The organism is Pedobacter ginsengiterrae, assembly GCF_039537385.1.
Classification (GTDB): Bacteria; Bacteroidota; Bacteroidia; order Sphingobacteriales; family Sphingobacteriaceae; genus Pedobacter; species Pedobacter ginsengiterrae.
Genome location: NZ_BAABAK010000005.1, coordinates 1 through 57,671 on the forward strand (window position 1 = coordinate 1; position 57,671 = coordinate 57,671).

Here is a 57,671-nt window from a genome sequence, read left to right on the forward strand (position 1 = left end):
AGCAGAAATTATTAACTTCTACTCCTTTTTTCTAACCCAATCTTAAAGGGACTTTTTCAGTGCCCTCAAATTATTGGCGGCTATTTTTAGTTATAAATATTTTAGTTTATTAATAATTAAGAACCAATTAATGTCAACAAAAAAAGCAGCCAAGTTTATTGGCTGCTTTCTTAATTACAAATTATAATTTCTTTTGGATTTACATCTGCTAATTATTTGCGCAGTGCAAACCATACAATTAAACCAATTATTATTGCAATTGGTAAAATCCATCTCAATACAGAACCTGCACCGTTTTCGTCTCTTTCAGTAACTGCTGGTTTCCCTGGCCCTGGATCTGCTTTATGACTTTCGTAATCTTTTTCAATCGGTTTTGGGGCTTCCCCACTTTCCGCATGTTTTGGATCTATGTTTTCCATTAGTGAATGTTTTAGTAGTTATTTGAGCCAATGGTTGTTAGAAAATCAATTTGGCTCATATTTAGTTTTCAAAATAACAACAAGTGATTAGTTAAAAGGTTTTAATTCTAAGCGCTATCTTTGCAACAAGATGTACAACAATTCTGCAAAATATAGCAAGCTAATTAAAGATGAGGCCATACGCCTTGGCTTTTTAGATTGTGGCATTTCAAAAGCAGAATTTTTAGAAGAAGAAGCGCCGCGATTAGAAAAATGGTTAAACAATAACCATCATGGCGAAATGAAGTATATGGAAAATTACTTCGATAAAAGGCTCGACCCTCGCCTGCTCGTAGATGGTGCGAAATCGGTAATTTCTCTTTCGCTGAATTATTATACTGAAGATAAACAGGTAGATCCAAATGCGCCAAAAATATCTAAATATGCTTACGGCCAGGATTATCACACTGTGATTAAGGATAAATTAAAAGAACTTATTTTTTTTATTGAAGAAAATATTGGTGAAGTTTCTGGTCGTGCTTTTGTCGATTCGGCACCAGTTTTAGATAGAGCGTGGGCAAAGCGCTCTGGAATTGGCTGGATTGGTAAGAACTCTAATCTAATAAGTAAAAATAACGGTTCGTTTTTCTTTTTAGCCGAGCTGATCATCGATTTAGAATTGGATTACGATCATCCTTTTCAAACTGATCATTGCGGAACCTGCACCAGATGTCTGGATGCTTGCCCAACTGATGCCATTATTGCACCACAAGTTGTTGATGGTACAAAATGTATTTCTTATTTAACCATCGAATTAAAAAACGAAATTCCATCAGAATTTAAAGATAGAATGGATAACTGGATGTTTGGCTGCGACATATGCCAGGATGTTTGTCCATGGAATCGTTTCTCCAAGGCGCACAATGAAGAAGCATTTAAACCTGAAAGTGGATTACTCGATTTGAATGCGAAAGAACTTACTGAAATTACTGATGAAGTTTTTAAGAAAGTATTTAAAGGCTCGGCAGTTAAACGAACTAAATATGTTGGCTTAAAAAGAAATATCGATTTTCTAAAGTCATAACTAAAGCTGTATATCAAATTTATCAATCCAAACAACCTTTCTATCGTAAGTTTTTTCGAAATTATTGATTATTAACTCTTTATTATAGATCGGTTTACGCTCTATTTTTTTAACCCCGTTCACAAAAACAACAACAGGCTTATTTACATCAACCATTTCTGGTGAAATAAATATGGATAAAGATTTTACATCTGAAGTTTCAATATTAAATAGATTGTTTTTGTAATTGCCCTTTATCGCACCAGATTTCCGAGGAAAATTAAATGCTTTTAATAAAGTATCAGTTGCCGTAATCTTATCATTTTTTTGGTCGTAGTTAACCAATTTTAAAATATCGAAATTAATATTTCTATGCCAATCGCTACGTTTTGTAACTGTATCTAATTGATTAATCTGTATCCAATCTGCTTTACCATATTTTACGTCATCACATTCCCAATAAATTGTGGGTTGAAAAGCATTTCTCTTGCGACCCGCTAAATCTCTAAAAATCATTGGATAAACAGGTTCTGATTCATCAAATTGCGGAAACCAATGTGGCCAACCAATATAACGATGATCTTGATAATCGGCTTTTAAATCTGTCATAATAACATTCAAGCTATCATTAGCGTCTGGCGGATAATAGTAATCTGCATTTGTTGAAACATTAAAATAAGAACGATTTAAAACGTTTTTAATAAATGTACCACCAGTTCTAATTTTAGATTGAGTATTGAAGCCATAAAAACCCGCAAACGGATTTTGTTGCTTCATTAAATAAGAAAACGAACCTGTTGCCCCATTTGAATGCCCAGTAATGAAGACTTTATCATCATCTATATTTATCGATTGTTTAATTTCTTTGAGCATTTCAGGAATCATAAAAAACCCATCATCAGGTGCCATCCAATTATACTTTTTTGATCCCTTTGGGTAAACCATGATAACTTGATTTAAAGCAGCATATTTAGTATAAAACCGATTCCAATCGCCCAATATAGATTCGTTTTGATATTCTGCAAGCGTATTGATTTGAACGGCACCATGTAAAAAGAACATAATTGCGTAGCTCTTTTTAGGGTTGTAGTTTGCAGGCAAACTCACAAAATATGAAGTAGATAAACTATCTGTAACCTTAAATTTTATTGAATAATTTCGCTGTTTTTTACTTTTAAAATCATTAAAAGACTTAATCATTTGATATACTTCTGCTCCAGTTTTAGCTTTAGGAAAGGTTAATGTTTTAAATCTGCCTGTTTCAAATTCAAACTGATTGTCTTTCAATTTTTTGAAAAAAATATCTTTCATACTTTGCGCTTTTCCTGCAATTAAAGTCCATCTTTTATCAACTAGTAAATTTTTATATTCTGATGTTGAATATCTGCTTGTTAATGAACTCCATGTGGTATTTAAATCGCTGTTTATTGACAAAAGTTTTTCAAGAAATTCGAAAGATTTGTCTAATTCCTTCAATTCAGCAGAGATTACGGCAGCTTTGTATAGACCTGTTTTATCAATAGAATTCGGATAAAGTTTAAAAGCCTTTTCGTACACATTAAGAGAATTTCGATAATCTGTGGTGTCTTTCGCCTCCCACATTAAATGCAATGCGCTATCTGCAAGCTTGTTGTAAGATTGTGCGTTAATTTTTGTTATTGAACAAACAAAGAGCACTAAAATCAGATATGGTTTCATCTTCTATTAATTTATAAAACAAAACTAATGAAGTGATGATATCAAAAATTGTAAAATTGGGACATTACCTCATAAAATTCCAAAAAGTATCTTCAGAACCTACAATTTTACCCTCTTTAAAAAACTGTGATGGGGTTAAATTAGTTAATTGTTTGCAAGCTTTTATAAAGTGAGATTGGTCTGTATAATGAACCTGATGAGATAATGAGGTATAATTACTTTGATGGATAGGTTTGAGCTTATAATCCATTAATTGCCTAAACCTAACTATCGTACGATATTTCTGTGGATTAGTACCAATATATTTTTTGAATAATCTATTTAAATGTTTTCTACTTATCCCTAGTTTCGATTCAGCTAATTCATCAATATTAAATTCATGATCAATGCCATGTAAAAGCGATATTGCCTTTAGCAAATAAGCATTATCGAAGTTTACAAAATTATCTAATAATCTATTATCAAGTAATGAAGTGATTTTATCTAAATTATTTTCGCCAAAAAGTTGAAGTATGAAATCGTTATCAAAAAAGCTTAAAGATGGTGAAGAAATTATTTTGCTAATATTTATATCTTCTCTAAGAAACTGATTGATTCCTAGCGGATTAAATACAATCCCAATTTTATGTACAGGACCATTTTGTGTTACCTTTAAAATTTTCTCTCTTAACGGTGTAAATATTTGAACTGGATCAGCATCTTTTTTAAAAGAGATAACCGAATGTTCTTTCAGAAAATCTACAACATGATTTTTATATAACGAAATTGTATTATTGAAATGTGGATAGCAAGTATATTGATTAAAGTAATTTAAATCATCGGCAATATCTAAGTAATAATAACTCACGTACTTTTGTATGATGTTATTTTTAGGCTTTAGAGTTTCAAATATTCTCATCAATTATAAATGACATTTCTTTTTTAAGAATGTTGCTTGTAAATTAAACAAAAAGACCATCATAAAAATAGCTTTTATGATGGTCTGAATGAAAAAAATATAATTTAATTCACTGAAAAGCTATTATCACTTTTAACTTTATCTGGTGTATGAGGATTACCCATTACAACCTTATTTAGTTTTTTGCTCGTTTTAACATTAACTGTAATCGCTGTTTCTCCCTTTTCCCAAACACCAATTGTGCTATGATTACGTTCTGTAGAACCATCATCATAAGTTAAAAGCAAATCAATTGGCAGTGCTTTTTTGCCTTTGTTTTCGATTACAATTGCATAACCTAAATCAGTTTTGGTTGCAGATTTTATAGCCAAATCCAAAACTCCACCATCAAAAAACCATGGTTTCCAAAACCAGTTTAAATCTTTACCACTTCCTTCATTCATACTGTAAAAGAAATCGTAAGGCATTGGATGTTTACCATTCCAATTTTTAATGTAATTATGTAAGGCTTTAGTAAAAAGTTCTTCGCCTAAATAATCTTTAATAAAAAGGTAAGCTAAACCTGGTTTTGGGTATGAATTTGTAAACGAACCCGAACCTTTTAAATCAGGCGTTAAAGTCATAATTGGCGAATCATCTTTACCACCAGAACTCGAAGCTGTTGGCTGTACACCATATTCATCAACGATAGTAGAATCAATCATTGGCGAAATTAACCACTCGCCTATTGTTGCCCAACCTTCATCCATCCAGCCATATTTGGTTTCGTTTATACCCATATAAAATGGAAACATAGTATGAAAAATCTCGTGGTCGGTTAAAGTAATTGCATCTTCACGCTTGTCAACAGGATTATCATTCACCATCATTGGGTATTCCATTTGATCTAAGCCATCGAAAATAGTTTCGTGATTATATGGAAAAGGCCACTTTGGAAATTTAAAACTCATTGCTTCAACCGTTTTACGGGCAAAATCAATTACTTCGTAATAATCTTTGTGTTTTGGATTAAAAACGGCATCAACCCTTGTTCTTCTTTTCGTTAAAGAATCAACTACCAAACTCGATGATTTCCATAAATAATGATCGCTTAATGCAAAAACAAAATCAGTAACATTTTTAGCTTCGAATTTAAAGGTGTTAAAAGCTTTAGGTTGTGTTACTTTTTTATTCGCTAAATCGCTTTCAGTAATTATATCAATAACAGCATTATTTTTTTCCGCTGATGAAATTCTGGAAACAATTTCTTTCTGGAAGACTTCAGAAGGATTCTTTAAATCTCCAGTCGCCCAAACGCCATAACCACCAGGAACAGTAACTTCTGCATTAAAATTATCGAAGTCGTTATAAAATTCTTCTGCTCCTGTGTATGGATATTTGTTCCACCCATCCACATCATCGTAAACTGCTATTCTAGGGAAAAAGTAAGCAACAAAATCAGAGCCTTCATCTACCTGGCCAGTACGCATATGCGAACCTTTATTTAAAGTATAGTTATAAGTAATCGAAAACTTAATTGTTTTTCCAGGTAAAACTGCAGGAACATTTACGGTCATGTTTGTTCCATCAATATTGAAATCGGAAATCCCTTTTCCGTTAGCAACCAAACTTTCGATCGCTACACCCTCTCCTAAATCTGCTTCGGCGAAGCGAGCCTTTCTTGGAACTCCTTTTTTATAAAGATTTGGATATAATTTAAACCAAATCGTTTTTAAAGTATCAGGACTATTGTTTGTGTAAGTAACATCAACTTTTCCATTAAGCAATCGACTCACAGGATTAAAATTCACTTTTAAATTGTAATTGGATGAATTTTGCCAATATTTCTTACCCGGTTTTCCATCTTTACTCCTGGTTTCCTTTAGATAAGCATTTTGAAAAACTGGCTCAATTGGTAGCTGACTTTGTGCTTTTACAGCACTTACCCAAAGCATTACAAACGTTAATATTTTAAGGAATTTCATAGTTGTTTTTTAAAAGCTAAAGGCGCCGAAAGCACCAAATATTATTTAGTGCCATCAACGCCTTTAATTAAATTTATTATTTACCGAATTTCATTTTCAACTGCTCCAACATATCTGTATTTAATGGTTGCGCAGGTTTTTCCTGGGGTTTCGGTTTGTTAAATTGAGGCTTATTTGCAGGTGCAGAATTTTGAGGTCTAGGCGCTCGGTTTTCATTTTTCTTAGCATTAAACTTCGCCCACTCTTCATCTAATTTCTTCTTGGTATAGAGTGGAAAATCGCCATTCTTCATCCAGGCATAATAGCTTGGTTCTACACTAAAAACCTGTTCGGTAGTTTTTCCTTTATGCTTCCCGAAGTTAAAACAAACTTCATCCTTATCATTGTAAACTAATCTACCTGCAAAATCTACTGGTTTATTAATGTTTGTAAAAACATGCAGGGCCTCTACGTCATTAACAACAGGTTTACTTTTTATACCTTGTTTATTTTCGAATTCTTTGTCAGCATACATATCCAACTGACCAAGCAAAACTTTATAAGTTGCAATTACATCAGCTTCTGCAGCGTGAGCATTTATTAAATCTTCGTTACAATAAAATTTATAAGCTGCTTTAAGCGTTCGTTGCTCCATCTGGTGGAAAATATTCTGAACATCAACAAATTTTCGACCGTTCATATCGAAATTTACATCAGCTCTTAAAAACTCCTCTAAAAGCATTGGAATATCGAATTTATTAGAATTGTATCCAGCTAAATCACTTTCATCTAAAAATTCGGCAATTTCAATAGCCAAATCTTTAAAAGTTGGTTCATTTGCAATGTCCTCATCATAAATACCATGTATTAACGATGTTTGTAAAGGAATTGGCATTTCTGGATTAACACGCCAAGTTTTAACAAGCTCAGTACCATCAGGCATAGCTTTTAAAATTGCAATTTCTACAATTCTATCTGCACCAACGTTTACACCAGTTGCTTCAAGATCGAAAAAGGCTAAAGGGCGTTTTAAATTTAATTTCATTACGATAAATATAAGATTGAGGCCATTTGATTTAACAAATTGCCCATAATGTTTCTTTATTCAAAAGTGCTAAAAAGGTTTGATTTGTTTTGTAAAATCTGTGGGTAAATTCAAAAATATAATTGTCAAATTATTTTTGATTGTAATGCCGTAAATCTAAATTGCAATAAATTAACCAAACTCATAATGCGTAAAATTTTCTTGCTTCTCTCCTTTTCTTTTTTTGTTATTAATGCTTTCGCTCAAAATTTTCCATTCGGAGCAGTTACTTTCGATGATAATAATTTCGATAGAAACAAAATTGACAGTAATGCCAATGCTGTTGTTTTAAAAGAATTTGGCACCTCATCTATTCAAATCAGTGATAGAACTGGAAGTTTTGAATTGATATTTGAGTACCATGTAAAAATTAAATTATATAGCAAGGAAGGCTTCAAAAAAGCTAATGTTGTAATTCCAATTTATAAAGATGGCACTCGTGAAGAATTTTTAAACACCATTAAAGCATCTACATTTAATTTCGAAAATGGCCGATTTGTAGAAACCGAAATGGATAAAAAGGCGATTTTCACAGAAATTAAGTCAAGATATTGGGCATCTACAAAATTTACACTTCCAAATATTAAGGAAGGCTCGATTATCGAATATAGCTACCGTTTAGAGTCGCCAAACCTTTTTAACTTTAAAACCTGGGAATTTCAGAGCGATATCCCAAAAGTTTACAGCGAGTATTTAGCCTACATCCCTGCTGTTTACAATTATAATGTTTCGCTTCGTGGCTTTTACAAGCTTAGCAATAATAAAAGTGAAATTGCGAGAGAATGTTTAAGAGTTAATGGTGTTCCAATAGATTGCTCTAAAATTTGGTATGTAATGAAGGATGTACCAGCTTTCGTTGAAGAAAATTACATGACAGCTGCAAGCAACTTCAAATCAGCTATTTATTTCGAATTGTCTGACTGGCAAATGCCAGATGGAAGAAGACAGATTTACTCCAAAACCTGGAAAGATGTAGATTATGAACTAACCTCAGAAAAAACTTTAGGTTCGCAAATGAGGCGTAAAGACCTTTTCAAAGAAACAATACCCACAATTACCAAAAGTGCAACAGATGATTTAAGTAAAGCTAAAGCAGTTTACGAATACATAAAAAAACAAATTAAATGGAATAATTATTACGGAACGCGAAGCGAAGATAATATTAAGAAGGCTTTAGATATGCGATCTGGCAATGTTGCAGATATTAATTTAAGTCTTATTGCAGCATTATCTGCGGCTAATTTAGATACCGAAGCCGTTATTTTATCAACTCGCGATAATGGGACGGTAAATAAGCTCTATCCAATAATAACTGATTTTAATTACTTAGTTGCAAAAGTAAACATTGGTGATAAAAGTTATCTGCTCGATGCAACAGACCCCTTACTCCCCTTTGGCTTGCTACCTCTACGCTGTGTAAACGATCAAGGTCGGGTTATAAATCTAAAAAAAGCATCTTACTGGATTGATTTAACTGCTTTTCAAAAATCAACTTCTAGCTATATTATGGATGCTAAATTAAATGCAGATGGAAAAATTACAGGTACAATAACTATACATAATACTGGATACGAAGCCCTAAACAAACGTAAAGAGATTAAAAAGTATAATTCGATTGATGAATATGTTGAAAAATTAGATGAACGTTTACCAAAATTGCAAATATTAAAACATAACATAATAAATATTGATAGTGTAGAAAAGACTTTAACAGAGATTTATCAAATTGATTTTTCTCCAATGGGAAGTCTGGGAAATGACGAACTAAATTTTAGTCCGTTTTTTATTAATCCAATAGTGAAAAATCCCTTTAATTTAAACGAAAGAACTTATCCTGTTGATTTGGGTGCTGCATCAGAAGAACGTATAATTATAAGTATTGCTTTGCCTGGGAAATTTGATGTAAAAGAAAAACCGAAAGATTTAGCCATTGCCCTTCCTAATTCTGGTGGTAGATATTTATTAAAAACAAATATTGATGATAATCTTATAACATTTAGTCAAATACTCCAGCTTAGTAAAGCAATTTATCAGGCTGAAGAATACCCATACCTTAAAGAGTTTTACAGCAAGATTATTCAAAATCAGAAATCAGATCTTTTATTAAAAAAAGTTAAATAAAATGAGAATTATACTTTGTTTTTTTTGTTTTATTTTCTTCTACTCAGCAGCTTTTGGTCAAGATAATTATGATGCAGATTTAATTCCATCGAATTTAAAGAATCGGGCAAATGCGACCATTAGATCAGAAGAAACAATTATAGATATGCGTTCGCCAGATAACGTAATGTTGAGTGTTAAAAAAGCGATTACCGTATTGAATAAAAATGGAGAAGATAATGCAAGGCTGGTCCTTTTCTATGATAAAAATACATCAATAAAGAGCATTAAAGGCGAAGTTTACAACGCTTCGGGGATTTTAACCAAAAAATTTACGCAAAGCAATTTTAGCGACGAAAGTGCAGCCGATGGCTTTTCTTTATTTGTAGATAGTCGGGTAAAACATTATCTCCCATCCGAAAATATTTATCCTTATACAATAGTTTACAATTACGAAATTAGATATAAACAAAATCTCATTATCAGAGATTGGGTGCCGCAAAATGATGATGATATTTCTGTTGAAAAAAGCACTTATACTTTTATTTGCAAGCCAGTTGATGAGCTTAGAATTAAAGCTCAAAATTTTACAGGTAAGCCTGATGAATTAATTACCGAAAAGCAAAAAACTTTAACCTGGAAAGTTGAAAACTTATTTGCCGTTAAACCAGAGCCATTTAGTCCAGCAAGAGATACTTATCAAACCACAATAAAAATTGCTGCTAAAAACTTTACTTATTATAATCACAATGGCAGTTATACCAATTGGCCAGAATTAGGGAAATGGATTTATGATGATTTACTTAAAACACGTAAAACATTAGCGCCATCAACTATTGAAATGATAAAAGACCTGGTAAAGGATGAGAAAACTGATAAAGATAAAGCAAGAAAAATTTATCAATATTTGCAAAATAAAACCCGATATATAAGTGTACAAATTGGCATTGGAGGTTTTCAACCTGTATCTGCTGCTGAGGTTGACCGACTTGGTTATGGCGATTGCAAAGCTTTGGTTAATTATATGCAAAGCTTGCTCGATGTGGTTGGCATAGAATCATATTATTGCGTTGTCGAAGCTGGTAAGCAAAAGGTAAGTTTTGACCCTACTTATGCAAGTATGGTGCAGGGAAATCACATCATTTTATGTATGCCACTTAAAGGTGATACAACTTGGTTGGAGTGTACAAATCAAAAAATCCCTTTCGGTTTTTTAAGCACTTTTACCGATGATAGAATTGTACTTGCTTGCACGCCAGACGGAGGTAAATTATTAAGAACGCCGAAATTAACAACTTCGAATAATCTTCAAATTCGTAATGCTGAATTAACAATTACTTCAAATGGCGATGCGGCTGGAAAAATAAAAACTGTTTTTTATGGTTCGCAATATGATAATAATGAAAATATTTTTGATAAGCCTTTTGGTGAACAGCAAAAACTATTACTTAATGTCTATGATATTGATAATGTCAATTTTAAGGCTGTAAACTATATACTAAAGAAAGATATTAATCCCGAAGCAATAGAAAGTATAGACTTGAATATTAGAAATTATGCTGCCTTAAACAATAACAGAATATTTATTAAAACAAATGCGTTTAATACTCAGACTAGTATTTCGGAAATAAAAAACAGAACACAGCCTGTTTATATAAACCGTGGTTTTACAGATGAAGATACTATTGTTTATAATTTACCAGATGAAGTGGTAACCAGTATGTTACCTGAACTGGATAAAAAGTATAAAACTGATTTCGGGGAATATAACACCAAAATATCTTTAAATGGTAAAAAACTAACCTACTATAGAAAATTTGTTATGAATGATGGGACTTTTCCTGCGTCTAGTTATGTCGATTTTTATAAGTTTATAACAGAAGTAAACTCCTCCGATGGATTAAAAATTATTCTTAACTTAAAAAAATAATACCAAGCGCAATCCCCACAATCATAATCAAATACATTAATATTTCTGTCGAAGCGAAGCGTTTGTATTTTGTCCAGAAAGAGTAATCGTTATCTTTATTTGGCATCGATTTTTTATTTATGCGGCAAAAATAGTGATTTTAGGCTTAATTATTTATAACAGGTTTATATGTTGTAATCTGCTTTGCCATGCCTTTAAAAAGCACAATGTGAAACGGCCACATTGCATACCAATACATTCTTCCCCATAAGCCTTTTGGTCTGAAAGTAGCAATTTGAGAAAGAAAAGCCTGACCATGAAAGTCTATAAGTTTTAACTCTAACCAAGCTTCGCCTGGTACTTTCATTTCTGCATACAGCAATAATCTTTTACTTTTTTTATCCGCCAGCAAAACCCTCCAAAAATCCAAAACGTCGCCCGCTTGGATATCGGTGTTACTAGTTCGCCCTCTTCTTGTGCCAACGCCGCCAAACATTTTATCTAAAAATCCTCTAAAATGCCAAAGCCAATCCATATAATACCAACCTCTGTTGCCACCTATACTCCAAATATTTTCAAAAACCTCTTCAGCCTTTCGTTCAAAAGGCATTTTTACTTTATACTCAAGCGTGCCATTCTGCGGAACTTTTATTTGGTCCATAAAGTTCGATTGCAAATAACCTCTATTCAATGCATCCTTCCAGCTAGAAACAATCGAATTTTGGTCAATTTTTTCGAAAGCAAGATGTAATGATGCTGCATATGTTAAACATTTTCTTGGAACCACATCATGTATTCGATTATCCTGACAAACAACCTCATTTTTCATGCTTTCGACCAAACTTCTGGCAAGCGAATATGGCACTGGTGTAATCAAATTTAACCAAAGTGATGATAATCTGGGGGTTAAAACTGGAACAGTTACAATCCATCGCTTTAAACCTCGCTCTTTTGCGTAACCTATCATCATTTCCCGATAAGTTAAGATATCTGGACCGCCAATATCGAAAGTTTGATTGAATGACTTTTTATTGTGTAAAACACCAATTAAATAGGCCAAAACATCTCTGATGCCAATTGGCTGACATTTAGTTTTAACCCATTTCGGTGTGATCATAAAAGGGATTTTCTCTGTTAAATCTCTTATAATTTCGAAAGATGCACTCCCTGAACCAATAATTATTGCAGCCCTTAAAATTGTACAAGCAATGCCAGATGATTTTAATTCTTCCTCCACAGCTAATCTCGAACCTAAATGTTCAGACAGGTGCTCATCATTCGCAATTCCCGTTAGGTAAATAATTTGCTTACAATTGGTTTTTTTAATTGCTGATGAAAAATTTGATGAAGATTTTCTTTCCATTTCACCAAATTCGGAACCACTAGATGACATGGAGTGAACCAGATAATATGTTGCATCAATATCGCTTGGTATAGCTGTTAAACTTTCGAGATTTAGTAAATCTCCTTCTATAATTGTAACCTGTTTGCTTAGATTAGATTGTGCCGCAAAACGTCTTTTATCGCGAACCATACAAATAATTTCATGTTCCTGCTCTAAAAGTAAAGGCAATAGTCTTGTTCCAATGTAGCCGTTAGCACCAGTAAGTAATATTTTCATACAAGAATTTCTTCTTGAATAACACTTGAAAACTTTCTTTGTTACAGCCATCATTAAATTGTTTTCTAAAAAATATTCCGAAGAGTTTTAAATCCCGCAAATGAAGTCATGGTAATGTAAAAGACTTAACGTTTTTCCTTTTCGTATCATCCACGTTACAATAACACTCGTAATTAAGCGTATAAGTAGTTCATTATCAAACACAAATATCCCTGAATGAGTAAAAACATAATGGGCATTGTTATGACCGTTTTATTAGGTATTAGCATTGTCGGAACAAGTTGGAAAGCTGTGGAGTCTCCACAAAAGGAACAAACAAACAATAAAGAAGAGATCAAAAGTTTATCGACCGATAGCTTGTACAACGATTACATTTCTAATCTCTATCACAAGGTTCACTTAGATTCTGCTGGGTTAAATATTAATGTATTTGAAAAAGCATTAACTGGGTTCTACAATTTTAAATCGTCTGGTTTACTGCATAACAAATCTATCTTAACCATTGCAGATTTCGATCAGGAGAGCTGTAAAAAGCGTCTTTATATTATTGATTTGGATAAGAAAGAACTTGTATTAAATACTTGGGTTGCACACGGACAAAACAGCGGCGGCGATAAACCTTCTTACTTTTCGAATGCGGTGAGTTCTAATACCAGCAGTATTGGTTTTTATATAACTGGCGAAATCTATTCTGGAAAACATGGCCGTTCTTTAAAGCTTGATGGAATGGATTATGGCTTTAATAATAATGCAAGAGAACGTGCAATTGTAGTTCATGGCGCAGATTATGTTTCCCAGGCAAGCATTAATCAATTAGGAAGATTGGGAAGAAGCCAAGGTTGCCCAGCCGTATCTTCAAAATTAGCTAACAAGGTAATCAATACAATATCAGATAAAACAGTTTTATTTATTAACAGTTCAAGTCAAAATTATACCTCTCAATATTTAAATGAAACCTTGGCTGCAAATACAGCATTAGAGCAAGAAGAAGTTTTAACTGCAAATATGAACTAACGCTTAAGATCTTTGAAGCTGATATTTTTGGGTAAAAACCAAGATATCGGCTTTTTAAAATTAGACAGAAAATCCCAAACCCAACGGTTGCTGTCCAGTTTCCTTTCTCCACAATCGATTATTTCAGCACGTTCAATACCTTTCAATACAATATCCTGTATCCATTTAATTTTAGTATTTCGATGAATGAGTAAACCGAAATAATCGCAGTAAACATGAGCCCATATTTCTACCATTAATGATCGATCAGTGATTTTTAAAGGCTTACCAAATTCAGTATTATAATCTGTTTTTATAAGCCTAATGAGTTTTATTGTCTGCGATACAACATCAATATCCAGGTAAACCCACAGGTCTTTATCGCTTTTTAAACGGATAATCCCTTCCTCCACACTAACCTTAATGCTACAGTTATCTAATTTGTAAATTTTATTCATTATTGATATTGAATAGATTAGACACTTCAAAATCAAAATTGTTATCATCTTTTTGATTTATAATTGATTATCAGATATTTTCGTTTAAAAGCGTTTTCTAAATCCATTCTAAGCAATATTGTGAGTAAAATTTTAAGTCCTACACGGATATTTTTAATCATCTTTGGGGTTTAAAAAACTGAACTTATTAATGAAGATTGTAATTGCAGAGAAACCATCTGTTGGTCGCGAGCTTGCCAAAGTTTTCGGCGCTACCACCAGAAAAGACGGATACATTGAAGGTAAAGGTTATTCTTTTACGTGGGCATTCGGGCATTTACTGCAATTAGCTCCACCTCAGGATTATGGTTTCATTGGTTGGCGAAAACAGCATTTACCAATGCTGCCTGCAAAATTTAAACTGGCAGTTAGAAAAATCAAAACCAAAGATGGATTTGTAGAAGATCCTGCGGTTAGAAAGCAATTAGATACAATTAAAAAACTTTTTGACGATGCAACTGAAATTATTGTTGCAACGGATGCTGGACGAGAGGGTGAATTAATTTTTAGGTACATTTATTACTATTTAAAGTGTAAAAAACCTTTTAAAAGACTTTGGATTTCTTCTCAAACTGATGAAGCTATTAAAGATGGTTTTAGAAATTTAAAACCTGGTACAGATTATGATACATTATTTAATTCTGCTCATTGCCGCTCAGAATCTGATTGGTTAGTTGGCATGAATGCCACACAGGCATTAAGTATATCGGCAGGAAATAGAACTGTACTTTCGTTAGGAAGAGTACAAACTCCTACCCTTGCAATGATTTGTGCTCGCTTTTTAGAAATTAAAAACTTCGTTCCGCAAACCTATTTTCAAATTAGTATTCAGCTTACTAAAGATGAGCAAACTTTTAAAGCCATATCTATTAGTAATTATAAAGATAAAACTGAGGTAGAAGCTATTTTCAATTTGGTAGAAGATGTGGCTTCTGGTTTTCCAATTGGTGGAAATATTACAGCTGTTGAAGCTAAGCCTAGAAAAGAACCACCTCCACTTTTGCACGATTTAAGTTCTTTACAGCAAGAAGCAAATAAGAAAAAAGGTTATACAGCCGATCAAACATTAAATATATTACAGAACCTTTACGAAAGTAAACTGGTATCCTATCCGCGTACAGGTAGCCGATATATTGGTGATGATGTCTTCGCAGGTGTACCGGCACTTATTGATAAATTTGTTAATCACCCCGATTTTGGTAAGCAGGCACAGTTTTTACAAACAATTTCGTTAAATAAACGAAGCGTAAATGCCAAAAAAGTTACCGATCACCATGCTGTTTTGCCAACTGGAGAAGAAGCATACGGATTAAGTCCTGATAAACAAGCCGTTTACGACATGGTTGTTGGAAGAATGGTTGAGGCATTCCATCAAGAATGTTTAAAGGAAATAACTAAAATCACGATACAATCGGGTACAACTTTTCTAGCTAACGGAACGGTTATTAGTTCAGCTGGATGGCGTTCTGTTTTTAACGAAACTGAAGACGATAAAAAGGATGAAGACAATGCAGCATTACCAAAAGTTGCCGTTGGCGAACAATTACCAATTGTAGAAAAAAGCTTGTTAGAAAAGCAAACTAAACCTAAAGCCATGTACAACGAAGCTTCTTTATTAAAAGCGCTGGAAACTTCGGGTAAAGAGATAGAAGATGAAGAGCTTCGCTATGCGATGAAAGATAGTGGTTTAGGAACTCCAGCAACAAGAGCATCGATTATAGAAACCTTAATTACCAGAGAATATATAACCAGAGAGAAACGCAATCTTGTACCTACAAATAAAGGTTTAGCAGTTTATGAAGTAGTAAAGGACAAGCAAATTGCACAAGCCGAACTAACAGGACAATGGGAAAAACGCTTAGAAGAAATTCGTACTGGGGCTTCTGTTAAAGATTTCAAATCAGAAATTACAGAATACACTAGAACAATTACAAACGAATTATTAATTGCAGGCGCAACAATATCGGGTAAGTTAGAAGAAAAAAAAGCAGAAAAAGTTTAAAGTTTAGTATCGATTAACTCTTTAGTAAATTTGTTCATGTGCTCGTCTTTTTGAATGAAACCGATTGCTCCAGCAGCCAAATAATCTGCTTCCAAAGTTGCTTTATCATTTCCTGTAAACATTACAATTTTTATATCGGGATGTTCTTCTTTAATCTCTACAACAGTTTGAGGGCTGCTATCACCATTAGGCATATTGATATCAAGTAAAAGCAAATCGAATTTTTCTGTTCTTAGCAAACTGTAAGTTTCTTCTAGATTCTTCGTTTGCATAACCTGAGCATTAACCAGATATTTAAGAAAAAAACCTCGCATAACCAATCGCATTAATTCGTTATCATCGGCTATTAAAATTTTAAGATTTTCTTTCATTTACAAATGATGTTGCACGTTTAATTAAAAAAATAACAATCATCACAAGAAAAAGTCTACTCCAGCAAAATTCTATTTTACTATCGTTTTCCAAAATATGGTTACACTAAAATGGGATGATACTGAAATGTAATTATTTTATTTGTTTAGCATAAAAAAAATAAGATTGTCCTAAAGAAATTCCCATGCACTATGGTAAGCATTTAACCCCTCTACATACTTCATAAAATCGTTATAAAATAAAGATCTCGATAAGGTAGCCCCATCTCCTACTACAACAAGCTTTTTTCTTGCTCTTGTCATAGCTACATTCATTCGTCTGGTATCAGATAAGAAACCTATTGCCCCTTCAGTATTACTCCTTGTTAAACTTATGTAAACTATGTCTCTTTCTTGTCCTTGGAAACTATCAATGGTATTAACCGAAATTTTATCATCATGCGCCATTAAAAGAGGATTCGATTGCATTAGCTCTTTCAATAACTGAACCTGTTGTTTGTAAGGAGATATAACAGCTATACTTGGAAATTTATTTTCAAAGTTTTGATTTCCGAGCGATTCAATAAACTCGGTTAAGTGATTAAGCATGAAAGTTGCTTCTTCAGGATTTGTAGTACTTGTACCATCAGCCTTTTCTTCAAAACCGCAGCCAGCTGTATCTATAAACATTAAAGGCTCATCATTTGGAAACAATAAATGATTTGCTACCGAAGAATTAGCCATTAACCGATCTTCATAAAAAACCTTTGAAGAGTAACCCATTATTTGTGTATTCATACGGTATTGCTCATTCAATAGCACGACCGACTCTGGATGTAGAATGACAGATTTCTCGAGCAAAGTAGTGCTTAGTCCGCTTTTAGCAGCTTCATTCGATTTTATAGTTGGCGAAAGCTGAAAATGATCTCCTGCAAAAATTACTTTTTCGGCTTTTAAAATCGGAATCCAACAGGCAGGCTCTAGCGCTTGTCCAGCTTCGTCGATAACAACAGTATTATATTTTAAATTTTTAACGGTATAATGATTTGAACCGACAAGTGTCGCCGTAATAATCTGCGCATTATTAAATAGATTATCCATTATATACTGTTCAGAATTTTCTATTTCCCGGCCAATTTTATGTGCTTCATCAAACAATGCCTTTCGCTGATCTCTTTCGGCTTTTCCAAAACTTCGTTTGTATTTATGAGCCATGTTTTTGTACTCATTTGCTTGCTTTTTTAGCGCTTTAATAGACTTCATTTCTGGATGTTCAGCCATTTTATAATCAAGCGTTGCATGAACTAACTTTTCAGAAACTCTCGCAGGATTACCAACACGTATAACATTTAAACCTTCTTCTGATAACTTTTCAGTCAACAAATCTACAGCTGTATTACTTGGTGCAACAACCAGTATTTTTTGGTTATCTTGTTTACTGAGTGCTTTTATTGCCTGTACTAAAGTTGTGGTTTTTCCTGTTCCAGGCGGACCATGAACAATTGCTAATTGATTTGCTGAAAGAATCTTATTTACAGCTTCTTGTTGCGATATATTAAGTTTTGGAGAAGAATAATAACCTGAATCAACCGTAAAATCAGGCTGTTGCCCATCAGTTAAAATCCGTATTAATTTATTTTTGGCATCATCATCACAAAATGTTGTCGCTTGTTTTAAAGCATTATTCATTTCATCGTAACTGTTATTATCAAATAATAAATCAACTCCGAGTTTTCCATCCCTAGTCCAATCTGGAAGTTCATCTAAACGCAAACTAATTTTCATTTTATTGCGATTAAGGTGTGTAATTACACCTTCTATCCGATCCGCTTTGGGGTCGTGATTAGAAAATAGAACAACGGTAGAACCAAAGCGAAATTGCTGCGATAAATCTTGATGAGTAGTTCTTTCAACTTCGACCGTTATGTAATCTCCACGTCCGATTTCGGTATTACGAATAGCAATTGGATACCAAGTTAACCCTAAATTTCGCCTATCGGCAGCAGAAGTGTTTTCGGTTAATTTTAAGAAAGTTTGATGATCGGCTTTACGTTCTACATCAAGCAAATCGATCAGTTTTTTGAAATAATCTTTAGACAAAGAGTAAGGATAAAAATGTAATTATTATGTATTTATAATACCAATTGTTCTTGAAGGTTGATAAGGGTTTCCTCAGCATCGACACAAAAGCCTGGATGCACTTTGGAACATTGAACAACTGTACTTCTTGTTGCTGTTAACCAACGAAAACGAGAAGCCATATCATATTGACCAATTGTTCCAGATCCTTTAGCCCCTGCACTAATGCGCTCAAAAGCTACTAAATTTTCCTCAATTTCTTCTATATCTAAACCTTTGGAAAATGCTTTTAATCTACTGTAATCGATAGTAAAAATTGCTTTTAAAAATTTTTGTTTTGCGCAGTATAAGATAATTCCAACGTTTAGAAATTCTTCGCGTTCTACCCTAGGCATTACACGAATTACAGCATACTCAAATAAGTGTTTCTCTTGCATGCTGTGCTTCTTTTAAAAAGATATCTGAATGTGCTAAGCGGGTTTCCAAAAATTTAGCATAAGCTTCGCGATGTTTATCTTTGGTTTCGAATATATTTTCGCCTTCTAACCATTCGTCTGGAATTAATGAAACAATGGCTTGAATATGTTCTGGTTTTAAAATAGCTCGAAATTCGGAATCGACAATTTCCAGGTCATTAGCCCAAGGTAATAAAACATGGTCTTTAATTAATACAAAGGGACGTTTTGCCTGCTCTTCCCAATTTTGCCACGAATGATGAAAATATAATGAAGCGCCATGATCTATTAACCACAATTCTTTATGCCAGATAAGCATATTGGTGTTACGACAAGTCCTATCCATGTTGGTTAGTAAGCAATCTAACCAAACAATTTGAGATGCAAGCTTTGAATCAACCTTTGTTACAGTTGGATCGAAAGTTATTGCACCAGATAAGTAATGAAGAGCTAAGTTAAGACCAACACTTGCTTTAAGCAAATCCTGTATTTCTTCATCGGGCTCAGTTCGGCCAAAAGCCTCATCCAAATTGGCAAAAACTAATTCGGGCACGCGAAAACCTAAAACCCTTGCTATTTCACCGCCAATCAACTCGGCAATTAATGCTCTGGGGCCTTGACCAGCGCCACGGAATTTTAATACATATAGAAAACCATCATCAGCCTCGGCTATGGCGGGCATAGAGCCACCTTCGCGTAATGGCGTAACATACCTGGTTACATTAACTGTTCTCAGTTGAATATTGTTCATAATTTATATCGTCAAATTTAGAAGAAATCTGCCATATAAATCACAATAAAGGTTTAGATATAAATTACAACTGCTAACCGTCTATTCGTAAGTATGAAGAAAGTGCATTCCTTCAGGCGTTATCGAAGAAGACCACTGAACAGCCTCGCGATTTATCCTAACATAACCTAAAGTCTCAAGTTCTTCATATTGCTCTTCCATTCCACCGAGAATAGACGAACTAACTTGTTGATCAATAATCTCAAGTAAAGATTTAATTTCTGCTCTTTCCATTGTAAAATAGTTTTAAGTGAAACGTTTGAAATTATAAAAAGTTTAATTTTTAGAAAGTTTCAAAGAGCTTAGAAAACGAACTAGGAACTATGAAAATCAAAAAAAAGTAAAAGTTTTCAAAAAAAATTCGGTTTTATCAGAACTAAATATATCTTTGCCCTTGAGAGCGTTAATTTAGATGCGGGTATACGACGAAAGTTGTATGCCCGTTTTTTGTTTAAGGCACTTTTACAGCCTCTATAACCCTTTCAAGGCATATTTTTAACCAAGGAGTATATTGTTCGGGTTTATCAATTATGTTAAGTCTTAATTTTTCTAAATCAACATATTTATACGCTTCTACCTCTTCTGTATTTATTTTTGGTAATTCATCCGATAATCCAAAAAAGACATGATCAAGCTCATGCTCAATTAAACCATCGCTAAACTCAGCCATATAGGTAAAGTGGAATCCATAACTTAAATCACAATTCATTCCCATCTCTTCGTAAAGCCTTCTTTTCGCAGCCTCGATATTTTCTTCTCCCCAGCGCGGATGACTGCAACATGTATTTGTCCACAAGCCACCAGAATGATATTTGCTTTTAGCTCTTTGTTGTAGAAGCAATTCGTTTTTCGAATTAAAAATAAAAACAGAAAATGCTCGGTGCAACAAACCTTTCTCGTGCGCTTCAATTTTTTCCATTAGTCCTGTAGGTAAATCGTTATTATCTACAAGTATTACTTGTTCAATCATTTAATTTTCAAAAAATAGGGATGCTTAATAATTATAAATATAAAATTTATATGGCATTAAGTTTATGTCTAATCATACAATCGAACATTAAACCAACTTTCCTGCCATTCGAAATGCGTATTCTTTCGTTCATTATGCGTTCGGCGGTTAAGCCTTTTATTTTACCGAACAACTTTTTATAATAAATGTATGATAGATAAACGCCGTTTCGGGAAGATGCATGTAACATTTTGATACCAATTAAAGCTTCTTCAAACTCCTTTTCTATTTCAATTTCAATTTCTCTTTTTTGATTATCGCAGAAAAGAGCAAGATTTATGTTCGGAAAATAACTCCTGTTTAAAGATTGATGATCGGCTTTTAAATCTCTCAAAAAGTTAACCTTCTGAAATGCAGAGCCTAATTTCATTGCATAAGGTTTCAACTGTTCGTATTCCGTTAAATCGCCATCTGTAAATACCTTTAAACACATTAAGCCAACAACTTCTGCAGAACCTAAAATATATTTATCGTATAACTCTGGAGTGTATTCTTTTTCAATTAAATCCATCTCCATGCTACTTAAAAACAAGGTAATTAATTGATGATCTATATTGTATTCATTTACAACCTTTTGGAAAGAGTTCAGTATTGGATTTAAGCTAATCCCCGCTTCTATTGCCTCAAAAGTATCTTGTTTAAATTTATTTAGTAGATAATTTTTTTTAAAGGAATGAAAGCTATCTACAATTTCATCAGCCAAACGAACAAAACTATATATAGAATAAATTGGCGAACGAAGTTTTTTATTTAAGAAATATATTCCAAACGAAAAGCTTGTACTGTAGCGCTTTGTTGTTAGTTTACTGCAATCTGCAGATAATTTGTCGAATATTTCTTTCATAAAAACAGGCAAATTTTACTATCGAATTCTCTAAAACTTTATTCGATTTATATTTTCTTTTGGATGGCATTTCACAAAAATGTTTATATCCATTGCAAATATCATCTTTCTTATACGTTTAACCAATCTAACTAAAATTGAATTTTATAATAATTTGTAATTAAAAAAACTTCAAGCTCAGATATTAAAACGAAAATAGTAGTATAAAGTTTCCATATAAATATTAAAACGCTTGTGTTTTTAACGCGATTTCAATTTATTTAATTAGATAGGCCTTCGTTTAAAAAAACACAAAACTACACGAACAAACACAAAACCATTACGAAGTGATTAAAAACCGTGACAAAAACATTTTTTTTTCTAAATTAGAACTGTTGACTTAATTTGCGTTCGTTTTAGCCGTTGCCATATATGAGATTGAAGTGTATTGTTATTGATGATGAAAACCATGCGGTTAATGCAATAAAATCATACATAGATACGCTTAAAAACCTTGATCTTATAAAGATTTATACAGACCCGTTACAAGCATTAACAGAAATAGGGACTGGCCCTGATGTTGACATTATTTTTATGGATGTTGATATGCCAATGATTTCTGGAATCGAGCTTTCGAAGGCAGTTAAACACAAAACTTCGAAACTTGTCTTTACAACTTCACACAGTAAATATGCTTACGAAGCCTTCGAAATAAATGCAAGCGCTTATTTGTTAAAGCCTTACACATTTGCTCGTTTTGCAGAAACAATTAATAGACTTTTTCCGCAGATCGTTCATACGACTACTTCAATAGATATTCAAAAAGAAGAAAACCATTTCTTTATCAGAAATAAGAATGATAACAACAACCTTATAAAGGTGCGGTATAATACTATTGTTGCGGTAGAAAGCCTACAAAATTATGTCAGGATTTACACGCTCGATGAAACCATAGTTTCATATATTGGATTATCCGAAATTAAAGATGTTTTAAAGGAACACCCGAATTTTGTTCAGGTACATCGTTCGTTTATTATATCCAAAAACCATATTGAAAAAGTTGATGGAAACTCTTTGAAAATGTCGAACCAACTTATTGTAAATCTGGGTAATAATTACCGTGATGAAGTTTTAACTTATATCAAAGACAAAACGATTAAAACAGGTCGTTCTTAATCTAAACAAAACTCTCTCTAAGTAATGATAAAAGCAGTAGTTAAAATCTTTAAGCATAATAATGTTTTTTTAAATTGGATAATTACTTATAAATATAGTTTTATTGGTTGGGCAGCTTTCTTGTTTTATGAGATTGTAATAGTTGGTTTGTACACGGGCAAACTTGCTAATCCAGGCACTTATATTTTTCACTACCTATTAAATATTTCTATCTTTTATTTTCATGCTTTAATTGTTTTAAAGTATGGATTAAAATATCCTAAGCAAATAATCTGGAGAATTCCTGTGCTTTTATTCTTAGAGGTAGCAGCATATTTATGTGTTACTTATATTACTTACGCTTTAATAAACAAGTACACACATATAATAAGTTCAAAAGATCCAGTATTAAATACTAACTTCTATATCGGCGGAACATTCAGAGCAGTTTATTTCATTATCTTTAGTACTGGATATTACTTTCTCATCACGTTTATTAAAGAAAGAAAGAAAACAGAACTGCTCGAGCAACAAAGGTTAAACAATATCATTCAACTGGCAAAATCAGAAAATGCATTTTTAAGAGCCCAAACCCAACCTCATTTACTTTTTAATACATTGGATTTCATTTATCATAACGCAAAAGAAAATTCTCCCGTTGCCGCAGAAACCATTATTGCACTTTCATCAATGATGAGGTATACTGTAGATAGCAAGCATGAGGAAGAATTTGTTAATTTACGAAATGAAATAGAGCAAGTAGAAACTTTCATCAACCTGCATCAATTAATAAACAATCATAGTTTACAAATTCAGCTCGACTATGAAGATGAAGTTAGAAATGAAAAAATAATACCAATGGTACTTATTACTTTGGTTGAAAATATTTTTAAACATGGCGAATTAAAAGACCGATCTAATCCTGCTTTTATTAAAGTTGTTGCCGATAACGAAAATCTTTTAATAGAAACCAAAAATATTGCTAAGAATAAAAATTTTGAAGTAAAAAGAATTGGCACTGGGATAGATAACATTAGAAAAAGGCTAGATTATACTTATGGAGGTAAAGCCGATTTCAAACACTATTTTAATGATAATGAACACTTTAATGTTAAAATTACGATAAAAAGACAAAATATTTTAAAAGATAATGCCTAAATTAGCTTTAGTTTTACTCTTTGATAAGGATAGACTGGCATAAAATCTTTAAAAGCAAAATTTTAAATTATAAATCTCAAAACCCTATAAAAATATATGCCGATTAATTGTATTGCGATTGATGATGACCCGAATTCTTTAGAAAACCTTAATTCTTACTTAAATACAGTACCAGATTTACAGTTAGTTAAAAGTTTTACAGATCCGTTAAAAGCCCTTACTGATATCTCTGTATCGGAGAAAGTTGATATTATTTTTATGGATATCGAGATGCCAACCCTTTCGGGTATTGAGTTGGCTGCTTTATTAAGAAAAAAGACCAAGCATTTAATATTTACAACCGCTCACCCTCGTTATGCTATCGAAGCATTTGGCGTAGAAGCTGATGCTTACTTATTGAAACCATATTCGATGATTCATTTTACGGAAACGATTAGTAATCTTTATCCGAATGAAAGAAACGAAACTAAAGAATTAAAAGATGATTTCTTCTTTATTCCAATGCAAAATGATTCAAATGAATTTATTAAAATAGAATTTAGCGACCTGATTTCGTTAGAACAAATTAACGAAATGGTATGCCTAAGAACGGTTAAACAAAATTACATGAGTTTTAAATTAAACTTTAGTAAAATATTAAATATCGTAAGGGAAAACCCAGCTTTTATTCAAGTAAGTGCATCTGCAATTATTTCTAAATTACATATAAAGAGTTTTTTGGGCGATCAGATTGTTCTAGCTGGTGGCACTTCTATATCTCTTGCTAATAAATATAAAGATTCCTTTATATCGTTTATACGAGAGAATTTATCAAAAAATAGATTGGTGGAAGATAATTAATGTAAAAGGCTTTGGTAAAACACCAAAGCCTTTTTTGATTTATTTGCTATTTCGATTCTACACTTACAGCCTTTAAAGAGATAGTAGCTTTATTCGTGTTTTTAATGGCTTTAAAAACAATATATACATCATGAAATTTATTATCGGTTATACCTTCAATTGGAATATTTAGCTTGCTTAAATTAGATTTACCTAGTATCATTCCATCTTGTTGGTCTAATCTTATTTCTACATCATAACCTGCATCTATAGGTTGGCTGGAAACCACTAAATTTATTGCACTAATGCCTGTTAAATCAATTAATGATAATTTTATCCATCCATTATTTTGAGTTAAGTTAAACAACTCGTTTTCATCACGATTAAATCCGTAGAAATCTTTTATATCGCTTAAATGTATTACGTTACTTTTTAAATTATAGATGTTTGTAGTTGTTAAGGATTTTAAGCCTCTTGCCCCCATATCGGTATAAGAAGCCTTTATCGTTAAAACTGATTTGTTTTTGCTTATAGTTTCAGGTGGTGTAATTTTACCAATAGTAGGAAGTGACATAATATTTGTTTCTTTGGCCGATAAACTCATTACCCACTCTACAATTTGTTTCACTTCTGTTTCTTTCATGGCTGTATGCGCAGGCATTGGTACCTCTCCCCAAACTCCACTACTTCCTTTTATTACTTTCGATGCTAAATAATCTACAGCTTTTGGCTCTTTCTGATATTTAGCAGAAATCTTATCAAATGCTGGGCCAATGGAAACTCCTGATATTTTATGGCAAGTACTACAATCTGATTTAGCCATTAATGATTTACCAATTAAAGTTTGTGCTGCCTGTTGGTGCCCTAATTGCGTTCCTGCTAAATCGGTTCCTTCTGTATATGAATTTGAAATATAAATTCTTTCTTTATTAACCACCGCACCTTTATCGGCAACTATAACCTGATAATTAACTGGCTTACCAGGAAAATAAAATGACTTATTACCTGTTAATAATATATCGACTTTTGGATGTTCATTTCCTGCAAAAACAGAAATAACCTTACTTTTTGCCGAAGCTTTTTCTTTATCGAAAACTTGAACACTAATTGGATATTCGCCCGCTTTAGTAAAAGTATGCTGCAATTCAGGAATATTAGTGGTTTTTTTTAACCCATTACCAAGGTTCCATACATAAGTTAATGGTCCTCCATCAGCATCTTTAGCCTTAACCTTTGCAATTAATTTATAAGGCAATAATCCGCTGGGCTTTTCTATAATTAAGCTAGAAACCAACGGTGGTCTATTGCCTTTTAAATAATCAATTCTGACAATTCCCGCATCTGGATTTTTTGAGAACCAACCTTTTCCATATTCTAAAACGTAAATTTTACCATCTGGACCTAATTCCATATCAATTGGTGCTGCAAAATCTAAATTAGCCATTATAGGTTCCATACTTAAATAATCTCCATTTGGAGCCATCGTAACTGCTTTTACCCAACCTCTTACCCATTCATAAATAATAAGTTTACCATTATAATATGCAGGATAGGGAGAAGCTTCAGGTTTATTATACAAAACAGGTCCAGCCATTGCTGTTCGTCCGCCTGAGCCAACCTGTGGAAATTCTTTAGATTCGCCATAAGGATACCAAATAAATGCAGCTTGAGCAGCTGGAACCGTTGCTAAACCAGTATTGTTTGGCGAATTATTTGTAGCACCTTCGGCATCGAAAGCAGGTCCATTAGTTCCATTTGTAAAATCATACGCCTTGTAAGGATAATTATTACCGATAAAATATGGCCAACCGAAATTTCCCGCTTTTCGTGCTTGGTTAACCTCATCATATCCTTTCGGCCCTCTTAATTCATCATCATTAGTTGCATCAGGGCCAACTTCTCCCCAATAAAGAAATCCTGTTTTCTGGTCTACTGATATTCTGTAAGGATTTCTATTTCCCATTACAAAAATTTCAGGCCTTGTTTTTGCCTCGCCATTAGCAAATAAATTACCTTTCGGAATACTATAAGTGCCGTCTTCATTTAACTTAATTCGAAGAATTTTCCCTCTTAAATCGTTTGTATTACCAGCCGAACGCCTTGAATCATATTGCTGCAATCCTGGCCTGTTATCTAATGGAGCGTAACCTTTATTAACAAATTGCTGTTTTGGTACATCGAAAGGCGTCGAGTTATCGCCTGTTGAGATATAAAGTAAACCCTCAGGACCAAAAGCGAGTGAGCCACCAGTGTGGCAACAAATTTCTCGTTGAGAATAAAATTCTAAAATTACCTTTTCAGATGTCATGCTAAGCATATCGTTAACCATTTTAAATCGTGATAAACGATTTACCGATTTTCCGATAGGACTATAAAAAAGATAAACATATTGATTGGACGCATATTTCGGATCGATTGTTAACCCCAACAAGCCTTCTTCTGCATTTACATCAGAAAGCCCTGTTTTAAAGTAAACATCGAGTTTAGCAACTTGAGAAAGCTTTTTTGTTTGATTTTTATAAAGCATCAACTCACCTCTCCTTTGAGCAACTAAAATATCGAGATTCGGTAAAACTGCCATTTCAGTTGGTTCGGTAAACTGCCCCTGCACTAAATTAACTTTTACAAACCTATCCTGATCAGGCGTATCAATTTTAATTTCTTTTTGCTTTTGATGGATTAAAGTTTTGCCGTTAAATGTATTATTGATTAATGTGGTTGACAGAAATATGGTAAATGCAATTCCAGAGAGTAAGATTGAAGAAGATGTTTTCATATATATGGCTAGAAAATTATTATTTCATAAATATACCCGAATGTTTTAAAAAGCATAAATGGGAATATTAAAATATGGTAATATTATTGTTCGAAAGCGGTTATATAATCTATATTTTAAAACTAATTTTCCATTTTATAAAATCTGTAGATTATCTTTGTCGTAGAAATTGCTTTACAAGTGTTTCTATTAAATCCTCCCCCATGAGAAAATTATTTTTTTTTGCTGCTTTCCTTTTAACAAGCTTTTTAGCTAAAAGCCAAACCTTAATATTAGCCAAAGATGCATCGCAGTATATTGGAAAAACTGTAACCGTTTGCGATTCTGTTTATGGTACTAAAGCTTTAGATAAACTGACTTTAATTAATGTTGGTGGCGCTTATCCAAAAGAACTTTTAACTGTAGTAGTTAATAAAGAAGATATTAGTAAATTTTCTTCTGAGCCAGCAAGTATGTTTCTTGGAAATAAGATTTGCATAACAGGAATCGTTAGCGAGTTTAAAGGGAAATTTCAAATTGTAGTAACAGAACCAAAGCAAATTCTAGTTAAATAGAGTTGATTTATTATGAAAATTCAAACCCCTCCTTTTTATAAGGAAGGGTAAAATGATGAGCGTAATAGATGTAAGCTTGAGTTATTAATTTATATTTAGTTATTTATACCTTTTTAAAGCGCTTTAGCAGCCGACAAGGAGGTAGCCCTGCCGACTGTTTGAGCTTAGATTTCCTATAATCTTATCAAATGTTGCAAATCAAAATAGTTCCTCCTAATTCGTTATACAGAAAGGCTAAAATCCTTTATGAAAGGGTTAAATTCCTTGATAAAGATTTAACAACAATTCAATACAATCTCTTATTATATGTTTTCTCAAAAACTGTAATATTTATATGTAAATAAAATTCTATTTACATTAATTTTTTACCTTGTTAAACTCTTTAACCAATATATAAATCGATTAACTATGATTAATAGATATGCATTTAATTTAGTATTTACACTAGCGATAACATTTTTATCTTTTTCTATTTCTAAGGCTCAAGCAAAGCTTAATGTGGCGGTAGCAGGTTTAAATCATGATCATATTTATCTGATTATGAACAGTTTTCAAAAAGGTGAAGTTAATATTATCGGAATAGCAGAAAATAATCAAGAACTAGTAGAACGTTTTAAAAAGCGTTATAAACTTGCCGATAGTATTTTCTTTAAAGATTTACCTACCCTATTACAAAAACGGAAACCTGATGCGGTTTTGGCATATAATGCAATTAGCGATCACTTAGCTGTGGTGGAAGCTGCAGCCCCTCTAGGTATTTCTGTAATGGTAGAAAAACCTTTAGCTATGACCGTTAAACAAGCAGAAAGGATGGTGCAATTAGCGAAACAACACAATATACATTTACTAACCAATTACGAAACTACCTGGTATCCAAGTAATCAGGAAGCTTTTTTAAATATTAAACAGCAAAACTTAATTGGCGAGATCAGAAAAATGATTGTTCATGATGGTCATCAAGGACCAAAGGAAATTGGTGTAAGTAAAGAATTTTTAAACTGGTTAACAGATCCTAAAAAAAATGGCGCAGGTGCTTTGGTAGATTTTGGCTGCTACGGAGCCAATTTAATGACTTGGTTAATGGATGGTAAAGCTCCAATATCAGTTTCTGCAATAACACATCAAATAAAGCCTGAAATTTATCCAAATGTAGACGATGATGCTACAATTTTGCTAGAATACCCTAATGCCACTGGAATAATTGAAGCCTCGTGGAATTGGCCTTTTAGTATTAAAGATATGGAGGTTTTTGGTAAAACAGGTTATATTCAAGCTATTAACGAGCATAATTTGCGATTAAGAGATAACAAAAAATCCGAATACAAAATTTATAATGCAAAAGTACTTGCACCTGCTTACTCGAGTAGCTTAGGTTATTTGGCAGCTGTTTTAAAAGGAGAAATCAAAACCATAAACGATTTATCGTCATTAGAAAATAACTTAATTGTTGTTAAAATTTTAGAAGCAGCAAAGATTTCTGCGAGAACTGGCAAAAAAGTTATGATAAAATAAATTTTATAAATTTGTTCAAATCACTTAATTAAAAATGTCTAAAAAACCGAGGATTTTAATTTTACTATTATTTATACTGATCATCAGTTTTACTTTATTAAGCGCTTTCATAGCAAAAAATCATATTTTCCCTTTTGATATAGAAGTATCATTGGCGGTTCAGAAATACCAAGATAAATGGCTAGACAAACTAATGCTGGCCATTAGTTTCTTTGGAGAATTACCCTGGTCACTAATTTCAGTTTTAGTTGTTGCATCTATATTCTATTTTAATAAATACAAAAGAGAAGGCTTTTTTATATCAACAACCTTATTCTCGGGCTTAATAATTCTTGGTATTAAAAATGTTATTAACAGACCTCGTCCCACAAGTTTTTATGTTCGTTTGGTAGAAGTTAACAGGTTTCAAAGTTATCCTAGTGGCCATGTTTTATCGTATGTTTTATTTTTCGGTTTTCTTATTGTGCTTATGCAAAATTTAAAGACCATTGCGTTAGTTTGGCGAAATTTAATTACTGGTATTTCAGCTTTTCTCATTATAACAATAGCTCCATCAAGAATATATCTTGGTGCTCATTGGTTTACTGATACTTTAGGTGGTTTCTTGCTAGGTTTAATCTGCTTATTTCCCCTTTGTTATTTCTATTTTAAAAAGACTGGGAATATAGATTAGCTGTCCACCAATAAAAACAAGTAAAAATTTCTCTCTAACTATAGGTTTTTCTTCAGAAGGAATTGGGAAAAAGGGTTTTCTAAAACGCATAACCATTTTACTATTACCTAAATTTACAATTCAAAATAAAAATTTACAATACCAAATTAAGTGTATTTTAATGGATTCTAACAAACTTAGAACTGTAATTTTTGCCATTAAAACACTACCAAAAATATGAGAGTTGCTGAAGAGTTTGAAAAATATTCGAATATTTTAAAACTAGTTTCAAATTTATAACCATCCAATTTTTACAGAATTAATCAATTAATTATTCTTAGTAACGGCTTGATGACAATATTTAAAATATCGTTTAAGAAAATACCTTTGTCGAATATTTTAAAAAATCAACATGAAATTTCACTACCCCTTCGCCTTACTTATTATTGCAATTAGTTTAATTTTAATTTCCTGGGGATATACTGGTCATCGAACCATTGGTCAAATAACTGAAAGCTACTTATCTCCTAACGCAAAAGCGGCAGTAAAAGATTTACTAGGTGATGAAAGTTTAGCAGATGCTGCCACCTGGGCAGATGAAGCAAGAAAATTTCCAGAATTAAAAGAAACAGCAAATTGGCATTTTCTAAATTTACCCTTAGGTTTAAATTTTAAAAAGTTTAAAAACATGGTTGATACCATGAAACAGGCAAATGTATATAGTGCATTGATTAAAGCCCAGGAAACACTGAAGCAAAAAGATACACCTAAAAAGGAGAAAATTAATGCCTTAAAATTTGTACTTCATTTTGTAGGCGACATGCATCAACCTATGCATATTTCTCGTGCTGAAGATAAAGGTGGAAATACGATCCAACTAAATTACGAAGGCAAAGGAACTAATCTACATAGTTTAATAGATACCAGATTATTAGAACACCGGGGATTGAAATATGATAGTCTTGCAATTAAGTTTAACAATATACCTAAACGCAAAATCAGAAAATGGCAAAAAACACCAATTATAAAGTGGGCATGGGAAAGCTATCAAATCAGTTCTAAACTTTATGCCGAAGTTGATGAAATGAAATCGCGAACAATTGGCGAAGAATATTACAACAAACATATAGGAATGGTAGAAGAAAGGATTCAACAAGCCTCGGTGCGTTTGGCAGGGCTGTTAAATGAAATCTACAAAGATGGTTATGTATCTGAAACTTCAGGTAATTAGAAAATCAAAAATCACCTTTCAAATCAACAAATAGTTATTAACAGTTTTCAACAGGTGTTTATAAATATTTTAGGTTAAAAACCTTTCAATGCATAACTTGTTATAGTTAAATAAATCACCTGAAAATAAGTCCTGTGAGCGGGGTATCCGCGAAGGGCAGGCACACCATAACAACAAAATAAACTTGAACCAAAAAATGAAAAACCCGCATAATAGCGGGTTTTTCTTTTATACTAAGTTAGTACTTTATCTAATGATGAAGACAATTCCATCATTTTTTAATTTATAGAAATATTGCCTTTGTCCTTTACTACAAACAATTTGTACTCTTTCTACCTCTCCAGTTTTCCCACGATAAACCTTGATTTGATCACCTTCGCGAATACGATCTAACTCACGAGCTGGCGTATTTTGATTTACTTCTTTCATGATAATTTATAATGATGGTAATTATCAAAGTTGATATGCAAATAATTAATTTGGGCAGCTAACGTTATGCTAGAGAAAAAAAATTGCAGGTTATCCTATAACCTGCAATCCTCTAAATTAATCATTGCTTTCAATCCTGATAAGCTATGTATGATTAACGGCAAAGTAGGCAAATTGTTAAAAAATTAGGTCGTATGAATAAACTGAATAGATTTAGTACCGCAACAATGAACAAAAACACAGATTTTTATGCCGAAGTCGTGAATCACTTTGTGAGTTATAATTTATATGCTTTAGAGAAATAAGCGTTTTTTTATTTCAATATCCCACAAAGAACACAATTAAGGCAAACAAATGTTATTCAGCCAATAAAACATTTTTTGTTTCGAGCAGCTTACCTTGTTCAGTTTCATCTAAAACTGGAAACTTGATATTCAGGCTTTTTAATTTATCCTCGATAATTTCGCTAATAGCTAAACGGGCAAACCATTTTTTATCTGCAGGAATAATATGCCATGGTGAATCAGATGTAGCCGTTTCGTTGATAGCATCTTCATAGGCTTTCATATAATCATCCCACAAAGCCCTTTCTTTAATATCGCCAGATGAAAATTTCCAGTTTTTTGTTGGGTCTTCTATCCGCTCTAAAAATCTTTGTTTTTGCTCATCTCTACCTACATTTAAGAAAAATTTTAAAATCACAGTTCCGTTAGCAGTTAAATGCTCTTCAAAATTTCGAATACTTTGATAACGTTGTTTCCAAAAATCTTTATTTACTTTTTTTACATCGCTAAAACCAGGAATGTTTTCGCTTAAAATATATTGAGGATGAACTTTACAAACCAAAACATTTTCATAATGCGAACGATTGTGAATGCCTATTCTGCCCCTTTCTGGCAATGCTTTATAATGTCTCCATAAAAAATCGTGTTCATACTCTTCAGATGTTGGAACTTTAAAACTAAAAACCTGACATCCCTGAGGATTTAATCCACTCATTACATGTGCTATAGCGCTATCTTTTCCAGCTGCATCCATTGCCTGAAAAATTATTAGTAAAGAATGTGTACCAGATGCATAGAGCTTTTCTTGTAAATGATTGATTTCAATTTTAGATTTCACTAAAGCATCTTTAGCTTTTTCCTTGTTGTAATCTCCTGTATAATCGGTTTTGGTATTTTTAATTGAAAACTTTTTACCTCCTTGTACAATTAGGCTTTTAAATTCGTTCTTCATATCTATGCGTTATAATGTTGAAATTTCTAAAATCAATAATTTAAATATAGAACTAAAAAATAAGTAAATTAAATACGTTAATTTGCATTTAGAGTTTTTTATATTTAACGCCAAAGCTTTTTCCAAATACATCATCTTAACCTTATGTTTAAAGAGATAAAAAACAAGTACTTACGTTATTCTGCAATTGGTATTTTTTTCATAGTTATATTTTTCTCTGCACTTCAAATTAACTTTTTGTGGTTATTTGGCTACTCACCTAGCTATCATGATATTAAAATCCCCACTCTTCGTGTAGGCTCTGAGTTATATACTGCTGATGGAAAATTGATTGGCAGGTATTTTAAAGAAAACAGAACACCTGTTAATTACAACGAAATTGCGCCAAGCGTTTTAAATGCTTTAATTGCTACCGAGGATGTTCGTTTCCGTAAGCACTGGGGAATTGATATACAAGCTGTTGGGCGTGCTGTTATAGGCTTTGGTAAAGATGGAGGAGCCAGTACAATAACACAACAATTGGCGAAAAACCTATATCGTACGCGTTACAATAAATCGCAGGGCTTATTATCGAAAATACCTTTGGTTAGAACCATTGTTTTTAAACTAAAGGAATGGATGACCGCTGTAAAGTTAGAATCGAATTATCCGAAAAATGATATTATTACGATGTACTTAAATACAGTTTCTTTCGGAAATAATACGTACGGAATTAAAACAGCCAGTCGCATTTATTTTGATAAAGAAGCTAAAGATTTATCTACTACCGATGCTGCATTGCTTGTTGGAATGCTAAAAGGTACATCTTTATATAACCCAACTAAAAATCCTGAAAGAGCTTTAGTACGAAGAAATACGGTTTTAAGCCAAATGAATAAGTATAACTATTTAAGTAAAGATAGTCTTACACTCTTATCAAAAGAACCGATTAAACTTAAGGAAGGTAAAATGGAAGATGGAAGTGATGGCGATTCTTATTTAAGAGCTGCTGTTGCAAAATATCTGGAAAAATGGTGTAAGGATAATGGATATGATTTATATGAAGATGGTTTAAAAATATATACAACCATCGATTCTAAGCTTCAAAAATATGCTGAAGAAGCTGTACAAGATCAAATGAAAACTTTACAACGCAGATTTTACAGCGTTTGGGGAAATGAAGATCCTTGGTATGATTCTGAAAAGAAAAAAGTTGATTACCCTGATCGTGCAATGAAAAATTTGCCAATATATGGCTTGCTTCAAAAGAAATTCCCGAATGCGCCAGATTCGGTTACAGCTTACTTCAATAAGAAGAAAAAGATGCAGATATTTTCTTATAAAGGAGATAGAGATACCATGTTTTCGACCCTAGATTCTATTCGTTATTACGGAAAAATAATGAATACAGGCATGATGACTATGGAGCCTGCAAGTGGAAAAATTAAAGTTTGGGTTGGCGGTATCGATCATAAGTTTTTTAAATATGATCACGTAAATCAAGCAAAAAGACAAGCTGGATCTACGTTTAAACCGTTTGCATACCTAACCGCTTTAGAACAAGGAATGAGTCCTTGCGATAAATTTACGGATAAGCCCGTTAAAATTCCTTATCAGGATAAAGGCGAAACGAAATATTGGGAACCTAAAAATGCTGATTACAGTGTAACCTATCGGGAGATGAGTTTGCGTTGGGCGATGGCAAAATCGGTAAACACCATTACTGCTCAGGTTACCGAAAAGGTTGGTTGGGATAATGTAGTTAAATGGGCAAAAGAATGTGGCATAGATAGTCACTTAGAGTCTGTTCCTTCTGTGAGTTTAGGTTCAAATGATGTAAGTGTTTACGAAATGGTAAAAGCGTACGGTACTTTTTTAAATAAGGGCGTAAAAACAGATCCTATTTTAGTCGAAAAAATTACCGATCAGGATAATAATTTAATTGATGATTTTAAGCCAAAAACTAAAAGAGTTTTAACGGAGGAAATTGCCTGGTTAATGTTATATATGTTCCGCGGTGGTATGGAAGAACCTGGCGGTACCTCTCAGGCTTTATGGGAATGGGATTTATGGAAAAAGAATAATCAAATTGGCGGAAAAACAGGAACTTCATCAGATTATGTAGATGCCTGGTATATGGGAATTACCAAAGATTTGGTAACTGGTGTTTGGGTTGGTTGTGATGAGCGTACTGCTCACTTTAAAAACGGAGAACAAGGAGAAGGCTCGAGAACTGCATTACCAATTTTTGCGAAGTTTATGGAAAAGGTTTATCATGACCCTACATCTGGCTACACTTACGGACCATTTCCAAAAGCAACTGTTGATATTACAAGAACAATTAACTGCCCTAGTCCTCGTATTGTACAGGATACAACCTCTACAGATAGTGTTACAGTAGATTCTACAACTGTTGCAGAACCTGAAAACCCTGAAACTGCGGTTCCTGCTACAACAGAACCTGAAGTTAAAAAAGAAGAGAAAAAGCCCGAACCTACACCTATTCAACCTGCTGCTGTTGTTCCGTTAACTAAAAAGGAAGAACGCGAATTAAAAAGAAAACAAAGACAGGAAGAACGCGAGAAAAAGAAAAATGGCAATAACTAATGCGCATTCATTATCTTAAAAAGTGTTAAAATAAAAATAGTAATTTAAACAATTGCTATTTTTATTTCCGAATATCTTATCATTTCGTTTCGTAATTATACTGCATACCACTAAACCAACTGTATGAAAATAAGCTCTACAACCTTAAAGCAATTTATACCTGCTTTGCTTTTAACCATACTTTCTTTTTCTGTACAGGCGCAATTCTTTGGCCAAAACAAGGTTAGATACAAAAACCTGGATTTTAAAGTGTTACAAACACCACATTTCGAAATTTACTATTATTTGAAAAATGAAAGTTTACTAAAGAAATTTTCTCAAGATGCAGAAACCTGGTACAAAATGCATCAAGAAGTTTTCAGGGATACGTTCATGAAGAAAAACCCAATTATTCTTTATAACAATCATCCTGATTTTCAACAAACTACAGCACTTAATGGCGAAATTGGTGTAGGTACAGGCGGTGTTACTGAAGCATTAAAAAACAGGGTAATAATGCCTGTAATGGAATTAAATAGCCAAACAAGGCATGTGCTTGGTCATGAGCTAGTTCACGCATTTCAATACCATATCTTACTCGAAAAAGATTCTATTAGCTTAGAAAATGTTGGCCAAACACCTTTATGGATGGTTGAAGGTATGGCCGAATATCTATCTATTGGAAAACGTGATGCATTTACCTCAATGTGGATGCGTGATGCAATGCTTAATAGAGATATTCCATCTTTAAAAGATTTAACCAATTCAAATAAATACTTTCCTTATCGTTACGGGCAAGCTTTTTGGACATACATTGGCTCTCAATATGGCGATACTACAATTGTTCCACTATTTAAGAACACGGCTAAATACGGTTACGAAAACGCCATAAGGTATACTTTTGGCTATGATGATAAAACACTATCTGGCTTATGGAAAAACGCCATCGATGCACACTATAAGCCGATGCTAAAAGCCGATAGTTCGCAAATAAAAATTACGGGGAGTAAAATTATAGATAATAAAAATGCAGGAAATATGAACGTTGCTCCTGCCCTTAGTCCTGATGGAAAATATGTTGCATTCTTATCTGAAAAAGATTTGTTTGGAATTGATTTATTCCTGGCAGATGCCAAAACGGGTAAAATTTTAAGAAAACTTACCAGTCAAATTTCTAATGGCCATATTGATGATTTTAATTTTATAGAATCGGCTGGAGCCTGGTCGCCCGATAGCAAACAATTTGCATTTAGTATTTTCAGTAAGGGTAAAAACCAAATGATGATCATTAATGTAGATAATGGCTCTACAGTATCTCAAAATGCAATGGGCGATGTTTCACAATTTGGTAACTTAACCTGGTCGCCAAATGGAAAAGACATTGCATTTTCGGGTATGGTTGAAGGTCAAAGTGATATTTTTTCTTATAATTTAGACACTAAACAGGTTACACAAATTACAAACGATGTTTATTCAGATTATGCTCCAAACTATTCGCCTGATGGCAAAAAAATAGTTTTCTCTTCAGATAGAGGTGCAATTCAGAATAACAATATTGCAGCTGTGCATCCAATTAACCTGGCCATTTTCGATATTTCTACCAAAACTCTTAGCAACATTGATGTTTTTCCAGGTGCCAATAATCTAAATGCTCAATTCTCGTCAGATAGTAAAAGTGTTTATTTTTTATCCAATAGAGATGGTTTTAGAAATTTATATAAATACAGTTTCGACGATAATGCAGTAGATCAATTAACAGATTATTTTACTGGAATTAGTGGTATAACCGAATTTTCTCCAGCCATTTCTATATCAAAAACTAATGATATTGTTTACAGCTACTATCGTTACCAACGTTATACGCTTTATAACGCCAATTTAAGTAGCTTCAAACCGAAAAGAATAAATAACAACGAAGAGAATTTTGACGCCGCCATATTACCGCCGATGGAGAATATTGGTGTAAACATTATTAATTCTAATCTAACAAACTTCGATAGATTTGAAAAAATAGTAGCCGATTCTATGAAAACGGTTCCTTATAAACCTAAATTCAAATTAGATTATTTGGCAAATAGTGGAATTGGTGTTTCAACAAGCAGATTTGGAACGGGTGCTCAAGGTGGTATTATTGGAATGTTTAGCGATATTTTAGGAACCAATCAAATTGTAGCGAACTTATCTGTTAATGGAGAGATTTATGATTTCGGTGGATTAGTTGGTTATATCAACCAAAAAAGCAGAATAAATTGGGGTGCTGCTGTATCTCACATACCTTACGTTTCAGGCTTCAGTTCTTATGGTTTTGAAAAACTTCCTGGCGCAAACAACACGACTACAGATGTTATAAATTACCGTACAGATATTATTAGAACGTTTGAAGATCAGGTACAATTATTTGGTTCTTATCCATTTAGTAAACTACACAGATTCGAATTAGGTGGTGCCTTTTCTCGTTACACATACCGTGTAGATCGTTATAGCAATTATTACAGTACTGATGGATATTATGTAGGCTCTGATAGAAGCAAAGTTTCAAACGAGCAAGCCAGCATAGATTATGGCGTACCATTTAACTCATTCACTTTGTATCAATTAAACGCATCTTTTGTTGGTGATAACTCAATCTTTGGTTTAACAAGTCCACTCGATGGTTTTAGATACCGAGTTGGTGGCGAATTATATTTCGGAACTTATAAATTTAGTGGTGTTACTGCCGATTTACGTAAATATTGGAGGTTAAAACCAATAACTATAGCAGCAAGATCATACAATATGTTCCGTATTGGTAATGATGCTGATAGGCTTTATCCAATGTATTTAGGTTACCCCTACTTAATAAGAGGATATGAAGCCAATTCAATTTATAAAAATAATACCTCTACTTTGGGTAACAGCTTTGACATAAATCAACTAAGCGGAAGTAAATTAGCTGTTTTCAATTTTGAAGTTCGTTTACCTTTTACTGGACCGAAAAAATTAACTGCTATACCATCTAAATTCTTATTTACAGATTTAAACTTATTCTTTGATGCGGGTGTTGCCTGGACAAATAATACAAAAGTTGCTTTTAAAAGTGAGCCAACCTACACAACAACACCTATCCTAGACTCAAGCGGAAATGTTGTAGGTTCATATGAAGATACTAATGAAAGAATACCTGTAATGAGTGTTGGTATATCTTTAAGAGTAAATGTATTTGGCTATTTTGTTTTGGAGCCCTATTATGCTATACCTTTCCAACGTAAAGATGTTAAAACTGGTGTTTTCGGATTAACCTTCGCACCAGGTTGGTAGAAAATAATTTTTGAATTAGTGAATATCTAGAATCTTCAAAAGAAAACAATTTACTTGAAGAATCTGGTTATTCATTAACTCAATTATCGAAACTCATTAGTTGTTTAAGATAAGCTATTGAAAGAAAGCTTTACCTGATTGGTAATATTTCTATGCATAAGAATATTTTCAAAATCAAGGCCAATAGTTAAATCAATCCAATCGGGATTACAAGATCTTACTAAACGTTCTTTTTGCATACGGGTAAATCTACTGATCAATTTAAAACGAGACAAAGCCTGAGCCTCGGTTTTAAATTCTTCGAAATATACAAGGCGGGTTAATTGCTGTCCGTTATCAAAAAATAAGTTGGGCATCTGCTTGTAAAAATCTAATGTTTTAATCAAATCAGAACTCATGCCAACATGCATACTGGTGCGATTTCTGTCGGTAACGATGTAAACGAACTTTTTCATAATAACGTGTTTAAAAATTAAAACTAAACTATTTAGTATACCCTCTTGCAAATCAAAATAATATTACTAACTTTATGAGCATAAAATTACTAACTATTTTAGTAATTCCAAATTTATTTTAAAATTTATTTTTATGTCGAATATTTCAAATAATTTAAAGTACCTAAGGAAGAAAAAAGGCCATACACAGCAGGGATTCGCTGATATTATGGAAATTAAAAGATCACTTATAGGTGCCTATGAAGAAGACAGGGCTGAACCAAAATATGAATTACTAAAAAAAATAGCTGAATATTTTGAGTTAACCATCGATGAATTCATCAATGAAAAAATTTCTGATAGCTGGAAGCCAAAACCGAAAAGCCAGGGTTCTAATTTAAGAGTACTCAGTATTTCGGTTGATGCGAACGACAGGGAAAATATCGAGCTGGTTCCAGTTAAGGCAAGTGCTGGTTATTTGAACGGCTTTTCTGATCCTCAGTATATAAGTGATCTTCCAAAGTTCCAGCTGCCAATTGCTGCACTTCGTCAGGGAACTTTTCGTGCTTTCGAAATTATGGGTGATAGTATGTTACCTGTTCAACCTGGAAGTGTAATTATTGGTGAATACTTAGATAACTGGAATGAGGTTAAAACTGGTGAAACTTATATCATTATTAGTAAAAATGAAGGTGTAGTTTACAAACGTGCAGGCAATCGGTTCAGAGAAAATAAAGAGTTAAAATTAGTTTCGGATAACAAAGTTTATGATGCTTACACAATTGCCGCCGATGATATTCTTGAAATTTGGAGAGCAAAGGCATATATATCTACTTCGTTGCCAGAACCTGCACCAGACCCAACGATGGAAACCTTAACTCAAATGATGGCTCAAATGCAAAAATCAATTTCGCAACTTAACAAGAATTAACATATTTTAACAAGTACAAATTAAACCGAAAGACATTTTTACTATCTATTAGTTAAAACACACATAAATAACTAATACACATGAAAAAATTGATTTTAACAATAGCCGTTGCAGTAATGGGTTTTACTGCAGTGTTTGCTCAAGATTCGACTAGAAGAGTAAGAAGAGAAATGCCTAAGTTAACTGCAGAACAAAGAGCAGAAAAAGCAACAGGGATGATGGATAAAAAACTAAGCTTAACCGCCGATCAAAAGAAAAAGGTTTATGCAATAGAATTGGATAGAGCTAAAAAGGTAGATGCTTACCGCAGCGAAGACAAATCTGCAATGAAGGGGAAAATGAAAGAAAGAAAAGCAGATATGGATAAAAGCAAAGCAGATCTTGAAGGCGTTTTAAATGCAGATCAAAAAACAAAACTAGAAGCTTTTAGATCTGAAGCTAAAGAAAAAGCAGGAAAAATGAGAAGAGGTATGGGAAAAGGGAAAAGAGATAAAGCGCCTGTAGTTTCAAATCCACCAGCTCAAGGTTAATCTTTAAAGAAATTATTTGAAATATTTAAAAGCGTTCTACTTAGTAGAACGCTTTTTTTGTTTCTTAGGGATTAAAATTTTAGCTGGCCTTCCCTCCTAATTTTTTTCGATTGAAGTTTATATTATACTATCTTAAATAGTCGTTTGCATTAAGATATTCAGCCCAAACTTTGTAACCTTCTGGAACAAGATGCAAGCCATCTTTAGTCAACTCGGCTCTCAATCTTTTATTATCATCTACAAAAACAGGATATAAATCCACAATTGTTACATTTTTTGCTTCGAGTTTTCTGATCTCATCATTTAACCAAAGAATGTGATTATCCTTACCGTAATGATTCTTAAACTTTTCAAAAGAACTATTTACAGGCAAAAGTGTGCTGAAATAAATATGCGTTTTTTTCGATTCTTTTCTGATTCGCTGAATCATTGTTTTATAATTATGCAGAATCACACTATCAGGAATCTTTCTCGATATATCATTTATGCCAATCAAAATAAAAACTTTAGCGGGCTTTCTATCGATAACTTCTTGCAATCTTTCTAAAATACCAAAAGTAATATCGCCCGAAATACCACGATTTTTTGCCTGAGGAAGATTTAAAAGCATAGCCCAATCAGTGCCAGCAGTTATACTATTACCTAAGAATATGAAATCTTTCTTCGATTTGGGTTCTTCTTTAAATTTAGTTACCTGTTCTGCATATTTTCCTGGGCGATAAGTGCTATCCCATTTAACAACCTGAGCTGTTGCATAATTAGAGCTTTGTACAATAAATAAAGAAACTGCCAGTAACGATTTGTAAAAGAAAGATTTCATATCGATTAAATTGATTAGGAATAGTGCAATTTCTTAAATTATTTGGATTGAACCAAGATATTTGGATAATCTGAAATAATTCCATCAACACCTAGAGCTTTCAATGCAGCTATATCTTCAGCTTTGTTGGCCGTCCAAGGAATAACTTTTACTCCATCTGCGTGTGCTTTCTTAACTAAATCTTCGTTTACCATTTGCCAAACTGGACTTAAAATAAATGGTTTGTAACCTAAATCTGCAATATTTTCTTCGTAAGTTTTTTTATTAGCCACCAAAAATGATGTTCTAACATTTGGATATTTTTCGTGAATAAGCTGAATGGTTCGTTTATCGAAAGATTGAATAACAACATAAGGCGCAATTCCCTTTTTCTGAATAACATCCATCAATAATTTCACAAAAACGGCAGGTTCTGGGTTTGTAATTCCATCTCCAGCTACACTGCATTTTGTTTCAATATTATAAAAAACCTGCTTCCTTTTATTAGTTTTGATGTCCTTTTGTACCGCATCAATCAAATCTTCCAATAAAGGAATTTGCGATTTAATTTTTTGTTGTTCAGGAAAGCCAACCAATGCTTTCGAGCCTAAATCGTATTGCTTTAAATCGCTATAGTTCATCCCAAAAACTGGATATTTCTTCGCATCAGCGTCGGGAATATCTTGCCCATCAGGTGTACGCATAAAACCAGGGCTTAAATAATCATCATGGGTAACCACAACTTTACCATCCTTTGTAATATGCGTATCCATTTCCAGTGTTGTAATGCCGTCAATTTTCAATACGTTTTGCATAGCCACAATTGTATTTTCGGGCCACAAACCACGGCCGCCACGATGTGCTTCGGCACTAAAAGCAGGAAATTTTGCCTCTTGTGCGTTTACCTGTACCGTAATTGCCCCGAAAACAATAAGTAATAAGGATTTCGAAATTTTCATAATTTTCTTTTCTTTAGATATATTAAGCTTTAAAGTTTGCCTCGTATTTTTCGCCAAATCTATCTGTTGCAACCACTTTAACTACTTTTACTGAAGGTTCAAAATGCGCTACAAATAAATGATCGGTTTTACTTGGCTCAGGAAACGTTCTTCCTTTCGGCAAGGTATCACCCTTATATAAACTTACTGATAAGGGATCGTAACCTTTTTGCTGTTCTAAAAGCCCCATTGATTTTCCATCAAGAAAATATTCTACTTTCCACTTTGGATCCCAGTTCCAAACATTGGCAATTAAACGCTTTTGGTTAGTTAAATCATCTACATAAATATGAATTTGCTCTTTTTTATCTAAACCTGTAGGTTGATAAAACCATTTTAATTCAGTCCCGTTCACCTCGTAAACGCCATAACCTCTTGGTGTCCCATCTTCGCAAATTGGGCCAGTCCACCATGCCCCACAAACCGCACCATGATTATGCTCGAAAATGTTATCGGTAATTACATTTCTGTTGTAATGCGTATGGCCAGACATAATGTGTACATTGGTAAAACCCTGTAAAACAGCGTAAAAATCGGCATTATTTTTTACCGCATTATGAACTGGAATATGCAGATTGATAATCAATAAAGCATCTTTCGAAACAAATTTCAAATCTTTTGCCAACCAATCTAATTGCTGCTGACTGATATATCCATCGTAATTTCTTTCTGTACCCAAGTAACGAACATCATCTAAAACCACATAGTGAGCTTTTCCCCTGTTAAATGAATAATAAGTTGGCCCATAATGTTCTTGAAAAGTTTTGTCAGATGTTTCATCGCCACCCATTCTATAATCCATATCGTGATTTCCTAATGCCTGAAAAAATGGAATCCCCATTTTAGTTACAGCTGCATTGTAATCAACAAATAGCTCATGATTATCCCAAACAATATCTCCCACCGTAATGCCATGAACTGGAATTTTCGGATCCATAGATTTAATGATTTTGATGGTATCTGGCACAGAAGTTTCCATCATCTGCTCAACATCCTTTTTATTTTTTACTTGCGGATCAGCCCAAATGATAAAATTATGCTTATCGTCTTTTTGTTTTAATGGCTTAAGATCAAAATTTAATTTACCAGCAGTATCTGGTTTATAATAATGACGTGCTATATTACTTTCTGATTTAAATTCGTATCCTGATGGTGTACTAATCCACACAAAACGGGCAAGCTCGTGTAGTTTAATTTCGTACTTACCATTTTTATCTGTTTGAATAACATTATAGCCATCAGAAATGACTACACCTGCAACTGCTTTTCCTTTGCTGGTTACGACTCCACTTACCAACCCATCAACAGAAAATAAAGATGATGGAAATGATTTTAAACTAATGAATAATGCAGAGGTTAATAAACTTGATTTCTGTATAAATGATCTTCTGTTCATTTGATGTTTTTTAGTTAAAATAAACAAACCATCGTTTAATTGATGGTTTGTTTGAGTTAATATATTAGTTTGTAATTGTAGTGAAACCTGTTGTTTGCTCTATTATTGATAATGGCGATGTGGTTGTTAATTCGATATTGGTTGCTGTTCTACCTGTACTCCAAATACCTGTCGAAGCATTATAAACACCCCCTAACATGGTAAAATTACTTGTTGTAGGGAAACCGAATTTATTCGTATTTGTACCTGCGCCATAAAACGCTACAGTTTTTCTATTTTGAATAGTACTATATTTATCAGTATTTGTAATTCTATAGCCTGCCTCTGGCGGACCAGCAGCATATATTGCACCATTACCACCATACATAATTACATCTAAAGGAATGGAATTTCCCGTTACCGTAAGTCCTTCAAACACAGCTACCCCAGCAACGTTACCGCTGTTAGCCAATAAATTTGCTGTTGCAGTTCCAAAATCATCACCATCTAAAGTAGAGTATTGTTTACTCGCAATCCAAACTCCAGAACTGATATCTGTTGAACCACTTCCCCAAATTACTTTGTTTCCGCCAACGTAGCAAAACTGACCTTTTTTAACAGTACCAGTCTTAATTGTAAACTTGTAAGTTCTTACACCACCCATTGCCCAGCCTGTTGCAGGTGCAACTAAAATACCTGCATTATTACTCGTAACAATAGAGAAAGGAGTTGCAGCAAAATCGATATCTCTTGTTGCTTTAAACTGAATATATTCATTATTTGCATCAGAACCTGTTGGATCGGTTAAATAACCAGTAATGATTAATGCGGATGGCTTAATCTCTGGCAACGCAAAAATATCAGTTGCTGTTCTTGGCCAAAGCTGAACACCCGTTGCCGTTTGAAATACAACTCCTGTGTAATCTGCAAATGGTGTAGCCTCCTGCTTTGCAAAGCTAGAGGAAACTTCTGTATGAATAATTCCAGTTCCAAAACCATCATTTATTGTTTTGTTACCAGAATAAGTATCACCCGAAAGAGGTTCTGGAGACATCTTACCCTTACTAATCGTGATTAACGTGCTCTCATAAAAACCTGGTCTGCTCGTTAACATTCCTGTATTTACAGCTCTTAAAATTATTGATCGTCCAGCCGCCTTTTTCTCGATACCTGCTGCTGTAACACCTTCAATTTGTAAAGTTCCATTAACTCTTTTAAGTGTAGATCCTGTAATTCTTACATGAACAGAATCACCAGGAATATATTTTGCGGCCTCGGTACCTACATTGAAAGCAATACCTCTTAGCGAATCGATACCATTACCCGCAATACGACTATTTTGTACAAGAAGTAAACCTGTTGGAATATTACCCCCTGCTTGATTTGATACAACGATTCCCTTAATAAAATTTGCACCACCTAAGTTTTCATCGCTTAGCAGTAAATCAGATCCTTTAAAAAGTTTACGCAAATCGAAATTTGAAATATATGGACTAACTGTAATGCCAATATAATCGCTATCACGTTTACATCCCATCCAGGTACCACAGATTACAACTATGGCAACGATATAAAATATTATCTTTTTCATATTATTTTTTTGATATGATTAAGGTTTTTGCCACCAAACAAGTGTGTTAATATCATCTGCACCTTGCGAAGCAACTGCATTTTTATAACTTGTTGGATTGGTTGATTGAGTAACTAATGGATAATTTAATCTTGCGGGCATTTTGCCACCGTTTGCCAGTCCAGTTCCTTTCGGAATAAACGGGTGACCTGTTCTACGATATTCGAACCATTGCTGAAAATCGACTAAAAACATGGCATAATATTTCTGCAAGTGAATAAGCTGCATTTTACTAACCGAATTATTTGCAGAATTATCCAAAGGAAGATTGTTATTCCAGCCAATATCAGCGTTGTTTATGTAAGCCTCTAGTGCTGGATCTGATGCTGTGGTAAAAATTGTGGGCAACCAATAGTTGATTGCATCTGCAATACCTTTTCTGTAGTACGATTCTCCTGTACCTGTTATCCAACCTTTAGCTGCAGCTTCGGCTAAAATAAAATCTACTTCAGCACAATTCATAACTATTCCCGTATAACGGTCGGTTTGCAAAGTGGTTGGATTGTTGGTAGTTGCATCAGAATAAAAGTAAGATTGTTTTATTGCTGATGTACCCGTATCATATCCGCTAGGAACGCCAATTAATCCTCCAGGACCTGCAGCAATACCAAATCTATTAACGCCATTTACACCAAATGCCCCATCTATACGTGGATCTTTCCAAAAACCTAAACTGCTAATAAAAAAATCTGTTATTGCAGGTGTTCTAAAATCCACAGCCCTAACATTTATCATAAATGGAGATGAGTAAACAGAAGTACTACTATTTGTTCCGTTCCATAATATTTTTGCGGTATGGCTATTGTTTTCCATAATAGGATAATTAGCCTTATTACCATCAGCAATTTCTTTTATTTTAGCAATTACCTGAGCACTAACATCAGCTTTGCTAGATACACGAAGTAACAAACGCAAATACAAAGAGTTACCCAATCTACGCCACTTACTTACATCGCCCTGGTAAATAGGATCACTGCTTGCCACTATCGATGTGCCTTCAGTTAATAATTTATTTGCTTCTTCCAATTTTGTAAACAAATCCAGATAGATATCTTTTTGCTTGTCAAAAACAGGTTCGTAATTACCTGCTTTCCCTTGGTTAGCCTGCGAATAAGGAACATCACCATAAACATCTGTTAATAACTGAAAAACCCAGGCCTGGGTAATTAATGATATGCCTTTATAAGATGAATTTAAAGATTCAGGCTTACTGGCGATTGTGTAGATGTCGCGTAAATTGGTTAATTCTGGATACCAGATATTCCAGGTATAATCTGCCCAGTTACGTCTAACATCGTACCTGAACACTTTACCTTCAGCATCGCTTATATCTACAGTAACCTGCATTAACTCGTTATTGAAGTTACGATTGCGCACCATATTGGCAGATAAAACATTTACCAAAGCTGGTGCTAAAAGTTGGCTTGCGCTAACTGATGATTTACCGATTGGATCGGTATTTACCTCGTTAAAATCTTTTTTACAGGAGAAAGCAGATAAGCTAACAATTCCTAATAATATATAATTGGTTATTTTATTAATCGTTTTCATATTATTTCTTTTATAAGCCCACAACTAAACGCACGCCATAAGTTCTCGTTGATGGCAATTGACCAGTTTCAAAACCTTGAACAATATCAGTTCCTGATAAAGTTCCAAACTCAGGATCGAATGCTGGCCAAGGCGACCAGATAAATAAATTACGACCATAAGCGCCGATAGTTAATTTGGTAAAGCCAATTCTTTTCAGAAATGCTGGTCCGAAAGCAAAAGTTACATTCGCTTCTCTGAACTTTAAATAATCTGTTCTGAAAACGCTTCCCTCCGCTTGGTCTGAACCATAAAGTGAAGTGTAGAAGCTCTCTAGATTAGTTGCGACAACATCATTAGGGCGATAAGTACCATTTATGTTTTGAATTACTCCATCACCGATAACGCCATTATATCGTCCTGGCAAAGTAAGATTAAGCTTGCCCAAAGCAGCCATTCTTGAAAAGGTTAACGAATGCGCTACGGCTCCCAGTTGCGCATCGAATAATCCATTTACACTGAAACGACCATAAGTAAGTGTTGAGCCAAAACTAAATCTGAATTTTGGCATTGTGTTACCTAAATAAACTAAACCTGTTCCCGTTTTTGCATTACCTGTAGTTGCATCATAAACAATTTGTCCATCAGGCGAACGCAAATAGCCATTTCCATACAGATCACCCATGCTGCCGCCAACATTAGCCACAATTTGTCCGCCACCTAAGGCGCCTGTTCTCAATACAACAGAACTATCGGCCAGTTCAGTAATTTTATTTCGGTTTGCGCTAAATGTTCCTGTAAGCTCCCATTTAAACTTACCAGCTTGTATTGGTGTTCCGTTAACAGCTAGCTCGATACCTTTATTCTCTACTTTACCCACATTAAATACAGCTACATTATAACCCGTTGCTCGATCTACAATACGGTTAAGAATTTGATTTTTCGTATTTCCCATATAGGCTGCGAAATCAAAATTTAAACGATTCTTAAATAAACGCAACTCTGTACCAACTTCAATAGTTGTGGTTTTAAGCGGTTTTAAATTCGGATTTGGCAGTACATTCGGATTAGTCATTGCGCTATCTGGATAAATACCATTTGAAGCAAGACTGTAATTATATGCAGTGCGATAAGGTGTTGTACCCCCACTACCAACCTGAGAAATTGAAGCCCTTAATTTGAAGAAACTAATTTGTTCGGGCATTTTCCATAAATCCGATGGAATAAAAGATACACTTGCCGAAGGGTAGAAAAAGCCAACATTATCTGTCCTAAAGGGTGTAGCCAATGTACTGCTCCAATCCTGACGGCCTGTTAAATCTAGATACAAATAATTTTTAAAACTGAATGAGATCGCTGCGTAAAAGCTATTAATTCTGTAACGGGCTGTATCTGGTACCGAAACTAAAGGACTGGCATTATTGGTCAATCTATAATCGCCAGGAATAACTAAACCATCAGCACGAAGTTCTGATTTATTGTATTGATTACGCATTTGACTACCACCAACATTCGCATTCATTCTTAAAGATTCGGTAATTTTTTTATAGTATTTTAATAAGAAATCAGCATTAACTTCGTATGAGTTAATATCTTGAACTCGGTAAGAACCTTGTGCAAATTTATTACCCGCTGCATCCCATGGGCGTTGTGTTTCACGAATATCATGGTTGTAATCAATCGAACCACGAACAAGTAAACTTAGTTCATCCGTAAATTTATAATTTGCCTGTATGTTACTTAAAACACCGTTTCTACGTTGCTTATTTAAATACTGCTCAGAAATTGCATAAGGACTTTCGGGGTTTGTAGTTGTAATGTTTACAAACTGAACGCCTTCTTTTCCTGCTGCCCAATAATCGCGATACCAATCTGTATTTACGTTGGGTTGTGCAAACATAAACCAATACATTAACGATTGATTTCCGTAACCTGTAGCTGGTAAATTATCGCTATGCCTGTTATTATACGCAGCTTTAAAATTTATATTTAATTTTTTAGTTACCTCGGCATTTGCCGAAAAAGATGCAGAAGTACGTTCTAAGCCTGTATTTGGTACAATCCACGAATTATCTCCATGGCTAGCCGAAAAACGCATTCCAACTTTTTTATATGTTCCATCTAAACTAACTGAGTTTGATGATTCGAAACCTGTTTTAAAAAATGCATCAATAGGATTTTGATAAGCTACCCAAGGTGCTCTTGATGTTCCTCTTGTTTTGGTTATCGGATCATATTGATAAAAGCTTGTACCTTGATTAAAAGGTGCCCCCCAACTTGCGCTGGTTGCATTTGTACTTGCGCCATCTTCTGTAGCACCGTAAGAAAAATAGGAAACACCGAATTGCCCTTGTCCGTACTGATTTTGAATATCAGGACTTCTACTTACTTGTTCCCAAGTACTGTTAGAAGTAAAAGTAATATTAAGTTTTTTACTGTTTTTACTTCCAGATTTTGTCGTAATAATAATGGCACCGTTTGCACCACGCTGACCATAAAGTGCAGCAGCACCTGGGCCTTTTAGTACCGTAACGTTCTCAATATCATCTGGATTTAAATCGTTCAAGGCTGAACCAAAATCGGGAGGCATAATATCACCAGAAGTACCATAAACACCACCAGATGAAGCAGCTGTACGACGTGCAGAACTACTTGCTACAACTCCATCAATTACAATCAGGGCTTCATTATCGCCTGTTAAATTATTCTCACCACGTAATATAATTTTGTTCGAAGCTGCAGGCCCACCATTACGAACAAGATTTAATCCCGCTACTTTACCAGATAATGCATCTGTCCAGTTACTGGCAACTGCATTTGTAAAAGCGCTACTATCTACCTGCGTTACTGCATAACCTAAAGCCTTTTCTTCACGTTTTATACCTAAAGCAGTAACAACAACTTCATTCAATGAATTATCTAGAGGTTTAAGTTGAAAATTCAACTTAGTTGTTATACCATTATTTACTTTTACACTTTGAACCTTCGATCTTTCATAAGCAATATAACTCGCTTCAACGGTATAAATTCCTGGAGCAACAACTAATGAAAAATTACCATCATTATCCGTTTGCGTAGTTCTATTCAATTCCAGCACTTTTACTGTAACTGCAGGTAAAGTTTGATTGTTCTCGTCTAAAACCTTACCACTTAAAATACCCGTTGCTGTATTTTTCGCTACAATTAAAAAGCTTCCATTACCGCTGGCCTTAAAGCTAAACGGCAAGTCTTTTAACAATAATGTCAGAACTTCGTTAACTGTACGCAAACTCCTAGACACATATACTTTTTTTTGATCGTTAAGCTGTGTATTGTTATAATTGATTGTGTTTCCGCTAAGTTTTTCTAATTCGTTGAAAGCTTTTATTAAAGTTATTCCGTTTGCTTCGAACAGAATCTTCTTATCAGCTTGTGCATTTACATTTTGCAATTGCAATATTATTATGGCTATTAAGACCAAAAGTTTTAAGGAGTACTGATGGATATTCCTTATCCACCGCGTATTATTTTTCATATCTTTACTAAGTTTTACTTTGTCTTTTTAAATAAGTTTAACAGGTTTTGTAGGCTTGAAATGTGTCCAGCATTTCGAGCCTTTTAATTAGTTAGTTTTACTTCATATCTACTTTTTTAAGTTTCTTTAATAAATGATTACTTTTTTTTCATAAATTTTATATTTCGAGTTCGATAACTGAGTAACTACATCAAGAATTTGCCTAACCGAAGATTTATCAAACTTTGCAGTTAGCTTAATATCTTTTAGCGATGCTCTTTCAAGCACAATATCTACATCGTATTCTCTTTCAATCATTTGAATTATTTCTGAAAGTGGCTTATCATAAAAAACCATTTTGTACACTCTCCAGGAATCTATCTCAGTCGCATCAACATTTTTCTTGGTCATCACCAAATCATCAGTAGAAATGTTTAATTGTTCATTAGGATATAAAAATTGAACATGCTTTTCCTTCCCATTTTTAACAACTACCCCAACTTTACCTGTTTGTACGGTAATCGATAAATTTTTAGAAGATTTGTATGAATTTATATTAAATGAAGTACCCAGAACTGTGGTGCTAACTTTACCTGTATAAACGATAAACGGTTGATTTTTGCGGTGCTGAACATCAAAAAAAGCCTCACCTTCTAAATAAACTATTCTCTTTTTTGTATCGAAATTTTGTGCGTATTTAATTTTGCTATCGCCATTAAGGTAAATATTTGAACCATCTGGCATGGTTACCAATCGTTTTTGGCCTTTAGGATTATAAATTTCGTTGTAAACAATTTCTTCATTTAAATCACGCTTTTGAAAATTGATATATAATAAAGAGATTGAAGAAATTATAACTATTGCAGCAACTATTTTAAGCCAAAACAGCTTAATCGTTTTTTTCTCGGGAAAAATGGTTTCGTTTTGATTTTTTGAAATATGTTGCTGGATAGTTGTCCAGCTCTTTTGCTGTTGTTGTGTATTTTTAAAAAAATGATCAGCTGCTTCATAGGTTTTTAGCACTTCCCTAAAAGTATGTTGGTTTTCATCGCTAATATCTACCCAAGTCATTAAATCGTTAAGATCTTCATTGCTGATGTCCTTATTAATGTAGTTTTCTATTAATGTATAATAATGTTGCTCCATTTAGTAATACTGTTCTGATGCTAAGACAGTATTACACCACATCTCTACGTAGCGCAAAAAGTTAAGTTATTATTAAGAAAATATTAACGGCTAAACAAAAAAGAAATTTAGATTTTCGATCGATTATCTCTACTAGAAATAAGAGTACGTAGATTTTTAACTGCTTGATAAAGCAAAGTTTCTACTGTTCTAACCGTAATACCTAAAATTTCTGAGATATTTGTTTTTTCCAGAAGATCAACCCTACTCATTAATAGAACTTCTCTTTGCCTTTCAGGTAATTTGTGAATTAAATCGATAATCTCTTTGTAAGATTCACGACTGCTTAGCAATTCGTGTGGATTTAAATGTCCGTCTAAAAGCAACAAACTTTCGTCGTGATCACTTAAGCTTGAGGTGGTTAATTTTGCTCGCTGAATTTCATTTAATGCAGCATTTCTTGCGGATACAAATAAATATTTTTTAATAGACTTCACTTCTAGTGATAAGCGTTTATCCCATAATTTAATAAACAAGTCTGCAATCAACTCCTCAGCCTTATTATAATCTTTTAAGTAAATAGATGTAAACTTACAAAGAGGCGAGTAATAACGATTAAAAATCATTTCAAGCGCAGCCCCATCTTGTTGTTTTAACAAAGCCACTAAATCTTCATCACTTTTAGCTAAATATGCACCCTTCATTTGTGCGCTAAAGTAACACGGCAATATTATGCTAAAGTTAAATTAGTTTAGCTTTTAGATTACCTAAGTATTAATTTAGTTAGGATTGAAAACGTATTTATTATATAATTTACTTATTGCGTAAACTCTTTCTAATAGAATTAAAATTATCGCGGGGAACAAACTTAAGGCTACGTGGCCGAAAAAATTAAAAACACAAACAGACACAAGTATTAGTCTAATGTATTCTAAATAATAAATCCATTTTCTTTGTTCGAGTAATGCGCCAATATTAATTAAGGTTAATAATATAAATAGCAAAATCGATACCTGATTAATCAACTTAATTGAACTAAAGTAAAGTGTTAAAAAAGAAAGTAATGCAACTACTAAAACAAGCTGAACATTAAGATAACCTTTAAAATTTATTGGGGTAGATTTATTTTTTTTATGTTGGCTAAATCTTCGTTCTAAAATAGGTCGAATACTTTGATCCATTAAAGCGGGGCTGCCGAAAATGGCATTCCATTTTGCCTTAAACCCGTTTGCCCTTTTATAAGCCTCGCCAATTTCAAGGTAATAATGAAAATGTTGCCACAAAAAGCTATAACTTTTAATTGGATGGGTTAAACCGTATTTTGGTGCTTCTTCTTCTGTTTGAAAAGTTCCAAATAACTTATCCCAAAAAACAAAAACGTCGCCATAGTTTTTATCCAGGTATTTCTCATCAGATGCATGATGAATCCCATGTAAAGAAGGTGTAATTAAAACATTTTCGAGCCAGCTAATTTTACCAATCAATTGTGTGTGCGTAAAAAAAGAGTACGCCCCATGGGCCAGTAAAATTGTAATAATCATATTTGGATGAAAACCGACTAATGGCAAAACACACCAAAACACATTTCTAAATACGGCCTGGATAGCTGTAATTCTAGCAGCAGCTGATAAATTAAATTCCTCACTTTGGTGATGAACAATGTGAGCAGCCCATAAAAAATTAATTTCGTGTCCTAATCTATGGTACCAATACCAAACAAGATCGGTAGCTAAAAGTAAAAGCAACCACACATACCATTTATTTGGGATATCGAAAAGTGCATAACTCGTGTATATCCAATTGTAAACTTGATAAAAACTTGCTGCAATAAATAAATTCAACAACCGCTCTGCAATACCAACGCTAAAATTAGCTACCGAACTTTCGTACTTAAATACAGAACCTTTGTTCTTTTGTTGTGCCAACTTGTATTCTATATAAACAAAAAGAAAAAACGCAGGTATCGCAAAAGCCAGATAGTTTACATCATTCATAAAAACACATTTTTAGATTAACGTTGCAAACATAAATATATTCTACCAAATACATAGATTTAATAGCATTAATTATTTACATCAATATTACTACTCTTATCAATTAATATTTGTCGTTTTAAATTATTTGTAGAACTTCGGATTCTACAAACAGTACAATTATGGCGACAAAGAAACAAGCTACAAATACCAATATTTTATCTATTGATATTGGCGGAACAAGTATAAAAACAGTTCTTTTAGATGAAAGCGGAAATATGCTATCAGAATACATGAAGAGCAAAACACCCGATGGTGCAACACCAAAGGATATTGTTTCGGGAATTGTAGAGTTAGTAAAACCTATTCCTGCTACTTATGATAGAATTTCAATTGGTTTTCCAGGTTATGTAAAAAACGGAATTGTTAAAACTGCGCCAAATCTTGCTAAAAATAAATGGGCTGATGTAGATTTAGCTCAACGCATTGCTGATGCTTTGGGCAAACCTGTAAGATTAGTAAATGATGCAGATCAACAAGGCTTAGGAGTTGTTGAAGGTAAAGGCTTTGAAATTGTATTCACTGTTGGTACTGGTTTCGGTACAGCTTTGCTTTTCGATGGCGGATTACTTCCGCACCTGGAACTGGCTCATTTTCCGATTAGCAAAGAAGAAGATTATGATGATTATATTGGCAATAAAGCTTTTGAAAAAATTGGAGCAGAACGTTGGAATAAACGTTTGAAAAAGGTTATAGAAATTTATAAAACTGTTTTTAACTACGATACTTTATATATTGGTGGCGGTAATTCGAAACAAATCGATTTCAAATTGGAAGACAATATTAAAGTTGTAACCAACCGTGATGGAATTAAAGGTGGCGCAAAACTTTGGAAACTAACTGACGGAAACAACATTACAACAGTTAGTCCTAAAAAAACAGCTTAAAGCATTAGCTTTTATTACAATCATTTAACACCGTACACTAAAATATTAATTTGTAAACCCTAATTTTGGGTATATATTAAATAACAAAAAATGGCAAATAACGATTCAAAGCAATATAAATTGGGGATGATTGGTTTAGGCACAATGGGCCGAAACCTTTTATTAAACATGGCCGATAAAGGATTCTCTGTTACTGGTTACGATAAAGACCAAAAGATGATTGCTAAGCTTGAAGACGAAGGCAAGAAACATAATCTTGAGGGCTTTGACAACATTGAAAGTTTTATTAACCATCTGGCAACACCAAGGACATTAGTTTTACTTGTACCAGCTGGACCAATTGTAGATAGCGTTATTGCAGAATTAAAGCCTCTTTTAAGTAAGGGCGATATTATTATTGATAGTGGGAACTCACACTTCACAGATACTAACAGAAGAGTTGATGAATTAGAAAAAGATGGCTTGCATTTCTTTGGCATGGGTATTTCTGGTGGCGAAGAAGGTGCACGTTTCGGACCAAGTATGATGCCTGGTGGCGATAAACAAGCATATAATGTAGTAAAAGATGTATTTGATGCTATTGCGGCAAAAGTTAATAACGATCCTTGCGTAACTTATATTGGTCCAGGTGCTTCTGGTCACTTTGTTAAAATGGTACACAATGGTATCGAATATGCTATTATGGAGCTTATTGCAGAAGTTTATGGTATATTAAAAAATGGATTAGGCTATTCTAACGAAGATATTTATAAAGTATTTAAAAAGTGGAATGAAGGCAAACTCCAATCTTTCCTATTAGAGATCACAGCTGAGATTTTTCTTTTCAAAGACACAGAAACACAAAACGATCTTTTAGATATGATAAAAGACGAAGCTCGTTCTAAAGGTACAGGAAAATGGACTTCGGAAGTTTCAATGGAACTGCAATTACCTATTCCAACTATTAACGAAGCAGTTTCGAACCGCGATTTATCTAAATTCAAGCAATTAAGAGTTTCACTTGAAGAAGGTTTTGGTAAAAAAGACACCAAAATTGATGTTACAATTGAAGAATTAGAAGATGCTTTTTACTTCTCGATGATCAGTGCTTACGCACAAGGTATGCATTTATTAGTACAAGCGTCAAAAGAATATCAATACGATTTAAAATTACAGGAAATTGCTAAAATCTGGCGTGGTGGCTGTATTATCAGAGCTAAATTCCTGGAAGATATTTATCAGGCTTACGAAAAAAACAATAGCCTCGAACATTTATTTGGCGATTCAGGTATTCAAAATATTATAAAAAGCAGTTTAAAAGGAACACGTAAAACAGTTTCTGCATGTATTAGTTCAGGCTTAGGGATTCCAGCATTTGCTTCTACCCTAACCTACTTTGATACCATTACAACTGCTCGAATGCCTTCAAACTTAATTCAGGCACAAAGAGATTTCTTTGGCGCACACACTTTTGAACGTATCGACAAAGCAGGCGTTTTCCATGCCGATTGGAATAAATTATCGTAAAATAACACCGATTATTAACACGTAAAAAACAAAATGAAATCAAAAACCGCATTACACCCCACAATATTTGTAATATTTGGTGGTACTGGCGATTTAAATAAACGCAAACTTGCTCCTGCATTATACAACTTATTTATAGAAGGCTACATGCCCGAAAAATTTGCTGTAATTGGCACGGGTAGAACAGAATTTACTGATGATAGCTACAAAGCTGCTTTAGAGGATGCTGTAAATGAATTTTCTCGTACTGGAAAAGTTAAAAAAGAGAAATGGGAAGATTTTAGTAAGACAATGAATTATTGCCCTACTGATTTTGCTCAGCCTAAAACTTTTGAAAACTTAAAAGCGGCTGTAGAAAAATATCAAAAAGAATTCGGGAAAGAAACCCAGGTTATTTTCTATTTAGCCGTGGCGCCGAACTTCTTCCCTGTAATTGCAGAGTGTTTGCAAAAATATAAACTTACACAAGATGAAGATAACAGCCGTATCGTTATCGAAAAACCATTTGGTCATGATTTAGAATCAGCCAAAGAGTTAAATAAACTTTTAAGTACAATTTTTACGGAAAAACAAATTTATCGTATCGATCATTATTTAGGTAAAGAAACGGTTCAGAACATGATGGCTTTCCGTTTTGCAAACTCATTATTTGAACCTCTTTGGAACAGGGCTTATATCGACCATGTACAAATTTCGGTAACTGAGCAATTGGGCGTTCAAGATCGTGGTGGTTACTACGAAGGTGCTGGTGCGTTAAGAGATATGATTCAAAATCACTTGCTACAATTACTTTGTTTAGTGGGAATGGAAGCACCAATTAGCTTCGATGCTGATGAAATCAGAAACCGCAAGGTTGAAGTTTTAAGAGCTATGCGCCCATTTTCTGCGGAAGACATTCGTTTCCACACGGTTCGTGGTCAATATAGCAAAGGTTGGGTTGAAGGTAAGGAAGTACCAGGCTATCGCCAGGAAAAAGGTGTTGATGATCATTCAAATACTGAAACTTTTGCAGCAGTTAAATTCCATATCGATAACTGGAGATGGCAAGGAATTCCTTTCTATTTAAGAACAGGAAAACGTTTAAATCAAACTTCATCTTTAATAACCATTCAGTTTAGAGATGTTCCTCATCAAATATTTTCATCAGGTGTAACCGAAAACTGGCAACAAAATCGTTTGGTTATTAGTATTCAGCCAGAAATGAGTATTCGTATGCAGGTACAGGCGAAAAGACCAGGTTTAGATATGGTTTTAAATCCTGTTGATATGGTTTTCGATTATAAAGGAACTTACGAAGGTGATAC

At 33.5% G+C, this 57,671-nt stretch carries 46 protein-coding genes (1 of these 46 running past the window's edge); 19 read left to right on the plus strand and 27 right to left on the minus strand.

Features of this window, described 5'->3' with window-relative positions:
• Positions 1-212: 212 nt before the first annotated feature.
• Positions 213-419 (minus strand): hypothetical protein, encoded by a 207-nt coding sequence (locus tag ABD692_RS06570; protein ID WP_316760523.1) that lies wholly within the window; start codon positions 417-419, stop codon positions 213-215.
• A gap of 130 nt (positions 420-549) precedes the next feature.
• Between ABD692_RS06570 and queG the strand changes: the two genes are divergently transcribed.
• Positions 550-1,482 (plus strand): tRNA epoxyqueuosine(34) reductase QueG, encoded by a 933-nt coding sequence (gene queG, locus ABD692_RS06575; protein ID WP_344765918.1) that lies wholly within the window; start codon positions 550-552, stop codon positions 1,480-1,482.
• Here the strand turns inward: queG and ABD692_RS06580 are convergent, their stop codons facing one another.
• From ABD692_RS06580 to ABD692_RS06595, 4 genes are all read right to left on the minus strand, one after another.
• On the minus strand, positions 1,483-3,159 hold the full coding sequence (locus tag ABD692_RS06580) for a hypothetical protein (RefSeq protein ID WP_344765919.1): 1,677 nt from the start codon (positions 3,157-3,159) through the stop codon (positions 1,483-1,485).
• Between the two features lie 64 nt (positions 3,160-3,223).
• Entirely contained in the window at positions 3,224-4,057 is an 834-nt protein-coding gene (locus ABD692_RS06585) for a helix-turn-helix domain-containing protein (protein ID WP_344765920.1), read from the minus strand.
• A gap of 104 nt (positions 4,058-4,161) precedes the next feature.
• Positions 4,162-6,021, minus strand: coding sequence for a M1 family metallopeptidase (locus ABD692_RS06590; protein ID WP_344765921.1), 1,860 nt, complete (start codon positions 6,019-6,021; stop codon positions 4,162-4,164).
• A 76-nt stretch (positions 6,022-6,097) separates the two neighbouring features.
• A complete protein-coding gene (locus ABD692_RS06595; protein ID WP_344765922.1) occupies positions 6,098-7,045 on the minus strand; it encodes an exonuclease domain-containing protein in 948 nt (315 codons plus the stop codon).
• 186 nt (positions 7,046-7,231) lie between these two features.
• Between ABD692_RS06595 and ABD692_RS06600 the strand changes: the two genes are divergently transcribed.
• Both ABD692_RS06600 and ABD692_RS06605 read left to right on the plus strand, forming a co-directional pair.
• The gene (locus ABD692_RS06600) at positions 7,232-9,205 is read left to right on the plus strand and encodes a transglutaminase domain-containing protein (RefSeq protein WP_344765923.1); all 1,974 of its coding nucleotides are present in this window, start codon (positions 7,232-7,234) and stop codon (positions 9,203-9,205) included.
• 1 nt (position 9,206) lies between these two features.
• Positions 9,207-11,114, plus strand: a complete 1,908-nt coding sequence (locus ABD692_RS06605) for a DUF3857 domain-containing protein (protein WP_344765924.1) — start codon at positions 9,207-9,209, stop codon at positions 11,112-11,114.
• A 145-nt stretch (positions 11,115-11,259) separates the two neighbouring features.
• Here the strand turns inward: ABD692_RS06605 and ABD692_RS06610 are convergent, their stop codons facing one another.
• On the minus strand, positions 11,260-12,714 hold the full coding sequence (locus ABD692_RS06610) for an SDR family oxidoreductase (RefSeq protein ID WP_344765925.1): 1,455 nt from the start codon (positions 12,712-12,714) through the stop codon (positions 11,260-11,262).
• 216 nt (positions 12,715-12,930) lie between these two features.
• Between ABD692_RS06610 and ABD692_RS06615 the strand changes: the two genes are divergently transcribed.
• The gene (locus tag ABD692_RS06615) at positions 12,931-13,728 is read left to right on the plus strand and encodes a murein L,D-transpeptidase catalytic domain family protein (RefSeq protein WP_344765926.1); all 798 of its coding nucleotides are present in this window, start codon (positions 12,931-12,933) and stop codon (positions 13,726-13,728) included.
• On the opposite strand, the gene ABD692_RS06620 is transcribed toward ABD692_RS06615, so the two are convergent.
• Positions 13,725-14,165, minus strand: a complete 441-nt coding sequence (locus ABD692_RS06620; protein ID WP_344765927.1) for a hypothetical protein — start codon at positions 14,163-14,165, stop codon at positions 13,725-13,727. The two genes, ABD692_RS06615 and ABD692_RS06620, sit on opposite strands and share 4 nt — an antisense overlap.
• A 190-nt stretch (positions 14,166-14,355) precedes the next feature.
• Between ABD692_RS06620 and topB the strand changes: the two genes are divergently transcribed.
• Entirely contained in the window at positions 14,356-16,206 is a 1,851-nt protein-coding gene (gene topB, locus ABD692_RS06625; RefSeq protein ID WP_344765928.1) for a DNA topoisomerase III, read from the plus strand.
• Here the strand turns inward: topB and ABD692_RS06630 are convergent.
• From ABD692_RS06630 to ABD692_RS06660, 7 genes are all read right to left on the minus strand, one after another.
• Positions 16,203-16,577: a response regulator gene (locus ABD692_RS06630; RefSeq protein WP_316760550.1), complete on the minus strand. Its 375-nt coding sequence runs from the start codon at positions 16,575-16,577 to the stop codon at positions 16,203-16,205. The two genes, topB and ABD692_RS06630, sit on opposite strands and share 4 nt — an antisense overlap.
• A 171-nt stretch (positions 16,578-16,748) precedes the next feature.
• The gene (locus ABD692_RS06635; RefSeq protein ID WP_344765929.1) at positions 16,749-18,656 is read right to left on the minus strand and encodes an AAA domain-containing protein; all 1,908 of its coding nucleotides are present in this window, start codon (positions 18,654-18,656) and stop codon (positions 16,749-16,751) included.
• A 32-nt stretch (positions 18,657-18,688) separates the two neighbouring features.
• Positions 18,689-19,072 carry a DUF3037 domain-containing protein gene (locus ABD692_RS06640; protein WP_316760555.1) on the minus strand — a complete coding sequence of 128 codons (384 nt, stop codon included), beginning with the start codon at positions 19,070-19,072 and terminating at the stop codon, positions 18,689-18,691.
• Positions 19,050-19,841 carry a HipA family kinase gene (locus ABD692_RS06645; protein WP_344765930.1) on the minus strand — a complete coding sequence of 264 codons (792 nt, stop codon included), beginning with the start codon at positions 19,839-19,841 and terminating at the stop codon, positions 19,050-19,052. The genes ABD692_RS06640 and ABD692_RS06645 overlap by 23 nt, the downstream gene beginning before the upstream one ends.
• Positions 19,842-19,922: 81 nt before the next feature.
• On the minus strand, positions 19,923-20,114 hold the full coding sequence (locus tag ABD692_RS06650) for a hypothetical protein (RefSeq protein ID WP_316760557.1): 192 nt from the start codon (positions 20,112-20,114) through the stop codon (positions 19,923-19,925).
• A gap of 217 nt (positions 20,115-20,331) precedes the next feature.
• The gene (gene idi, locus ABD692_RS06655; RefSeq protein WP_344765931.1) at positions 20,332-20,850 is read right to left on the minus strand and encodes an isopentenyl-diphosphate Delta-isomerase; all 519 of its coding nucleotides are present in this window, start codon (positions 20,848-20,850) and stop codon (positions 20,332-20,334) included.
• Between the two features lie 46 nt (positions 20,851-20,896).
• The gene (locus tag ABD692_RS06660; RefSeq protein ID WP_344765932.1) at positions 20,897-21,733 is read right to left on the minus strand and encodes a phytoene/squalene synthase family protein; all 837 of its coding nucleotides are present in this window, start codon (positions 21,731-21,733) and stop codon (positions 20,897-20,899) included.
• A gap of 411 nt (positions 21,734-22,144) precedes the next feature.
• Here ABD692_RS06660 and ABD692_RS06665 point away from each other — a divergent pair, with 411 nt between their 5' ends.
• From ABD692_RS06665 to ABD692_RS06675, 3 genes are all read left to right on the plus strand, one after another.
• Positions 22,145-22,888 (plus strand): LytR/AlgR family response regulator transcription factor, encoded by a 744-nt coding sequence (locus ABD692_RS06665; protein ID WP_316760562.1) that lies wholly within the window; start codon positions 22,145-22,147, stop codon positions 22,886-22,888.
• A 24-nt stretch (positions 22,889-22,912) separates the two neighbouring features.
• Complete coding sequence (locus tag ABD692_RS06670; protein ID WP_344765933.1) at positions 22,913-24,025, plus strand: sensor histidine kinase; 1,113 nt, start codon at positions 22,913-22,915, stop codon at positions 24,023-24,025.
• A 96-nt stretch (positions 24,026-24,121) separates the two neighbouring features.
• The gene (locus tag ABD692_RS06675; protein ID WP_316760566.1) at positions 24,122-24,865 is read left to right on the plus strand and encodes a LytR/AlgR family response regulator transcription factor; all 744 of its coding nucleotides are present in this window, start codon (positions 24,122-24,124) and stop codon (positions 24,863-24,865) included.
• A 46-nt stretch (positions 24,866-24,911) separates the two neighbouring features.
• Here the strand turns inward: ABD692_RS06675 and ABD692_RS06680 are convergent, their stop codons facing one another.
• Positions 24,912-27,620 (minus strand): PQQ-dependent sugar dehydrogenase, encoded by a 2,709-nt coding sequence (locus ABD692_RS06680; protein WP_344765934.1) that lies wholly within the window; start codon positions 27,618-27,620, stop codon positions 24,912-24,914.
• A gap of 203 nt (positions 27,621-27,823) precedes the next feature.
• On the opposite strand from ABD692_RS06680, the gene ABD692_RS06685 reads away from it, so the two are divergent.
• The 4 genes from ABD692_RS06685 to ABD692_RS06700 all read left to right on the plus strand — a co-directional run bounded on the left by ABD692_RS06685 (position 27,824) and on the right by ABD692_RS06700 (position 31,569).
• A complete protein-coding gene (locus tag ABD692_RS06685) occupies positions 27,824-28,174 on the plus strand; it encodes a single stranded DNA-binding domain-containing protein (RefSeq protein WP_344765935.1) in 351 nt (116 codons plus the stop codon).
• A 408-nt stretch (positions 28,175-28,582) separates the two neighbouring features.
• A complete protein-coding gene (locus ABD692_RS06690) occupies positions 28,583-29,686 on the plus strand; it encodes a Gfo/Idh/MocA family protein (protein WP_344765936.1) in 1,104 nt (367 codons plus the stop codon).
• Positions 29,687-29,720: 34 nt separating this feature from the next.
• A complete protein-coding gene (locus tag ABD692_RS06695; protein WP_344765937.1) occupies positions 29,721-30,359 on the plus strand; it encodes a phosphatase PAP2 family protein in 639 nt (212 codons plus the stop codon).
• A gap of 391 nt (positions 30,360-30,750) precedes the next feature.
• On the plus strand, positions 30,751-31,569 hold the full coding sequence (locus ABD692_RS06700; protein ID WP_344765938.1) for a S1/P1 nuclease: 819 nt from the start codon (positions 30,751-30,753) through the stop codon (positions 31,567-31,569).
• A 246-nt stretch (positions 31,570-31,815) separates the two neighbouring features.
• On the opposite strand, the gene ABD692_RS06705 is transcribed toward ABD692_RS06700, so the two are convergent.
• Both ABD692_RS06705 and ABD692_RS06710 read right to left on the minus strand, forming a co-directional pair.
• Positions 31,816-31,998 carry a hypothetical protein gene (locus ABD692_RS06705; RefSeq protein WP_316760582.1) on the minus strand — a complete coding sequence of 61 codons (183 nt, stop codon included), beginning with the start codon at positions 31,996-31,998 and terminating at the stop codon, positions 31,816-31,818.
• Positions 31,999-32,355: 357 nt separating this feature from the next.
• Positions 32,356-33,234: a polyphosphate kinase 2 family protein gene (locus tag ABD692_RS06710; RefSeq protein ID WP_344765939.1), complete on the minus strand. Its 879-nt coding sequence runs from the start codon at positions 33,232-33,234 to the stop codon at positions 32,356-32,358.
• Between the two features lie 144 nt (positions 33,235-33,378).
• On the opposite strand from ABD692_RS06710, the gene ABD692_RS06715 reads away from it, so the two are divergent.
• Together ABD692_RS06715 and ABD692_RS06720 are read left to right on the plus strand one after the other, a co-directional pair.
• Complete coding sequence (locus ABD692_RS06715; protein ID WP_344765940.1) at positions 33,379-35,820, plus strand: transglycosylase domain-containing protein; 2,442 nt, start codon at positions 33,379-33,381, stop codon at positions 35,818-35,820.
• A 123-nt stretch (positions 35,821-35,943) separates the two neighbouring features.
• On the plus strand, positions 35,944-39,096 hold the full coding sequence (locus ABD692_RS06720; RefSeq protein WP_344765941.1) for a peptidase MA family metallohydrolase: 3,153 nt from the start codon (positions 35,944-35,946) through the stop codon (positions 39,094-39,096).
• A 104-nt stretch (positions 39,097-39,200) separates the two neighbouring features.
• Here the strand turns inward: ABD692_RS06720 and ABD692_RS06725 are convergent, their stop codons facing one another.
• Positions 39,201-39,551 carry a GIY-YIG nuclease family protein gene (locus ABD692_RS06725; protein ID WP_316760591.1) on the minus strand — a complete coding sequence of 117 codons (351 nt, stop codon included), beginning with the start codon at positions 39,549-39,551 and terminating at the stop codon, positions 39,201-39,203.
• A gap of 133 nt (positions 39,552-39,684) precedes the next feature.
• On the opposite strand from ABD692_RS06725, the gene ABD692_RS06730 reads away from it, so the two are divergent.
• Together ABD692_RS06730 and ABD692_RS06735 are read left to right on the plus strand one after the other, a co-directional pair.
• Positions 39,685-40,461, plus strand: a complete 777-nt coding sequence (locus tag ABD692_RS06730) for an XRE family transcriptional regulator (protein ID WP_316760594.1) — start codon at positions 39,685-39,687, stop codon at positions 40,459-40,461.
• 80 nt (positions 40,462-40,541) lie between these two features.
• A complete protein-coding gene (locus tag ABD692_RS06735; protein ID WP_344765942.1) occupies positions 40,542-40,991 on the plus strand; it encodes a hypothetical protein in 450 nt (149 codons plus the stop codon).
• A 127-nt stretch (positions 40,992-41,118) separates the two neighbouring features.
• On the opposite strand, the gene ABD692_RS06740 is transcribed toward ABD692_RS06735, so the two are convergent.
• The 9 genes from ABD692_RS06740 to ABD692_RS06780 all read right to left on the minus strand — a co-directional run bounded on the left by ABD692_RS06740 (position 41,119) and on the right by ABD692_RS06780 (position 53,935).
• On the minus strand, positions 41,119-41,811 hold the full coding sequence (locus tag ABD692_RS06740) for a GDSL-type esterase/lipase family protein (RefSeq protein WP_344765943.1): 693 nt from the start codon (positions 41,809-41,811) through the stop codon (positions 41,119-41,121).
• Between the two features lie 38 nt (positions 41,812-41,849).
• A complete protein-coding gene (locus ABD692_RS06745; protein WP_344765944.1) occupies positions 41,850-42,749 on the minus strand; it encodes a glycerophosphodiester phosphodiesterase family protein in 900 nt (299 codons plus the stop codon).
• A 22-nt stretch (positions 42,750-42,771) separates the two neighbouring features.
• Complete coding sequence (locus ABD692_RS06750) at positions 42,772-44,184, minus strand: calcineurin-like phosphoesterase C-terminal domain-containing protein (RefSeq protein ID WP_344765945.1); 1,413 nt, start codon at positions 44,182-44,184, stop codon at positions 42,772-42,774.
• Positions 44,185-44,248: 64 nt separating this feature from the next.
• Positions 44,249-45,754 carry a DUF5689 domain-containing protein gene (locus ABD692_RS06755; protein ID WP_344765946.1) on the minus strand — a complete coding sequence of 502 codons (1,506 nt, stop codon included), beginning with the start codon at positions 45,752-45,754 and terminating at the stop codon, positions 44,249-44,251.
• An 18-nt stretch (positions 45,755-45,772) separates the two neighbouring features.
• A complete protein-coding gene (locus ABD692_RS06760; RefSeq protein WP_344765947.1) occupies positions 45,773-47,344 on the minus strand; it encodes a SusD/RagB family nutrient-binding outer membrane lipoprotein in 1,572 nt (523 codons plus the stop codon).
• Positions 47,345-47,354: 10 nt separating this feature from the next.
• A complete protein-coding gene (locus ABD692_RS06765) occupies positions 47,355-50,837 on the minus strand; it encodes a SusC/RagA family TonB-linked outer membrane protein (protein WP_344765948.1) in 3,483 nt (1,160 codons plus the stop codon).
• 126 nt (positions 50,838-50,963) lie between these two features.
• Positions 50,964-51,962 carry a FecR family protein gene (locus ABD692_RS06770; RefSeq protein ID WP_344765949.1) on the minus strand — a complete coding sequence of 333 codons (999 nt, stop codon included), beginning with the start codon at positions 51,960-51,962 and terminating at the stop codon, positions 50,964-50,966.
• Between the two features lie 107 nt (positions 51,963-52,069).
• Entirely contained in the window at positions 52,070-52,645 is a 576-nt protein-coding gene (locus ABD692_RS06775) for an RNA polymerase sigma factor (RefSeq protein ID WP_344765950.1), read from the minus strand.
• A gap of 75 nt (positions 52,646-52,720) precedes the next feature.
• Positions 52,721-53,935, minus strand: a complete 1,215-nt coding sequence (locus ABD692_RS06780; RefSeq protein ID WP_344765951.1) for a sterol desaturase family protein — start codon at positions 53,933-53,935, stop codon at positions 52,721-52,723.
• A 161-nt stretch (positions 53,936-54,096) separates the two neighbouring features.
• Here ABD692_RS06780 and ABD692_RS06785 point away from each other — a divergent pair, with 161 nt between their 5' ends.
• From ABD692_RS06785 to zwf, 3 genes are all read left to right on the plus strand, one after another.
• The gene (locus ABD692_RS06785; protein ID WP_316760628.1) at positions 54,097-54,861 is read left to right on the plus strand and encodes an ROK family protein; all 765 of its coding nucleotides are present in this window, start codon (positions 54,097-54,099) and stop codon (positions 54,859-54,861) included.
• Between the two features lie 90 nt (positions 54,862-54,951).
• A complete protein-coding gene (gene gndA, locus ABD692_RS06790; protein ID WP_344765952.1) occupies positions 54,952-56,367 on the plus strand; it encodes an NADP-dependent phosphogluconate dehydrogenase in 1,416 nt (471 codons plus the stop codon).
• Positions 56,368-56,400: 33 nt separating this feature from the next.
• Positions 56,401-57,671 carry the 5' portion of a glucose-6-phosphate dehydrogenase gene (gene zwf / locus ABD692_RS06795; protein ID WP_344765953.1) on the plus strand. The gene runs 244 nt beyond the window's last position, so only the first 1,271 of its 1,515 coding nucleotides appear in the window; the start codon lies at positions 56,401-56,403; the stop codon falls past the right edge of the window.

What these genes read in the sequence shown, in the direction of transcription:
- ABD692_RS06595 (WP_344765922.1), bottom strand. Translation starts at nt 7,045, where the DNA reads ATGAAATTAAATTTAAAACGCCCTTTAGCCTTTTTCGATCTTGAAGCA.
- ABD692_RS06570 (WP_316760523.1), bottom strand. Translation starts at nt 419, where the DNA reads ATGGAAAACATAGATCCAAAACATGCGGAAAGTGGGGAAGCCCCAAAA.
- ABD692_RS06760 (WP_344765947.1), bottom strand. Translation starts at nt 47,344, where the DNA reads ATGAAAACGATTAATAAAATAACCAATTATATATTATTAGGAATTGTT.
- ABD692_RS06740 (WP_344765943.1), bottom strand. Translation starts at nt 41,811, where the DNA reads ATGAAATCTTTCTTTTACAAATCGTTACTGGCAGTTTCTTTATTTATT.
- ABD692_RS06775 (WP_344765950.1), bottom strand. Translation starts at nt 52,645, where the DNA reads ATGAAGGGTGCATATTTAGCTAAAAGTGATGAAGATTTAGTGGCTTTG.
- ABD692_RS06640 (WP_316760555.1), bottom strand. Translation starts at nt 19,072, where the DNA reads ATGCAAGAGAAACACTTATTTGAGTATGCTGTAATTCGTGTAATGCCT.
- ABD692_RS06705 (WP_316760582.1), bottom strand. Translation starts at nt 31,998, where the DNA reads ATGAAAGAAGTAAATCAAAATACGCCAGCTCGTGAGTTAGATCGTATT.
- ABD692_RS06735 (WP_344765942.1), top strand. Translation starts at nt 40,542, where the DNA reads ATGAAAAAATTGATTTTAACAATAGCCGTTGCAGTAATGGGTTTTACT.
- ABD692_RS06585 (WP_344765920.1), bottom strand. Translation starts at nt 4,057, where the DNA reads ATGAGAATATTTGAAACTCTAAAGCCTAAAAATAACATCATACAAAAG.
- ABD692_RS06670 (WP_344765933.1), top strand. Translation starts at nt 22,913, where the DNA reads ATGATAAAAGCAGTAGTTAAAATCTTTAAGCATAATAATGTTTTTTTA.
- ABD692_RS06650 (WP_316760557.1), bottom strand. Translation starts at nt 20,114, where the DNA reads ATGGAAAGAGCAGAAATTAAATCTTTACTTGAGATTATTGATCAACAA.
- ABD692_RS06785 (WP_316760628.1), top strand. Translation starts at nt 54,097, where the DNA reads ATGGCGACAAAGAAACAAGCTACAAATACCAATATTTTATCTATTGAT.
- ABD692_RS06730 (WP_316760594.1), top strand. Translation starts at nt 39,685, where the DNA reads ATGTCGAATATTTCAAATAATTTAAAGTACCTAAGGAAGAAAAAAGGC.
- ABD692_RS06630 (WP_316760550.1), bottom strand. Translation starts at nt 16,577, where the DNA reads ATGAAAGAAAATCTTAAAATTTTAATAGCCGATGATAACGAATTAATG.
- ABD692_RS06770 (WP_344765949.1), bottom strand. Translation starts at nt 51,962, where the DNA reads ATGGAGCAACATTATTATACATTAATAGAAAACTACATTAATAAGGAC.
- ABD692_RS06725 (WP_316760591.1), bottom strand. Translation starts at nt 39,551, where the DNA reads ATGAAAAAGTTCGTTTACATCGTTACCGACAGAAATCGCACCAGTATG.
- ABD692_RS06680 (WP_344765934.1), bottom strand. Translation starts at nt 27,620, where the DNA reads ATGAAAACATCTTCTTCAATCTTACTCTCTGGAATTGCATTTACCATA.
- idi (WP_344765931.1), bottom strand. Translation starts at nt 20,850, where the DNA reads ATGATTGAACAAGTAATACTTGTAGATAATAACGATTTACCTACAGGA.
- ABD692_RS06590 (WP_344765921.1), bottom strand. Translation starts at nt 6,021, where the DNA reads ATGAAATTCCTTAAAATATTAACGTTTGTAATGCTTTGGGTAAGTGCT.
- ABD692_RS06600 (WP_344765923.1), top strand. Translation starts at nt 7,232, where the DNA reads ATGCGTAAAATTTTCTTGCTTCTCTCCTTTTCTTTTTTTGTTATTAAT.
- ABD692_RS06695 (WP_344765937.1), top strand. Translation starts at nt 29,721, where the DNA reads ATGTCTAAAAAACCGAGGATTTTAATTTTACTATTATTTATACTGATC.
- ABD692_RS06645 (WP_344765930.1), bottom strand. Translation starts at nt 19,841, where the DNA reads ATGAACAATATTCAACTGAGAACAGTTAATGTAACCAGGTATGTTACG.
- ABD692_RS06615 (WP_344765926.1), top strand. Translation starts at nt 12,931, where the DNA reads ATGAGTAAAAACATAATGGGCATTGTTATGACCGTTTTATTAGGTATT.
- gndA (WP_344765952.1), top strand. Translation starts at nt 54,952, where the DNA reads ATGGCAAATAACGATTCAAAGCAATATAAATTGGGGATGATTGGTTTA.
- ABD692_RS06715 (WP_344765940.1), top strand. Translation starts at nt 33,379, where the DNA reads ATGTTTAAAGAGATAAAAAACAAGTACTTACGTTATTCTGCAATTGGT.
- ABD692_RS06610 (WP_344765925.1), bottom strand. Translation starts at nt 12,714, where the DNA reads ATGAAAATATTACTTACTGGTGCTAACGGCTACATTGGAACAAGACTA.
- ABD692_RS06720 (WP_344765941.1), top strand. Translation starts at nt 35,944, where the DNA reads ATGAAAATAAGCTCTACAACCTTAAAGCAATTTATACCTGCTTTGCTT.
- ABD692_RS06665 (WP_316760562.1), top strand. Translation starts at nt 22,145, where the DNA reads ATGAGATTGAAGTGTATTGTTATTGATGATGAAAACCATGCGGTTAAT.
- ABD692_RS06745 (WP_344765944.1), bottom strand. Translation starts at nt 42,749, where the DNA reads ATGAAAATTTCGAAATCCTTATTACTTATTGTTTTCGGGGCAATTACG.
- ABD692_RS06755 (WP_344765946.1), bottom strand. Translation starts at nt 45,754, where the DNA reads ATGAAAAAGATAATATTTTATATCGTTGCCATAGTTGTAATCTGTGGT.
- queG (WP_344765918.1), top strand. Translation starts at nt 550, where the DNA reads ATGTACAACAATTCTGCAAAATATAGCAAGCTAATTAAAGATGAGGCC.
- ABD692_RS06675 (WP_316760566.1), top strand. Translation starts at nt 24,122, where the DNA reads ATGCCGATTAATTGTATTGCGATTGATGATGACCCGAATTCTTTAGAA.
- ABD692_RS06700 (WP_344765938.1), top strand. Translation starts at nt 30,751, where the DNA reads ATGAAATTTCACTACCCCTTCGCCTTACTTATTATTGCAATTAGTTTA.
- ABD692_RS06765 (WP_344765948.1), bottom strand. Translation starts at nt 50,837, where the DNA reads ATGAAAAATAATACGCGGTGGATAAGGAATATCCATCAGTACTCCTTA.
- ABD692_RS06660 (WP_344765932.1), bottom strand. Translation starts at nt 21,733, where the DNA reads ATGAAAGAAATATTCGACAAATTATCTGCAGATTGCAGTAAACTAACA.
- topB (WP_344765928.1), top strand. Translation starts at nt 14,356, where the DNA reads ATGAAGATTGTAATTGCAGAGAAACCATCTGTTGGTCGCGAGCTTGCC.
- ABD692_RS06690 (WP_344765936.1), top strand. Translation starts at nt 28,583, where the DNA reads ATGATTAATAGATATGCATTTAATTTAGTATTTACACTAGCGATAACA.
- ABD692_RS06605 (WP_344765924.1), top strand. Translation starts at nt 9,207, where the DNA reads ATGAGAATTATACTTTGTTTTTTTTGTTTTATTTTCTTCTACTCAGCA.
- ABD692_RS06780 (WP_344765951.1), bottom strand. Translation starts at nt 53,935, where the DNA reads ATGAATGATGTAAACTATCTGGCTTTTGCGATACCTGCGTTTTTTCTT.
- ABD692_RS06580 (WP_344765919.1), bottom strand. Translation starts at nt 3,159, where the DNA reads ATGAAACCATATCTGATTTTAGTGCTCTTTGTTTGTTCAATAACAAAA.
- ABD692_RS06685 (WP_344765935.1), top strand. Translation starts at nt 27,824, where the DNA reads ATGAGAAAATTATTTTTTTTTGCTGCTTTCCTTTTAACAAGCTTTTTA.
- ABD692_RS06710 (WP_344765939.1), bottom strand. Translation starts at nt 33,234, where the DNA reads ATGAAGAACGAATTTAAAAGCCTAATTGTACAAGGAGGTAAAAAGTTT.
- ABD692_RS06750 (WP_344765945.1), bottom strand. Translation starts at nt 44,184, where the DNA reads ATGAACAGAAGATCATTTATACAGAAATCAAGTTTATTAACCTCTGCA.
- ABD692_RS06620 (WP_344765927.1), bottom strand. Translation starts at nt 14,165, where the DNA reads ATGAATAAAATTTACAAATTAGATAACTGTAGCATTAAGGTTAGTGTG.